This window comes from Occallatibacter sp. (genome assembly GCF_036502485.1).
GTDB lineage: Bacteria > Acidobacteriota > Terriglobia > Terriglobales > Acidobacteriaceae > Telmatobacter.
Genome location: NZ_DASXYM010000046.1, coordinates 1 through 48,731, shown reverse-complemented (window position 1 = coordinate 48,731; position 48,731 = coordinate 1). Strand labels below are relative to the sequence as shown.

Below are 48,731 nucleotides of genomic sequence, written 5' to 3'. Positions count from 1 at the left end.
CATCGCGCCCAGCCCGGCGACGCCATCCTCGTGTCCGGCACCATCGGCGATCACGGCATGGCTATCATGAGCGTCCGCGAAGGCCTCGAATTTGAATCCCGGATCCGCTCCGACTGCGCCGCCCTCAACGGCCTCGTCGCCAATGTGCTCTCTGCCGCCGGCCTCGCGGTCCACGCCATGCGCGACCCCACCCGCGGCGGCCTCGCGTCCACACTGAACGAGATCGCGCAGTCGTCCAACGTTGGCATGTTGCTCGACGAGCCCGCCATCCCGGTCCGCCCTGAAGTCAAATCCGCCTGCGAATTACTCGGACTCGATCCGGTCTATGTCGCCAATGAGGGCAAAGCCATCTTCATCGTCGCCCCGGAATCGGCCGACATAGTCCTCTCCGCTCTGCTGGCCTATCCCCTCGGCCGCGACGCCGCCCGCATCGGCACCGTCACCGCCGACCACCCGCGCATGCTCGTCGCCCGCACCGCCATGGGCGCCAACCGCGTCATCTCCATCCCCATCGGCGAGCAGCTACCCCGCATCTGCTGAACAGAAAAAAAGAGTGGCCGGCGGACAATCCCGCCAGCCACTCCTCATCGATCAACAAGTCTCGTTTAGTGCACCGTGATGGTCACACTCTTCTTGGTGCGGCCCGCCTGGTTGGTCGCATAGAGAGTGTAGGTTGTCGTCGCCGCCGGCTTCACGGAAACGCTGGTCCCAGGCACCCCGCCCACCTTGTCGATGAACGTGTACGAGTCGTTGCTCGTATTCCACGTCAGGGTCGCTGTCGATCCCTTTGTGATACTCGTGGAGGAAGCCGTGAAGCTGAGAATCACCGGAGTCGAGCCCTTCGGCGCAGTGACAGAATCCCAACCCGGAAACGCCGGCGTCATCTTCACCACTTCGAAATTCGAACCCGCAATGTTGCCCAGCAGCGCCAGATCGTCATCGTTCCAGCGCGCATCCGGCGTGCCCTGGAAGAAGAGATTGCTTCCGTTATCGGCGAGAATCATTCCGTACCTCTTCATCGCCGTGAGAATCACCTGGTTAGCCTTGGAGTACCCCGAAATATTGAAGCTCGCCTTCAGCCGGATGCGCATACCCTCCACGTTCAGCGAACTGGTGCTGCCTCCCGCAGCATGCGCCGCAGGCTCCACAAAGTACCCGCCGTTGGCGTCCTTCCGCGTGTTCGAAAGCGTGAAGCGAATGGCGTGCTTGATCACTCCCGCAGCCACCTCATCATAGCGAACAAGGCCGGGCATTACCGGCAGTCCCGCGGCATCGGCGGAGGTCCACCCATAAGGGCGCTTTTCAAATTTCTTCAGATCCCAGACCGTCTCTGAAGACGCGCTCCACTTGCCGCTGCAATGGTGGGTGTTGTACGTCTCGTAAAGCATGCACGTCTTGCGATCGATAATCGCCATGTGCGCGTCGGTCACGTAGCCGTTCGGCCAGCCGGCACAGTCTGCTGGCGCACCTTCGACGGGCGCGTTGGACGGAATCGGAATCATGGCCACATCGCTCTCACCGGCGTAATCCGTCACGCTCATGGGAACCAGCGCCTGGGTGCTGGAGTCAACCACCACATAGGGGATTCCGTAGTTCCCATCCGCGGGCGTCGACCAGTCATGATGAAGGTGCGATCCGGAAAAGCCCGCAATGATCTTGGCGCTGTTCGAATCCACGGGCGCGGTCGAAATGTCCGTCACCCACGAATCCGTAGGCAGGAACGGCACAAACCCGTTCAGGCTGGCATTATTTCCCAGGCTCAACTGCCCGCAGACTTCTGTCGCTGCCGAGGCCACAACCGCCAGGCTTACCGTAGTCTGGGTCGTGATTGCCGGCGTGCTCGAGTCAGTCACCGTGACCGTCACATTCGAGGTTCCCACGGCGCTCTCTTTCGGCTCGCCGCTGATTCTGCCCGTTTCCGGATCGATTGCCAGACCCGCCGGCAAACCCGCGGCCTTGAACCGGTAGGGCGCCGTGGCGCCGGACACCTGGACGGTCGCATCGTAGCTATCCTCGGCCGTAGCTAAAGGGAGCGTCCTCGACTGGATGCGCATCGGGTGGGATTGAATGGGAGCGTGCATCGCCTGCGCTCCAACATGGGACGCAAGCAGAAATGAACTGCAAAGCACGAGAGCCTGTGCAAATTTGTTTCGCATGAAATTCTCCGATTTTTTTGGGGGATTCACGCGCAGCAGAAAGTCGCAAGGAAAGTTGAATCAATAACAGACAAAATCTGATCGGCAGCGGTCTGGCTCACTGTCGTTGTATGCATGTATTTGAATCTTGTCCTCAGTATACAGGGCGCCTGCGCAACCGCCAACGGCGCCGCGCACGCTCCGTGCAGCATGACTGCCGCACTTACGGCTCCGACCCGCTCCAAGCGTTTTCGATGCGCCCCCAACCGTGCCGCAACAAAATTGCCCGATAGTATCAGTTACTTAGCCGGTCGAAGCTCGCCTGAATCCGTTCCGGCACCACTGCCGGTACATCCCCCAGCGCGTTGCCAATCTCCAGCACCGCGGCCGGCTGCACGGTCAACCCGCTGATCCGCTGCGCCGTGTCCTTCCAGTCGATGTGGCCGTCGCCCGGCCACAAGTGCTCGTCCTTCATGCCGTGGTTGTCATGCACATGCAAGGACACAATCCGGCTCCCCAGCACGCCGATCGCATCGGGAATCCCCACCGTCATATGCGCGTGGCCCAGGTCCAGGCACACGCCAATATTGTCCAGATGGCCCAGCTCCAGGATGGTCACCAGGTGCTCGGGAGTGGTCACATCGTTGGTGAGATTCTCCACCAGCACGCGCACGCCCAGCGCCCGCGCAAACGCGCCCAAATGCTCGAGCGCCGTCATCGCATAGTCGATGGTTCGCTGCGACCACGTATCTTCGCGCTCGCCCAGGTGCACCACCAGGTTCTTGAACGGTATCTGCTCCGCCGCCTCCAGCGCCCGCTTGATCTCGTCCATCGAGTCGATGCGCCGCGCCTTCTCCGGATGGATCACGTTCACTGATGGCGCGCCCGCCCTCCCCATTTCACGATCGGGAAACAGCGGCGCATGCATGGAGAAGGGCTGCAGTGCATTCGACCGGAACCATTCGCTCAGCTCGCGCACATCCTCGCGCCGCGTGTAATCGAAATGCTGCCGCGCCGCAAAGATCTCCACTCCTTCGGCGCCAGCGCGTCCGGCCATCTCCAGCAATCCCGGATGCAGGCGCTGATTCAAAAACAAATGAGTGGAGAGAACTCGCAGCATACGATGAAAACCCCCGACGCGGGCGTCCGTGATGCAGAACACCGGCTCTGCTTATTCTCGCATTGTTCCAATAACTTACGGCAGAGGGTTTGCGGCAAAGTGTGAGACGCGGCGGAGCGCCTCGGATAGCGGGACGGCCTGGTAACGTTCCGGCGGGATCGGCGGCGGAGCCCGCAACCCGCATAGTCCTTGCGTTCCCGTGTCTATTTAGAGATGATTTGGAAATCTTCCGATTGAGACTGGAACCTTTCATGAGCGGTCATTCCGTCCGCCGTTTTTCGCCTTGCTCCCGCGCTTTGCTGCGGCCCTTTGTTGTCCTGCTGCTCGCCTCGGCGCTCCCGGCCCTGTTCGCGCAACAGGCTCCTTCCACGGCTTCAGCCCCCGTCCAGACGGCCGCAGATCCGGCCACCCCTGTTCCCTCGCCGCCCGACGTCTCAAAGGAAGCCGCCATCATCGATAAGTACCTCACCCGCATCCGCGAAGAGACCGACGGCACCGGTTCGCGGGAGACCACCGCGCGCGTTCGTGTGCTGGCCGACGCCGGCGTGAAGCAGATGGCCGTGCTGGCTTTCACCTACACCGCCGGCAACCAGCAGCTCGACATCGCCTACGTACGCGTGCTCAAGCCGGATGGAACCGTGGTGGTCACGCCCGACTACAACATCCAGGACCTGCCCGCGGACGTCACGCGCGAAGCCCCCATGTACTCCGACATCCATCAGAAGCATGTCGCAGTCAAAGGCCTTGGGGTCGGCGACACCCTCGAATACAAAACCATCCTGCGCACCCTCAAGCCTGAAGTCCCAGGGCATTTCTGGCTCGAATATGAATTTGAAAAGAACGCCGTAACCCTGGACGAGGAGCTCGATCTCGATCTGCCCGCGGATAAGCCCGTCACCGTGGCGAGCGTCGATCCGCAGCCATCCATCACTACCGCCAACGGCCGCAAGCTCTACCACTGGGCAAGCCAGAATCTTTCCCGGCCCGATCCGGACGCTCCGCCCAAATCCACAAAGAAATGGAAGCCATCCGTGCAGGTCACAACGTTCAAGGACTGGGCGCAGGTGGGCGCGTGGTATCAGGCCTTGCAGAAGGATCAGCTGGCCGTTACGCCGGCCATCCAGGCCCGGGCCAGCGCCCTCACCAAAGGCCTCACTTCAGACAACGACAAGATCCGCGCGATCTTCAGCGCCGTCGCCCTGCACACGCACTACGTGGGCCTCGAGTTCGGGATCGGCCGCTATCAGCCCCATCCAGCGGACGACGTGCTGTCAAACGAGTACGGCGACTGCAAAGACAAGCACACGCTGCTCGCCGCCCTGCTTAAAGCAGCCGGGATTGAGGCCTGGCCCGCCCTCATCAACAGCAGCCATGAGCTCGACCCGGATGTGCCGTCGCCGGCGCAGTTCGACCACGTCATCACCGTGGTGCCCCATGGCGACAAGCTGGACTGGATGGATTCCACCGCGGAAGTAGCGCCGGTGGGTGTGCTCCTGGCCACGCTGCGCGACAAGCAGGCGCTGATTGTCCCGGCCGCCAGAGCTGCTTACCTGGAACACACGCCCATCGATCTGCCGTTCCGTCAGCAGGCCCTGTTTGAAGCCACCGGCAAGCTCGACGAGCACGGCGAGTTTACCGGTCAGATTGCGCAAACCTATCAGGGCGACGCCGGACTCGTGATGCGAGGTTTGTTCCGCGCCGTACCCGAGTCCCAGTGGAAGGAGTTTCTGCAGCGCATTTCCGCTTCCACTGGTTTTGGAGGTGAAGTGACTTCGCCCCATGTCTCCGCTGTCGAGAAGACGGAGGAGCCGCTGCACTTCTCCTACGACTACAAGCGCGAGAAGTACAGCGAGTGGAACGACCGCCGCATCAGCCCGCCCTTCCCCCCGGTGGGGTGGGAGCTGGTACCCGGCATCAAGCAAACCAAGCCGGCCGACGATGTCGAGATCGGCTCCCCCGGCGACCAGGTCTACAAAGCGTCCATCCAGATGCCCGCCGGCTGGCACGTGTTTCCGCCCGAAGGCGTCGACCTCCTCGAAGACTGGGCCGAGTATCACTCCAGGTACAACTTCGCCAACGGAGCCTTTACCGCCGAACGTCATCTCATCTTCAAAAAAGAGAAGGTCCCCCTCGCCGATTGGGACAAGTACCTGCGCTTCCGCGAGGCCATCTATGGAGACGCGGTGCGTATGGCTCCCATCGGCATGCCCGGCGCACCTCCGTTCGACCCGAAGAGCCCCCGCATGACCGGCGCCGTCACCATGGCATCGCCGGATGAAATGCAGAAGGTGATGGAGCAGATCGAGCCTCTCCGCGACGCATTCGCGCTGCTGTCCGCCGATCCCGCTCCCACACCCGCCGATCTGGCCACCGCCACCGAAAAATGCCGTACGACAACCACCGAGTTCGAAGCTCATTCGCTCCAGAACGAACCTACCGATATGCGCACCCTCTCCTGGGCACAAATGCTGGGGGCTGCATGGACGTGTATGGGCTGGGCGCAGCTTGAAAATCATGACGCTGCCGCCGCCGAGACCTACCTGCGCGCTGCCTGGAAGCTGAGTCAGAACCCCGCCGCCGGGTTCCAGCTTGGCCGGCTACTGGAGCAGAAGGGCGACAAGCTTGCCGCCGCGCACACCTGGGAACTGGCTTCCATCAGCAGCCCCGGCGGGTTGATGACCACGATCCTTCCCGGTTCCAGCGTCTCCGACCAGATTTCCGAGGCCTACAAAAAGCTCACCGGCAAAGAACTGACAGCGACCGCCCTCAACCATGGCCAATACAACGGCAGCCTCCGCGCCGAGCTCGACAAGGACACCGAGGCCCGCGCCCTCTTCCGCGAATCCAGGCTCACCGGTCAAGCCTACTTCGCCGTCACCTACCTGCCGGACGGCATCGTCCGCGCCAAGCTCATCCAGGGCGATGCTGGATTGGCCAGGCTTGCGCCCCTGCTCCAGGCGCATCGCTTCCCTGTCAGCCTGCCCACCGGTTCCAAGGCCCGCCTGGTTCGCGAGGTGCACATCATCTGCTCGCCCTGGGGTGGCTGCGACGCCTACTTACTTCTGCCCTCGGCCGTCACCCTGCCGGTGCAGCTCCATGTGAAAGCGATCGAGGTGGCTCCGTCCGCTTCTTCTCCGGCCACGGCCAAGCCGATCCACATCAAAAACCTGCCGGTAGAGTGATTCTTCTAAAGCCGCGCTGAAATCAATGACCCCGGCGATTCGATCAAATCGCCGGGGTCATTCTTGCCTCTCACTCTGCTGATCCGGTTTACTCGGCTGCGTCAGGCGTTGATGGCCATGCCCTCTACCGCCGCGTAAGCGTCCAGCATCGCTTCGCTCAGCGTTGGATGCGCATGGATCGTAAACATCAACTCATCCACCGTGCCCTCCAACTCCATCACCGCGATAGCCTCGGCAATCAGCTCCGTCGCCTGTGGCCCGATAATGTGCACGCCCAGCAGCTCGCCGTATTTGGCATCGGCAACAATCTTCACGAAGCCATCATGACTATCGACAATGGTGGCTTTCGAGTTCCCCGCAAACGGGAACTTGCCGATCTTGACCTCGTAGCCCTTCTCCTTTGCCTGCGCCTCAGTCAGCCCCGCTGACCCGATCTGCGGATCGGTGTAAGTGCACCCCGGAATGCGATCGCGCCGCACCGGCCGGAACTTGCGCCCCGCAATCTTCGCCATCGCCACAATGCCGCTCATCGCGCCCACGTGTGCCAACTGCGGCAGTCCCGCCACAATATCGCCGATGGCGTAAATGCCCGGCTCGGCGGTCTCCTGCGTCTCGCTCACCTTCAAGAACCCGCGCTCCACCTCGATCTTCGTCTTCTCGATGCCCACGTTCGCCGTGCGAGGTCCGCGCCCCACAGCCACCAGCACCTTCTCCGCTTCCTTCTCGCGCGTCTGCCCGTTGGCCGTCGTCCACCTCACCTTCACGCCGGCTTCGGTCTTCTCAATCGACTGCACCGCGCAACCCGTATTCACGTCGATGCCGCGTTTTTTAAACTGACGCGTCAGTTCCTTCGAGATGTCCTCGTCTTCCACCGGCACCACGCGCGGCAAATACTCCACAATCGTCACCTCCGTCCCGAAGCTGCGGAAAATCGAAGCGAACTCCACGCCCACCGCGCCCGCGCCAATCACCACCAGCGACTTCGGCGGCTCCGGAATCGACAGGATCTCGATATTCGTCAGTACGCGCTCATCCGGCTGCATCCCGAAAAGCATCCGCGCCTCCGACCCGCTCGCCAGGAGGATGTTCTTCGCCTTGAGCTGCTGCGTTCCGTCCGCGCCCTCCACATCGACCGTGTGCACGCCATCGACAGCGGCCCCTGTCAGCCGCCCATACCCGCGCACCACCGTCACCTTGTTCTTCTTCATCAGGAACTCGAGGCCCTTGGTGTGCTTCGTCACGATCGCGCTCTTGCGCTTCAGCACCGCCGCCCAGTCCAGTTGCGGCGTGCCGATCCCCGCAATACCGTAATCGGCCGCGTGCTTCAGGTGATCCCAGATCTCCGCATTGAAGAGCATCGCCTTGGTGGGAATGCAGCCCACGTGCAGGCAGGTTCCACCCAGGCTCGGGTCCGCCTCAATCAACGCCACCTTCAGCCCGTACTGCCCGCCGCGAATAGCCGCCGTATAGCCCGCCGGCCCGCTCCCGATGATTGCCACGTCGTATAAAGTGCTGCCGCTTTCAGCCAAATCTCGCTCCGTTCCTGCGCCCATGCCTTGACTGGCGAGCGCCTGCCACGCATCGGTTGCTCTGCTTTCGCGAGCCTGTTCGACCTATGCTGGTTGACACGGTCCAGTTTAGTAGATGGCCATCCCTGCCTCACCGACGCAGACTCCGCACCTCAGCCTCACAAGCGGCTCTGCTCCACCAACCCAGCGGCCAGGCACACCGTCTCCGCCTCATCCCCAAACGCGTCGATCCAGCGCACATCCGGCTCCCGGCGGAACCACGTCAGTTGCCGCTTGGCATAATTCCGATGCCCCTGCTGCGCCGCCTCTACCCCGGCCTGCATGCTCAAGATTCCCGCCAGGACGGCCAGTCCCTGACGATACCCCAGGGAATCCAGCGCCTTCACCCGCCCGAACCGCCCCAGCAAACCGCGCGTCTCCTCTACCAGCCCCGCCGCAAACATCTCCGCGCAGCGCCGGTTCAGGCGCTCGTACAGCGCCCCCCGTGGCGGATTCAACCCGATCCGCAACAGCCGGTATCCCGTCAGCGGATCGCGCGCCCCGTCTTCCGATGCCAGCAACTCCGACATGGGCCTGCGCCCCGCCAGGCATACCTCGATTGCCCGGATCAGCTTCGGCACATCGTTGCCATGAATCCGCTCCGCCGAACCCCGATCCAGCCTCGCCAGTACGCGATGCAGCCACCCGCTGCCCCGCGCCTCCGCACTCCGCCGCAACCGCTCCCGCAGTTCCTCATCCCGCTGCGGCCCGGCAAACAGCCCCTCGGTCAGCGCCCGCAGATACAGTCCCGTCCCCCCGGTCACAATCGGCAACCGCCCCCGCCCTGTGATCGCTTTCAGTGCCTGCCGCCCCCGCCGCGCATACTCTCCCGCCGTCATCGGCTCATCGGGATCGGCAATGTCGATCAGATGATGCGGCGCCCGCTTTCGCTCGTCAGCCGACGCCTTCGCCGACCCCAGATCCATCCCGCGATAGACGGCCACGGAATCGCAGCTCACAATCTCGCCGCCAAACCGTGCCGCCAGCTCCAGCGACAGCGCCGTCTTGCCGCTTCCCGTCGGCCCCAGCAGAATAACCACCAGCGGGTCCTGCTCCGGGTTTCCTGTTGCCTGTTCCCTAATGCCTGCTGCCTGCATCTACGGCCGCCACCATCCCGCCGGCAACACCCATCCCGGCTTCGTGTGGACTACCCAATACACAAAGATCGCCGCCGCAAAAATCAGCAGCCCAAACATCTGGTTCCGCCGAAACGCCCGCGTCTGCTCCGCGCGCCGCTGCTCGGCGGCAACCTGCTCGTCATGCGGCTTGATCCGTGTCTGAACCACTATCTCTCCCCGGCTCAGCACCAGTATAGGATCCGTGATCCTCAGCACTCTGCCCCTCTGTCCCTGTTCCCTCGTTCCCTTTGTCCCTTTGTCCCTTTGTCCCTTTTTCCCTTTGTCCCTTTGTCCCTTTTTCCCTTTTTCCCTGTTCCTTTTTCCCTTTTTCCCTTGTTCCCTCGGCCCCTGTGCCCCCCCCGTTTGACTTCCCCCCGCCACAAATCCGACCATAGGCTTTCGGAGCATCGGCGATTCCCGAGCCCGTTACGAGGCATCCATGAAAGTCCTGATCCTTGGTTCCGGTGGCCGCGAGCACGCCCTCGCCTGGGCCGTCTCTCGCAGTGCACGCGTCACCGAAATCGTCTGCGCCCCCGGCAACGGAGGCATTGCCCAGATCGCCCGCTGCGTCTTCGCCAACCTCAACAGCCTCGACTCCATGCTTTCCGTCATCGAAGCCGAGCAGCCCGGCCTCACCATCGTCGGCCCCGAACTGCCCCTTGCACTCGGCATCGTCGACGCCCTCCAGTCCCGCGGCTTCCGCGCCTTCGGCCCCAGCCGCGAGGCCGCCATGCTCGAAACCAGCAAAGGCTTTGCCAAACGCTTCCTCCAGCGCCACAATATCCCCACCGCGCGCTACGCCGTCTGCACCAGCCCCGAGGAGCTCGAAAAAGCCATCGAGATGTTCCACCCGCCCGTCGTGGTCAAGGCCGACGGCCTCGCCGCCGGCAAAGGCGTGATCATCTGCGACTCCCGCGCCACCGCCCTCGAAGCCGCACGCGATCTCTTCTCCGGATCGCTCCTGGGCGCCCGCGAACAGCAGGTTGTCATTGAGGAGTTCCTTTCCGGCGACGAAGTCAGCTTCCTCTGCCTCACCGACGGCAAGCACGTCGCCCCCCTGCTCCCCGCGCAGGATCACAAACGCATCGGCGAGGGCGACACCGGCCCCAACACCGGCGGCATGGGCGTCTACACCACTGACACCCTGCTCGAACCCGGCATGCAGGAATGGATTCTGCACCACATCGCCCAGCCCACCATTCAAGGCATGGCGGACGAAGAAACACCCTTCGTCGGCGTTCTATACTGCGGCCTGATGATGACCGCCCGCGGACCCCAGGTGCTCGAATTCAACGCCCGCTTCGGCGACCCCGAGACCCAGGCCATCCTGCTGCGCCTTGAAAGCGATCTGGTTGAAGCCATGGAGGCCTGCGTCGACGGCCGCCTGTCAGAAACGGAATTGCGCTGGGCGCCCGGCGCCTCGGTCTCAGTCATCGCCAGTTCGGAGGGCTATCCCGGCCGCTACAAAACCGGCTTCCCCATCACCGGGCTCGACGAGGCCTCCCGCGTTCCCGGCGTGCAGGTCTTCCACTCCGGCACCGTGCGCAAAGAGGACCAGATCCTCACCGCCGGCGGACGCGTCCTGGGTGTATCCGCCAGCGGCGAGGATCTGGAAGAGGCGCTCAGCCGGGCCTACCAGGCCCTCGGCGAAATCCGCTTCCAGGGGATGTACATCCGGCGCGACATTGCATACCGCGCCCTTCGACGTCCCCGCTGACATCGTCTTTCAGCTACTCAATTGAAACAGCGTGCCTTAGTGCTGTACCGGCGCCGCCGGCACGAGCTGCCCGGTCTGCGCCTTTTGGAAGCAGAACCGGCAAAGCACCGGCCTGCCTTGCGTGGGACGAAATGGAACCGTCGTCTCCTCGCTGCATGCCGAGCATCGGGTGCGCGTCTCAGTTCGAACGCGCGGACCACCGTTTGCACGCTTAGCCTTGCATTGCTTGCAACGCTTGGGGTCGTTTTTAAACTGTTTATCGTGAAAGAAAAGCTGCTCTCCCGCGGTGAAGATGAACTCATCACCGCAATCGACACACTTGAGCACTCGATCCTGAAATTCCATGGCCGGCTTCCCCGAGAGGGAAAGTAGAATCGGCCTGACACTCTGCGTGCCGCTCCCGTTTTCCCTGTTCTCGTCCGTCTTTCCATAACCAGGGCCCGGGCCGCAAACAAGCATAGCGGCGAGATTGGCTTCTCCGCCAGGAGACTCCAAAGGAATGCGCCAGCTCCGCGCCGGCGCTACTTACAGCTCTACCCCCTCCACGCTTGAACACAATCGGCATCGCGGGAGAAGCTACATCATACCCCACATGCTGCTGCATCGCGGGATATATTCCGGGCGAAACCGTTCAGAGGTCGGCTTCGCCCGGAGTGTCCTTAGTCCTGCTCTTTACGAGCCTTCTTACGATTCCGCTTGCGCGCCAAAGCTGCCTTGACGCGGCGCTTCTCGCCGGGCTTGAGGTAGTAGGAGTGACGCTTGACTTCCTTGATGATGTCCTCCTGCTGAACCTTGCGCTTAAACCGGCGTAGCGCGTTTTCGAGCGGCTCGCCTTCCTGTACGCGAACCTCTGCCAATTCTTCCCACCTCCAAACCTGCCAAGGGGCATTTCTATGATACTGGAAGCACGAACATTAGTCATTTTTCCTGACCTTAATTCAATGTTTCCGCCAGCCCGCCCTCCACCAGTCCCACACCGTCAGCCGCTGCCCCAATGTTCTCAAGACGTTACATTGAGCGTACTCTAACCCGGCCCAAACCGCATACCTCGGAAAAACCCTGGGACTTCGGCCTCACAACTGACCCCGACCCCTGAACCCTGAACCCTGAACGTGCCGTAAACTCGGGAGGGAGGCACGCCATGATCCGCAGCTACCAGGGCAAAATCCCCCAGATCGCCGCCGGTTGCTACATCGACATCTCCGCCCAGGTCCTCGGCGACGTCACCCTCGGCGAAAACTCCTCTGTCTGGATGAATGCCGTCCTCCGCGGCGATGTGAACTCCCTCCGCGTCGGCGCCAACTCCAACGTGCAGGACTGCGCTGTACTCCACGGCCAGCGCTATCTCTATCCCGTCACCGTCGGCGACTGGGTCACCATCGGCCATAACGCCACCGTCCACGGCTGCGTCGTCGAAGACGCCTGCCTCATCGGCATGGGCGTCACCATCCTCAACGACTGCCGCATCGGCGAGGGCTCCATCATCGCCGCCGGGGCAGTGCTCCCCGAACACACCGTCGTCCCGCCCCGGACACTATGGGCCGGCGTTCCCGGCAAAATGCGCCGCGAACTCGGCGACGAAGACCGCAAACTCATCCTCCAGTACGCCCAGAACTACCTCGACTACACCAGGATCTACCTCTCTGAAGGCGGCATCAGCGCCCCCCTCGACCTCACCCAGGGCCAAGCGCCCCTGCCCGAACCCACCCCCGACCTGGGCGTCGCCTCCTGAAGCACCCACCAAGGGCTGCAAGTTAGCCGGGTTCTCGGGTAATAACCGGCATCCCTATGCGATAGTTATCAGGAATCACGGTTTGCCCATGACCTCTGCCCGGAGGCTTTCCTGATGAACCGTCGCCAGTTCGCAGCCCGGTCCCTGGCCGCCGCCGCGGGTGTTGCGCTCTCTCCCCTCCGCAATCACGCGCTCACTCCCGCCGCCTCCCCCACGGCCGCCCAGACCGCGAACACCGCACCCGGCGCGATCCCCGACTCCGTCATCAAAGAGGCGCGCTTCCCAGAAGGCTTCCTCTGGGGCCTCGCCACCGCGTCCTATCAGAACGAAGGCGCCTGGAACGAAGACGGCAAAGGCGAATCCATCTGGGACCGCTTCACCCACTCCCCCGGCAAAATCCGCGGCGGAGTCACCGGCGACGTCGCCTGCAACCAGTACCACCTCTACGCGCAGGACATCGCCCTCGCCAAACAGCTCAACATTAAGACCTATCGCTTCTCCATCTCCTGGCCGCGCATCCAGCCCACCGGCTCCGGCGCGCCCAACATGAAAGGCATCGATCACTACAGCCGCTTCGTCGACACCCTCCTCGCCGCCGGCATCCGCCCCTGGTGCACCCTCTACCACTGGGATCTCCCCCAGGCCCTCGAAGACCGCGGCGGCTGGCCCAATCGCGACCTCGCCAATTACTTCGCCGAATACGCCGGCATCCTCGCCAAACACCTCGGCGATCGCATCACCGTCTGGGCCCCCTTCAACATGCCCTGGGCCATCGCCTTCATGGGATACGCCGCCGGCGCCTTCCCGCCCAACCGCACCAGCTTCCCTGACTTCCTCAAAGCCGCCCACACCCTCGCGCTCGCACAGAGTCAGGCACACCGGTCGATCAAAGCAGCGTCCTCCAAAGCCACCATTGGCAGCGCCTACGAGATGGCGCCCGCCTACCCCGCCACCGGCTCCGACGCCGACCGCGCCGCCGCCGCGCGCTATCACGCCATGAACAATGTCTTCTTCCTTGAAGCCGCCATGAAGGGCCGCTACCCCGACGCATTCATCGGCGAGCCGCCCCTCGACATCATGGGCTTCCAACCCGGCGACGAGAAGCTCCTCCAGGCCCCCCTCGACTGGGTCGGCTTCCACTACTACACCCGCCGCATCGTCTCTGACGCCGGCAAGACCCGCGCCTTCGGCGGCAGCTTCAGCGGAACCGAAATCGAGTCCGGCGCCACCGGCGCCCGCGATCCCTACACCGGCCTCCGCGCCACCATGCCCACCGAAGGCCCACTCACGGAAGCCGGCCTCGAAGTCTGGCCCCGCGGCATCTACGATCTCGTCACCCAGATCTCCCGCGAATACAACCATCCCCTCATCGAAATCACTGAAAGCGGTTGCGGCTATCTCGACGGCCCCGACGAAGAACAGCACGGCCGCATTCCCGACCAGCGCCGCATCCAGTGGTATCGCCAGCATCTCGCCGAGCTCGCCCGCGCCATCGACGAGGGAGCCCGCGTCCGCGCCTACCATGCCTGGACCCTGCTCGATAACTTCCAGTGGGGCGAGGGCTTCACCGAGCGCTACGGCCTCATCTACTGCGACTTCCGCAACCAGAAACGCACCATCAAAGACTCCGGCCACTGGTACGGCAAGGTCGCCGCCGCCAACAAGCTCGACGTCTGACCCGCCCCCGCATGTAGACCCTGAGTGATGGGAGCCTCGCCGCCGCCCCGCCGGCAATCGTCCCGGATCACGCCGCACATGCAGCCATGAACTTTCGTTCATTCTGGCTGAGCTTCTCACCCATCCCGCACAATAGCTTTATGTATCGCAAGACGTTTGCCTTCATTCTCCTTGCTCTCTCTCTGCCGGCTGCGAGCCGGGCCCAGGCCGGTTCTTCGCTTCCGAACGCCCCGCGGCCCTCCGATCCAGAGGCTCCCACCCTGCGCAATCTGCCCATGAACTTCCTGCGCGATCAGGGCGCCATCTGGACCAGTCCCATCCACCTCAATGAGCACAACGCCCTCGGACCCGTCCTGCTGGTGGGCGCCACCGCCATTCTGATCTCCACCGATCACCAGCTCATGGCGGAGCACCTGCATGACGCGTCCGTGAATCACGATTCCGAAACGGCCTCGACCGGCCTCACCGGCCTGTTCCTGGCCGCGCCGGTGGCGTACTTCGGAGTGGGCGCTTTCAAGCACGATGCCAAGGCGCAGGAGACCGGCGTTCTCGCCGGCGAAGCCATCCTCGACAGCGTGGCGGTCAGCGAGGCCATCAAGATCATCTCCCGGCGCGAGCGGCCCACCGTCAATGACGCCCGCGGCAAGTTCTTCCAGCCCGGCGTGAACTTCGATTCATCGTTCGCGTCCAACCACAGCGTCATCGCCTGGTCGTCCGCCGCCGTCATCGCCTCTGAATACAACGGACCCCTGACGCAGATCGTGGCCTACACCCTCGCCGGCGGCGTAAGCCTCACCCGCGTAACCAGCCGCAACCACTTCCCGTCCGATGTGCTGGTGGGCTCCGCCGTAGGCTGGATGATCGGCCGCTACGTGCACCACCGCCACCACCGCGCCGCAACATTTGACTGATGCAGATGCCCCGACACCGCCAGTTTCAGACGCTGCCCGTGTCCCGCCGGGCCGGGAATTTAAGCCCCGCTCGGTAATCCAGTCTTCAGACCGGATTTCACCCAAAGGTCCTGAATGATTCTCGGATTTCGGGGCGCTGACGGGCACATTTTTCAAAACGTTCTGGTCAACCCGAACCGCAGCTGAAACGGTGCGACTGGATGCGAAACGTTCGTGAATAACGTCGCGGCCTTTGGCGAAATTCGGGACTTATAAAGCGACGACCTGGCCGCAACCCTCGCCGCCGAGAATCGTGAGGAGCTGGACCACGACTACCTGTGGCGCGTCTACCGCTCGGATCACAAATGGTATCGCGATCTGGCGATTGCGGGGGTGTTGCTGACAGCGCCCAAGGAGATGAAGCCGCGCCTCCCGGCTCCGAAGTTGGACAACTACAAGCTAAAGCAAGAACGAACAAGCGCTTCAAATCCCTCTGACTTGTGATCGCCGGCACAGAATCTTTCCTGCACTTGGCGCACAATGCTCCCGTGCGCAACCCTCGGACACATCTTTGTTGCCCTGCACACCCGGTGCAAGCCGGGCAGATGTTTACTGGAAAATTACCGAATTCGACAAAAAGTTATCCACAGGTGGGCTTGACAGACTTTGAGGACGCTTCCATAAAAATCAGAAACTTACAGCAATACGCCAGCCAAAGACTTCGCCCGACATTCGCACGAACGCCTGATCTTTGGTAACCAGATTACCAAAGAGTTCATGTGGTTACTATGGTGTTTTGTTAACTGATCCGTAAATAGCTGGATTCGCGGGAACGCCTACTTCTCGTCGGTCAGGCAGCCTTTGACTACCGACACCCAGCTGAAGAGCACCACGACGGTGCATCCAGCCAGTCCGATAAAGAAGAGCGTTTCTACCGCCCGCATAGCAAACAATGCCATGTTGAACCCCATTTCCCAGCCGCTCAAACCAACCGCAAACTCGGCCGGGTAACTGATCATAAGGCGCGCGCAGCCAAATGTCGAGGGCCGAATCTGCATGGCTGTGCCGAGGCGGCTACTTCACCCCCTTGTCGGGATTCCACGACCCCTGCAGCTTGCGCACATAGAGGATCTGTCCCACGTGATAGGCGCGATGCGCCCCAATGTGGGCAATGAGCGAGGCATTAGCCGCCACCTTGGCATCGTCGGCCGCGGCCACAGCGGCTTCCCAGTCCGCCATCTCCTGGTGGAGCTTCTTCAGCAGATCGTCCCACTGCGCGGCGCTGAACTTGTCGAACGTCTCGTTGTTGTTGCCGTCAAAAGGCGCCGGCTTCTCTCCCTTGAACTTCTGCAGCGAGCGCGAATCCCAATACCAGATGTGATAGGCAAGCTGCCCAATCGAGTGCGCATCCTTGCCCGCAGGCTTCCACTGCGCCTGCTCCGCCGTCACTCCGTCGACCGCGATCGAAACCGGCACAAACCAGTCCTCGGCGCTGTTGGTGGTGCTCAGCTGCTCCATGAGCACGCCACGCAGATCAGTAGGAGCTTTCTTCTGTGCCTGGTCCTGGGCCAGCGCCGCCCCCGGCACACACAGCAGAAGCAAAAGGGTAGCTTTCATCCTCACGCATCACCTCGCAGTTCTCTGAATGGCCGAAGTATACCTTCGAGCATGATCCGGCACACATTCGATCGAAGCCGGTTCATAACTTTTGGCGCGCGCATTGCGCTTCGCCTGCGCACCATGGCTGTGAGGAGATATCCCGCATGGCCCGTTCTCAGCAGCCGGCAGTGACGTTGTTTGCCATTGGAATGATTGGACTGGGCGTGCTCGCCCTGGCGGTGGGCGACTTCGCCATGCAGTGGCAGCCGGTGGCTCCCTGGTTTCCGGCGCGCACGCTTCTGGCGTACGGCAGTGGCGTGCTGATGCTGGCCTGCGGCGCAGGCCTCCTCTTCCGCCGCACCGCCGCCTGGTCCGCACGCATTCTGTTTCCCTATTGCGTGATCTGGCTGCTGCTGAAAGTGCCCTCGCTGGTAGTCGCGCCGGGCATGGAGGCAGTCTGGCTGGGAGCCGGTGAGATCGCGGTCTTGCTGACAGGAGCATGGATGCTCTTCATCCGGCTGGCGGATCTGCCGGAGGGATCACCCCTCGCCTGGCTCGCCGGTGAGCGCAGCCTGCTGGCGGCGCGCATTCTGTTCGGCGTGGCCCTCGTCCCCATCGGCCTGTCGCACATCATCTACGTGCAGCCCACCCATGACCTCGTGCCCGCGTGGCTTCCCTTCCGCAACGGCTGGGCCTATCTCACCGGAGCAGGACAGATGGCCTCCGGACTGGGCGTGCTGTTCGGCGTGCTGCCGCGCGTTGCGGCGTGGGCTGAAGCGATGCAGATCAGCCTCTTCACCCTGCTGATCTGGCTCCCGGCAACCATCACCGCCCCCCACCGCCGTCTCAACTGGACGGCCCTGGCGATCTCCTGGGCGATCGGGGCGGCGGCCTGGGTGGTGGCGCAGAACATCGCAGGGCGGCCGATGGAACTTGAGCAGGAGAAGTCCAGTAGCGTTGCCGACGCAGGTAGCCCGCGCCTCGTAGCCAAATAGCTGTTGCAACGAATGTCGGCTTGGTGAATCTATATTCTGTACGCTCATCGAGAGGTCACCATGTCGCTTCGCGCTGTCAAAGAAATCCTGTCCACCAAACCCACCATGGAAGGCGCCGGCGTAAAGCTGGAGCGCGCCTTCGGTTTTGGCAAAACCAAGGAGTTCGATCCCTTTCTTCTGCTGGACGATTTTCGCAACGAGAACCCGCGCGACTATCTTGCCGGCTTCCCCTGGCACCCGCACCGCGGCATCGAGACCATCACCTATGTGTTGGCGGGCGAGGTGCAGCACGGCGACAGCCTGGGCAACAAGGGCCGCATGACTGCGGGAGACGTGCAGTGGATGACGGCTGGCAGCGGCATTCTGCACCAGGAGATGCCGAAGGGCGATGAAAACGGCCGCATGCACGGTTTTCAGCTTTGGGCTAACCTGCCCGCTTCTCTGAAAATGACGGATCCGCGCTACCAGGACATTCCCTCGGCGGCCATCCCCGAAGTGACGGAAGACGATGGCACCATGGCGCGCATCATCTGCGGCGAGTTCTGGGGAAAGCGCGGGCCCGTGAACGGGGTGGCAGCCGATGCCAGCTACGTGGACATCACCGTTCCGCCCTTCAAGAAGAAGCGGATCAAGGTGGAGGTCACGCGCAACGCGTTCGCGTATGTCTTCGCCGGAGAGGGAGTTTTCCGCGATGCCAGCGACCCGCAGGCGGTATTGACGGAATCCGGCGCCGACCCGAACGCCACGCCGGTGTACGACGCCAAAAACCACTCCCTTGTGCTGTTCGACCGCGGGGATGAGATCGTGGTTCAGGCCGGACCTGAAGGTATCAGATTCCTGCTGGTTTCAGGCAAGCCGCTCGAGGAGCCGGTAGCGTGGTACGGCCCTATCGTGATGAACACACAGGAACAACTGAAGCAGGCGATGAGCGAGTTGCAGAGCGGGAAGTTCATCAAACACCGCTAAGCAGCTGCGGTGCGTCGGATCGCGCCTGGGCACCAAGCGGCGGCGAAGAAGAGCAGTGGAAAGGCGGGTCTCCGAGTCATCGGATGCCCGCCTTTTTTTGCCAGAAGCGGTCTACTTGCGGTGGTGTTTGGAGTCGACCTGGAGGGTGAGCACCTGCTGGCGGCGGTCGCGGAGTACAGTCACCTGGACCGACTTGCCCTCGTTGGAACGAAGTTCGCGGTCCCAGTCGGCCGAGGTGGTGACGTTTTCGTTGCCCACCTTGAGGATGACGTCGTGCTCTTTGAGGCCGGCCACGTCGGCTTCGCTGCGGTGGGCCACCTGCTTTACCATGACGCCGGCGGCGAGTCCGAGATAGTCGGCCATCTGGCCGGCCAGGGGCTCCACCATGGCGCCCACGTTGAGGCTGGAGGTAAAGAGGGTGGAGTAGGAGCCGGACATGGCATCACCGCCGCCGGTGCCCTGCAGTATGCCCATTCCTTTGGGAGGCGGCGGGAACGCGGAGGAGTTCATCTTGTTCCACACTTCCTGCTCCATGGCCTTGCGATCGACGAGTTGCAGGACGAGGGACTGCTGCGCGCCATCACGGCTGATGACAAGCGTCACCTTCTTGCCGGCGGGGACTTCTTTGAGGATGCGGCTGAAATGCTCGGCACCGTCGATCGTCTCTCCATTGACCGAAAGGATCACGTCACTGAGGCGCAGCGCCGCACCGGCGGGGGCGTCGTGGTCAATGAGGGTCACGATCGCGCCTTTACTGTCCTTGAGTTTCAGCTTCTGGACGGAGTCGTTATCGACGTTGGTGACGAGGACGCCAAGGTATCCGGGCGTGGAGTGCGAGAGCAGGGGGTTGAGTTGCTGAAAAAAGTGGGAGATTCCTGACTGGGCGGAGGCGCCGTGGGGTGCGACGGCGGCGGCAAACGCCAGCAGTCCAGCTCCTGCGTAGAGATATGGCCTCAAAAAGCACTTCATTTTGACTGTCTCCGAAGTTCCTTGCCGGCACCCGCTCTAAAGGCGGGTTGACCGGAACCACTGTACGAGATTTTGAGGGAGTTTTCCATAGCTTTCGAACTTCTCCCTCCTGGTGTCTTGGACGCCCTGGGAACTGATTTGCCGAACGAAACTCTAAATTTTAATTACGACGTGTCCACGGGTGTCAGTTATCCGTCGCCGGACGTCTGAAAAATGAGAACTGAACGACTTCCAACCGCCGCAACTTGTCCGAACCGCGCTGCTACTGGATCTCGCCGACGTGGCTCAGAACCTGGCGCGAGACGGTGCGGATGTGCGGATTTTGATCCGTGTTGGCCACGGACTGCAGCACCTGGCGCACGCTGGTATCGGCGTCGACCGGCTCCAGCATATTGATGGCGTCTGTCCGGATGCGCGGGTCGGGGTCGTTGAGCAGCGCTTCAAGCACGGCATCGCGAACGCCCAGATCCTCGGCCACGTAGGGCTGGAGGCCTTCGAGGGCTTTCTGGCGAACCGCGGCGCTTCGGTCGTAGCGCAGGGCTACCAGCAGGGCGTCACGGATGGTGCCGCACTGGTGGCCGGCGCGGCACTCGTCTGCCAGCAGGCCCACGGAGTCATCGCGCAGGCCGGGATTGGCTGCATTGGCGGAGGCCACCATCAGCAGGCGGCGGATGCGTGGGTCATCGAGGGTGCCGCGAAGCTTGTGAGACGTGAGCTGGTTGTAGTGCACCTCGACGAACTCGCTGTTGGGCTGGTGGACGATGCTGGCCACCTGTGGTGCGGATAGTGGCGCTTCGGTGCCGTCCTGCTGCGGCTGCAGTGTGCCCGCTTGCGCGGAGGCGCCATCCTGGGGGACGGCAGCCTGGATCTGTCCCGCCTGCGCGGCAGCGTCGGCGACCTTGACGGCGTGGATCTCGGCAACGTGATAGCCCGCGAGGGAGCCGGCGCCGGCGCCGACGACGATCAGGAGCGACGCGGCAATGGGCGCGGCCTGCAGGGTGGCGGCGTTGTTGCGCAATCTTTGGAGCAGCCGCTCAAACCAGCGCTTGGGAGGGATCTGGTCCAGCGCTTCTTCGAGGCGCATCCGGGAGCGCGCCATCAGATTGGGATCGGGATCGCACACCGGGTAGGCGTCGGCGAGCAGCTTGAGGGCCAGCAGCTGTTCTTTCTCCTGGGCGCAGCCGGCGCAGGTGGCCAGGTGGCGGTCGAGTTCATGAGCGGCATCGTCGGGCAGTTCGCCGTAGGCGCCCATCACAATGCGCTCGTGTGCTAATTCGCAGTTCATCTTAACGTCCTCACAGCCTCAAAAAGTGGTTCGATGCCGCGGCGCAAAGTGCTTACCGCAGGCCCGCCAGTTGCGATCTCAGTTTCTTGGTCGCGCGAAAGAGCGTGTTCTTGGCGGTTTCTTCTGTTGTGTTCAACATCTCTCCGATGGTGCGCAGGCGGAGACCCTGGTAGTGCTTCAGTTCGAAGACCATGCGCTCGCGGGGTGTGAGCTTGGAGAGCGCGTCCTGAATGCGGTTGCCGAGCACTTTGCGATCCAGTTCCTTGGCGGGATTGGAGAAGGAGCGGTCGTCGGAGACGGAGGCAAGGATGTCGATCTCATCGCCGGAGTGATCGGTGATGACGGCCTGATCTTCGCGGCGGGTCTTGCGACGGCGGAGTTGATCGAGGCAGAGGTTGGTGACGATGCGGTAGATCCAGGTGTAGAAGGAGCACTCAAAGCGGAAGTTGCCGATGTAGCGGTAGGCCTTGAGGAACGCCTCCTGATAGATGTCTTCGGCGTCCTGTTCGGAGCCGGTAAGGTGCATGGCGAGGCGCAGGACCTGCTGCTCGTACTGCTTGACGAGGCCGTCAAAGGCAGCGCGGTTGCCGGCCTGGGCTTCGCGGATGAGCTCCGTCTCGGGCGTGCGGGATTCCGCACGGCTTTGTCCGCGATTGGGATTATCCATTGCCCTGGTTACGGTCAAGCCACTCCCCGTCCCTGGGGTGGATTGTACCGCTCCGGCGGGGGCAAACGGCAGGGATGCAGCTGGATTGAGAGCGTGAACCGGGTAAGTTACCGCATCGGTAGCCATCAGGTCTCCGTGGGGAGAGGGAAATCGTTCTATTGCATAGGAATGGACGATGGGGCGGGGGAATTGTGAGCGGGAAGGGCCGAAGGTGGGACAGATCAGGGGAGTTTTCATCGCGGGGCAGGAGCCCGGGAATCTGGAGCCGGGCGCCGGCAGAACGGTGGGAATGCTGAGAAGAAGTTACCAAGTGGTAACGATTGCTCAAAATCGACTCGGCGAACTCTTTAGTAACATGTTACCAAAAATTCTGTCTACTGAGCGAACAACAGGAGAAGTCTGGTTCCCGGACTTCGGTGTAAGTTACAGATTCCAGGTAAAATTTTGGAAACCTTGTCAAGCCCATCTGTGCAAAACTTTTTGCGTTATTTGTTAATTTTGTGGTCAACATTTGGGAGCTTCTGCCAATGATCGTTCCCGCGACGCAATGGTTCCCAAGTACCGGCACCTTGTGATTGTGACTCAAGTGCTGGAGCGACGCTGTGCTGGCGGTCACAGTTTGGTTCCTTGCGATTTCCACCGCCCCTTGCGGGGCTCCGGCGATTTCATTGGGCTGCATACCCAGGACTTTGTCCTGGGCTAACGTCCTGCCGTCCCTCCGGGACTGTGTCGTCGCATGGGCGGATATCTCCGTCAATTTTATTGGGCTGCATACCCCAGGACTATGTCCTGGGCTAACGTCCTGCCGTCCCTCCGGGACTGTGTCGTCGCATGGGCGGACATCTCGGTTCATTCCACATGTTGCTTGCGCCGCGCGAGTGGGGCGGAGGGGAAAGTTTCAGGTTGGATTTTCGGTATTGAACCGCAACTGTGCCGTTGCCTCTGAGCTCACCACGACGATTACCGCAGGGCCTTCGCTGCGCTCCGCATGAACAGTTTGGTTCCTTGCGATTTCCACCGCCCCTTGCGGGGCTCCGGCGATTTCATTGGGCTGCATACCCAGGACTTTGTCCTGGGCTAACGTCCTGACGTCCCTCCGGGACTGTGTCGTCGCATTGGCGGACATCTGGGTTCATTCCACATGTTGCTCGCGCCGCGCGAGTGAGGCGGAGGGGAAGTTTCAGGTTTGATTTTCGGTATTGAACCGCAGCTGTGCCGTTGCCTCTGAACTCACGACGACGATTACAGCAGGTCCTTCGCTGCGCTCCTCATGAACAGTTTGGGTCCTTGCGATTTCCACCGCCCCTTGCGGGGCTCCGGCAATTTCATTGGGCTGCATACCCAGGACTTTGTCCTGGGCTAACGTCCTGCCGTCCCTCCGGGACTGTGTCGTCGCATTGGCGGACAAGAGTTTGTCGGAAAGTGAGGTTCGTGGTTCCCAGGCTGTCGCCCGCAACTACCCCACCGACGACGACCTATCGGTGGGGGGCGCGGGCAGGCGACGGGATGGGGCACGGAGCGCCTGTGGTTAGTCGGGCAGGACCAGGTTAGTCGGGCAGGACCAGGTTAGTCGGGCAGGACGAGGGAGCCGTTGATTTTGAGTTTGGCGGTGGCGTTGGGGGCGTCGGTGCCGGGCTGGCCGCCGCCTACGAAGACGGTGTACTCGCCTTCGCTGATCATCGGGGTTCCGTCTTCTGAGACCATGCCGAGGTCACGGGGTTTCAGGTCGAAGTGGACCTTCTGGGACGCGCCGGGCTCAAGATGCACGCGCTTGAAGCCGCGCAGGGCACGGAGGGGGGCGCCGGGGACGGCGGGGAAGGTGAGGTAGAGCTGCGCGACTTCATCGCCGGCGAGCTTACCGGTGTTGGTGATGGTGACGTCCGCGGGGAGCGGGTCGCCGGCCTTGAGGTCGCCGGGAAGGCTGAGCTCCTTGTAAGCGAAGGTGGTGTAGCTGAGCCCGTGTCCGAAGCCGTAAAGCGGCTTGCCCTTGAAGTAACGGTAAGTGCGGTTGGCCATGGTGTAGTCTTCGAAGTTCGGCAACTGATCCACGCCGGTGTAGAAGGTGACAGGCAGGCGGCCGGCGGGATTGTTTTTGCCGCTGAGGGTGGACGCGATGGCGGCGCCGCCCTCTTCGCCGGAGTACCAGGCTTCAAGGATGGCGTTGGCGTGGTCTTTCTCCCAGTTCACGGCAAGGGCTGAGCCATTCATGAGCACGACCACCAGGGGCTTGCCGGCCTTGGCAACGCTCTGGACCAGTTCTTCTTCCGGCTGGGGCAGGTCAATGGAGGTGCGGTCGCCGCCGAGGAAGCCGGGCTCGCTGACGGGCATTTCTTCGCCTTCGAGTTCGCTGGTGATGCCGACCACGGCGATGACCACGTCGGCTTTGCGGGCGGCTTCAACAGCGGCGGTGGAGGGCGTGTTGTCGACCTTGGCCCAGACGAGGCGCGCGGAGATTTTTTCTCCTTTGCGCTGGCCGTAGGAGACCTTGATCTCGGCCTTCTCACCTTTCACCAGGTGAGCACGGCCCATGTGGAGGCCGCCGCCGAAGCCTTGGGCGACGCGCTTGTCATTGACGATGACGCCGGCGAATCCGTCCGCGTCGATGCCGATGAGGTAGTCGGCTGTTTCAGTGGCGGTGATAAAGCCGGACCACTCAACCGAGAGATCCTTGTCTTTGACTTCAGCGGGAATTGAGGCTTGAGTGAGGTCAACCTTTGACTCGACGCGGTTGGTGATCGGCTTTGGAGTTCCACCAAAGGCCATGCCTTCCGCATATTCGGCTTTGAGCCCGGGCTTGCCGTCGGGGGTAGTGAGCAGGCTGTTGGGAATGGGCGCGCCGTCAGGATGCAGGAACTGGGTGCCGGGGACGTAGGTGATTTTGGCGTTGGGGAATTCGGCCTTGAGGCCGTCCAGGACGCTGACGGAGTGGGTGGGGATTCCGTTGTAGTTGCCGAGCAGGACCTTGGTCTGATCGGCGAGGGGGCCGACGACGGCGATGTTCTTCACTTCAGGCTTGAGGGGGAGGGTGCCGTCGTTTTTGAGCAGCACCATGGCTTCTTCGGCAACTTTGCGGGCGAGGTTGCGGTGCTCGGCGCTGTCAAGGAGCTTTTCATCGATTTTGGTGTAGGGCACGCTCTCCGGTGGGTCAAACATGCCGAGCTTCATGCGCGCGGTGAAGAGGCGGACGAGCGCCTGATCGACGGCGGCTTCAGGCAGATAGCCCTGCTGCACGGCGTCGAGGTAGGGCTTGTAGTCGTGATTGTCATTGACCTTGGCGAAGAAGTCGGCGCATTCGTTGTCCATACCGCGGAAGAGCGAGATGCCGGAGGCCTGCGCCTGGGTGGGCCGGTAGTGGTGGCCGGCGAAGATGTCGATGACGGCGCCGCAGTCGGAGACGACGTAGCCCTGGAAGCCCCACTTGTTGCGGAGCTGATCGACGAGCTGGAACTCGCTGGCGCAGCCGGGCTGGCCGTTGATGGAGTTATAGGAGCACATGATGGAGCCGGCCTTGCCTTCGGTGATGGCGGCGCGGAAGGCGGGCAGGTAGGTATCCATCTGGTCGTGCTTGCTGACGTCGACGTCGGCGAAGTGGCGGGTGGGCTCCGGGCCGGAGTGCACGGCGAAGTGCTTGGGGGTGGCGATGACGCGGTAGTATTTGGGGTCGTCGCCCTGCATGCCGGTGACGAAGGCCACGCCCATGCGGCCGGTGAGGAAGGGATCTTCGCCGTAGGTCTCCTGTCCGCGGCCCCAGCGGGGATCGCGGAAGATGTTGATGTTGGGCGCCCAGAAGTCGAGGCCTTCAAAGATGTTGCTGAATCCGCCGTTTTTGCGGACAGCCTGCACGTGCTTGATGCGGCCTTCGGTGCTGATGACCTCAGCCATTTTGTGGATGGCGTCGGTATCGAAGGTGGAGGCGAGGCCGACGGGCTCAGGGAACTCGGTGGTGCCGTTGACCGCCACGCCGTGCAGGGACTCGCTCCACCAGTCATAAGCCGGGACTTTGAGGCGGGGGATGGCGCGGGCCTGATTGACGAGCTGAGTGGCCTTCTCTTCAAGGGTCATGCGCTTCACGAGGTCGGCGGCGCGCTGCTGAGGCGAGAGGCTGGTATCAAGATAGGCGGGCTTGTCGGCGTCCTGGGCGGCGAGGGTGGAAAAGCCGCCGGTCAGCAGGGCCGCTGCAACGGCAAGGCATGCAAACGTTCTCATGAATTCTCCCGGGAGCGGGCCGTATAGGAAGCACGTTGGCGACGGCGAAATAGCCGCCCGCTCTCCGGGAGTCAAGCTAAAGCGCGCAGGGGGGTCTGTCAAGCGGAGAAACGGCCGGCATCTCCCGTAAAAATCGGTTTATCTCGTAATGTGCGTGCGGCGCGAACCTAGGGCCGCCAGCGCGGAGGATAAGGCGGTTGCCCGTAGTAGACATAGGGCCTCGGCGCCGTAATGGCCCAGACGAGGGCGATGATCCAGCCGATGCAGGTCCAGCCGAGGAACAGGTTGAGCAGGGCGATGGCGGTGCGCTCCGGCAGGTAGCGGCCGCTGGCGATGAGGGTGGGGAGGAAGTAAAGACCGATGAGGATGAGCAGGTGGAACATGCGGTGCAGCCTCCGCTGCGGCCGGAAGCCGTTTGGCGTGGCTCCCGTCAGTACAAGATACGGTGTAACCTTGCGGGCAGTTCCACGTAAGAGGGGGTAGAACGCGAAGGGCGCGGAGCGGATGATGACGGCGGCCGAGATCGTCAGCGAGACAGGCGAGGCGCAGTGGCTGGCCGGGTTGCGCGCCGGAGACGAGGCTGCCTTCGAGGCGCTGTTTGGCGCGTACCAGCGGGACGTGTTCGGGTGGATTTTGCGGATTGTGCGCGATCGCGGGGTCGCAGAGGATCTGACCATCGAGACGTTCTTCCGCATTTATCGGGCGCATGCGCGATTCGATCCGGGCCGTGGGTTTGGACCATGGGCGCGGCGCATTGCAACGCATGCGGCGCTGGACTGGATGCGCAGGCCGCGCCCGGAGCACGGCATGCCGGAGGAGTTCTTTGCGGCGGTGCCGGGGCGGGCGCAGGCGGACCCGCTGGTGACGGAAGAGATCCGGAGTGGAGTTGCGGCGGCGTTGGCGCAGCTGCCGCCGAAGTTGCGGGTGGTGGCGGTGCTGGCGGTGATCGAGGAACGGCCGCAGAAGGAAATTGCGGAGGCGCTGGGGGTGACGGTGGCGGCGGTGAAGCTGCGGCTCTTTCGCGCCATGCGCCGGCTGAGAAGTGACCTGGAACAGAAGGGGATTACGACATGAAGGGAACAGGGAACAGGCAACTGGGAACAGACGCGAGGGACCAGGGACCAGGGGCCAGGGAAGAGCTGGCGAATTTGCTGCGCAAGGCGGCGCCGCCGGTGGGGAGCGATGCCGGTCCGGGCCCGGATTTGTGGCCGGCGATGCAGCGGCGGCTCAGCCAGCAGGAAGGCGTTCGTGTGGGGCTGCGGGCGGTTCCGTGGTTTGACTGGGCGCTGGCCGGCGGAATGGCGGTGGCGGGGGTTGCGTTTCCGGCTGCCATCCCGGTGCTGCTGTATTACCTGTGAGGCTGCGGGACCTGAGAGTCCGCGGAAAGGAGTGCGATGAATACCCATCGTTATTTGCGAGCGTTCCTGGCGGGAGTGTTTGTCCCTACGCTGGTTCTGCCGCTCATGCTTGTGGTCTTTATTGTGGTGCGGCTGGCCTTTCAGGTTCCTTATCCCATTGAGCGGGGGTTGGTGTTTCCAATGGCGCTGGTTCCGGTGCTGTGGGGGGTGTGGAACATGCTCTGGGCCTGGTCCCGCTCGATGACAAATCTGTCTCTGGGCGCGCACGGGGCCATTTTGGTGGGGCTGATCATACCCGCGGGAACGCTGATTGGCAGGTGGTTGGGGATCATCCAACTGGGTGAGACCAGCGCCACCAAGTTTGGGCATTTTCAGATTCCGTACGCGCTCGTGGGGATCTTGTTCTGCGTGGCGGTGGCTGCTTACTACCTGATCTGGAAATATGTTGTGGGCTTTGTGAACCGGACGCTGGGGGTGGCGTAAAGGAAACGCGGAAGGCCGGAGTGCGCACAGTTCAGGGTCGGGGCTGGAAGAAATCCTGGAGCCCGGCGCGGTGGGCATGGGCGGCCATGGTGTCTTGTATTTCGAGGGCGAGGGCGAGGGCGGCGCGCCCCTGACGGGCGGTGACGCGGGGTTCGCGGCGGGTGCGGACCGACTCGAGGAAAGATTCCAGTTCGAGGTGAAGCGGTTCGCCTGGGGTGATGTCCGGGTTGACGAAGGAGAGGCCGGGGGCGGGTCCTGAAGCAGTGCCAGGCGGAGGTCCGGCCAGGCTCTGCGCTAATTCAGCGAGCTTCGCCTTATCGCCACGGGCGGTGAGGATCTGCCCGAGGAGAGCCGGCGGGATCTGGCCCGACGCCATCAGCTTCTGGATCACGGCGGCATCGAGCTTGCCGGTGGAGAGGAACTCCGCGGCCGCGGCGGCGAGTGCGGGCGCGACGGGCTCGCCGGCCGGCTGATCGTCGATGCGAATGACCAGCAGATCGCGTCGCGCGTAGTCGATGGACACATACTGGCGGGGCTCGAAGAAGCGCAGCTTGCGAACGCGCTCAGTGGAGACGCGCGAGGCTGTGAAGTTGGCGACGCAGCCGGATTCGAACTCGACGCGGACATTGGCGATGTCGACCTTGGGCGAGAGGATCGGCAGTCCAACGGCGCGCACCTCCCGTACCGGCGAGTTGGCGAAGGTGAGGACGATGTCGAGGTCGTGAATCATCAGATCGAGCACAACGTCTACATCGAGCGAGCGCGGCGTGAACACGCTGAGGCGATGGGCTTCAAAGAACATGGGACGCTTGAGCCGCGGCTGCACGGCGAGGACGGCGGGGTTGAAACGCTCGAGGTGGCCCACCTGCAAGACGCGCTGGGCTGTTTCGGCGCGTGCGATCAGGTCATCGGCTTCAGCCAGGGTGGCGCAGATGGGCTTTTCAACCAGCACGTCGATGTTGGCCTCAAGGAGAGCCGACGCGACCGAATGATGATGAATGGTGGGTACGGCAACGGTGGCTGCGTCGAGCCGCAGACCGGCCTGGAGTAACTCCTCGATTGATGCGAAGACGGGGATGCAGTACTGGGCTTCGGCTTCGGCGGCGCGGCCGGGGTCGGGGTCAACGGCGGCGGCAAGTTGGACGCCCGCCCCGGCCTGCTCCAACTCGCGATAGACACGAAGATGGTTGCGCCCGAAGGCTCCGGTTCCCGCAACCGCGACGCGCAATGGAGCGCGATCGGCTATTTGTCCGCCCCTTTGCCTTCGACTGCTTTCAGGCAGCGGCTATAGAGCGCGAGGAGTTCGGTGACATGCTCGTCGGGCTTGGGCGCGGCGCTGGCGGTAAAGCCGGTGGAGGGCGCGGTGGCACGGCCTACGTTGGCGACTCCAGCAACAAACTTCAAAAGGTCGAGGGCGATGTCTTCATTGCGGCGGGCGCCGAGGCCCGCATTTCCCATGGAATCCATACGGTAAGCTCTCCGAAGTCCGATGCTAGCAGAATTGGCGCGTGCCCATTTCAACAGGCAAGAGCGCGAGTGCGAGGGGACAGGCTAGGCTGTACGGTATGCAGATCGCCTACATCGGCATGGGTGGGAACCTGCCCAGCGCGGCGGGGTCGCCGGAAGCCACGCTGGCAGCGGCGGTGGAGCGACTGGGCTCGCTGGGGCGGGTTGTGGGCGGCTCGTCACTCTACTCCACGGAGCCGGTTGGCTATGAGGATCAGCCGCGCTTCGTCAACGCGGTGATTGCGATCGAGACCAGTCTGAGCGCGCGGCAGGTTCTTGAGACGCTGCTGTGCATTGAACGCGCGTTCGGCCGCGAGCGGTCCTTGAGCCTGCCAAATGGGCCGCGGACTCTCGATCTGGATCTGCTGCTGCTGGGCGATGAGGTGATTCATGAAAACGGGCTGGACCTTCCCCATCCGCGGCTGGCGGAGCGCGCGTTCGTGCTGGTTCCGCTGCATGAAATTGCTCCCGACCTGGTAGTCGTCACCTATGGCAAAAGCGTGAAAGAATTGCTTGACGCTCTGCGGGACGAGCGGACCGACGGGGGCAATGCGGTATTTCCTCTCCAATCTGATATGTGGCGTGCTGGCGTTGGGGGCGATGGCGGCGTGCGCCCAGACGAGCGCCCAAACCAACAGCCAGACCAGCCTGACGCTGACCGTAATCGCCGGTGACGGCATGGCCATCGCGGGTGCGCAGGTGCGGAACGCTTGGGGCGGGGTTGTGGGCCAGACAGATGCGAGCGGGCGGATTGTCGTGGCGTGCGCTGCTCCTTGTCAGTTTCATGTTGAGGCTCCGTCCTTCGCGGCACAGGATGTGACGCTCAACGCGAATTCGACGGTGCACCTGGAGCCGGCCGCTGCGGTGGAGCAGGTGACCGTCACTGCCTATCGCATGCCGCTCGGGGATCTTGAGAGCCCCGCGATCACGCGGCAGTTGTCGACGGAACAACTTGAGTCCGCCGGCGCGATCACGATGGACAACAAGTTGCGCCAGCTGCCGGGCGTGGAGCTGTTTCGCCGTTCGAGTTCGCTGGTAGCGAATCCGTCGTCGCAGGGCATCAGCCTGCGCGGACTGGGATCCACGTCAGCCAGCCGCACGCTGGTTACTGAAGATGATGTGCCACTGAACGATCCGGTGGGCGGATGGATCCATTGGGAAGAGCAGCCGGAGCTCGCGCCTGAAAGCGTGGAGCTGGTGCGTGGGGGCGCGAGCGATCTGTACGGCTCGAGCGCGATTGGCGGGGTGGTCAATTTTCGCGTCGCCGAGCCCTCGGCCAACGCGGTCCAATTGCGGTCGAGTTACGGGAGCTATGCCACATACGCGCACAGCCTTTTGGCAGAAGGCCATCAAGGCGCGTGGGGAGGGCTTGCAGCGGGCACCCTGGTGGGCACCGATGGCTATATTCAGGAGGCTCCGTGGCAGCGCGGGCTGGTGGACGTGAACTCCAATGTACATGCGCGCACGGGGCTGGGCTTGATTGATCATGCGCGCGGGCCGTTGCGTTTGTTTGCGCGCGGCAGCGGGTTTGAGGAAGAACGCGACAACGGCACTCCCTACCAGGTGAACAGCACGCGCTTGTGGCGCTATGCGGTGGGTAGTGACTGGAGCGGCCCGCGCATAAGGAGGAACCAGGGCACGCTGGCGGTGCGCGCCTATGGATCGGATGAGCGTTACTACCAGACGTTCTCGTCGATCTCAAATGCGCCGACCGCGGATGAGCCCACGTGCTCTTCTCGTTGCGGCGAAACGCCGACCAAGATTTCAACCATTCCGGACAACGAGCTGGGTGCCACGGCGCACTGGAATCAGCCGCTGGGCTCGGGCATGCTGCTGCTGGCCGGCGGTGATGTGCACGATGTGCGGGTTTGGGATGAAGAGCAGACCCTGGCTACGGGGTCGACCATAAAGACCGATGTGCATCAGCGCGATCCTGCTTTGTTCGGCGAATTCATGGCGGTGCGCCACGGCTGGACGGTCGCAGCATCAGGCCGGGTGGACTGGTTCGACAACTACGATGTGCTGCAGTTGCGGCAGACGGGAAGCGGCTGGGTACCCACGGCCACGCAGCCGCCGAGTTTCAGCGAGACGGTCTTCGATCCGCGCCTGGGCGTGGTGCGGAGGCTAGGCGCGCACTGGTCGCTTTCGGCTTCGGGGTTTCGCGCGTTCCGTGCGCCCACGCCGAGCGAACTTTATCGCTCCACGCAGGTGGGCAACTCGCTCACCAAGGCCAATCCTTCGCTGCGGAGCGAGCGGGCAACCGGCTGGGAGGTTGGCGTTGCATCGCAGCGCAAGTGGGGCGCGGTGCGGGGCAGCTGGTTTGACACGCAGATCAATCGGCCTATTTCTGCGGTGACGGTCGATCCGAATTCTTCGCCGATTTTGCTGCTGCGAGAGAATCTGGGCCAGATCGAGAGCCGAGGTGTTTCGCTCGATTTTGAAGTGGCGCCGCGGCGCTGGCTGGCGGTGGATGGCGGTTATCAGTATGCCCATGCGGTGGTCACCAAGGGACCGCAGGACGTGGGCAACTGGATTCCCAATGTGCCGCACAATATGGCCACGCTCAATGTGCGCGCCTTTCAGCCGCGGCTGGGCACACTGAGCCTGCAGAGCCGCATGGTGGGGCGCCAGTATGACAACGACGCGAATACGTTCATGCTGCACGAATTCTTCCGCGTGGATGCCTACGGCTCACACAGCTTCAGGAGACGCATTGACGTTTTCGCGGCGGCCGAGAATATGTTCGACCGTACGATTGAAGTGTCCAAGACACCTACGACGACGCTGGGGCAGCCGCAGAGCGTGCGCGCGGGCGTGATGATCCGGCTGGGGCGCGAGCTTAAATAGGGGCATCGGCAAAGGCCGCCTGACTGTAAAGAAAGACCAACAGCCCGCCCCGATAAAATCATCGAGTGGGACTTACCTTCGAGCTTATCCGCACCACCGACGCCGGCGGCCGCCGCGCGCAGCTTCATCTTCCTCATCAAACCGTTCAGACGCCGGTCTTCATGCCGGTCGGCACCGCAGGCACAGTGAAGGCCGTGCCGCAGGACACGCTTGAGCAACTGGGCGCGCAGATCATTCTCGGCAACACCTACCATCTCTATCTGCGTCCGGGCCACGAGCCTATCCGCCGCATGGGCGGACTGCACGAATTCATCAGTTGGCCGCGCGCCATGCTGACGGACTCCGGCGGCTTCCAGGTCTTCTCGTTAAGCGAACTGCGCAAGGTAACTGATGAAGGCGTGCGTTTTCGATCGCACCTGGACGGAAGTTCGCACTTTTTCACTCCGGAACATTCTATGGACGTGCAGATCGCTTTGGGCGCGGATATCGCCATGGCGTTTGACGAGTGCACGGAATACCCAGCCGAGCGCGGGCGCGCGGAGGAGAGCCTGCGCCTCACCATGGCGTGGGCGCGGCGATCGCTGGAGCACTTCAGAGCGCATCAGCATGAGGTTCCGTGGGCCGCCGATATTCCCGACCGTACGCAGAGGCTGTTCGGCATTGTGCAGGGCGGGATGTATCGCGATCTGCGCAAGCAGAGCGCCGAGCAGCTCATGGAGATGGATTTCGACGGGTACGCGATCGGCGGCCTGAGCGTGGGCGAGCCCCGCGAGCTTACGCTGGAGATGATCTCTGAAGTGCTGCCGATGCTGCCCAGGGACAAGCCGCGCTACGTGATGGGTGTCGGCTATCCGGACGAGATTGAGCAGTACGCGCGCATGGGCGTGGACATGATGGACTGCGTGCTGCCCACGCGTGCGGCGCGCCACGGGCTGCTGTTTACCAGCGAAGGCCGGCTGACCATCAAGAACAGGAAGTTTGCCGAAGACCAGGGGCCGCCCGATCCCAACTGCGACTGCATGGTGTGCCGGCGCTACACGCGCGCTTATCTGCGCCACCTGATGCAGGCCCGAGAAGCGCTCTCCGCGACGCTCAACACGATTCACAACCTGGCTTACTATCTCAAGATCATGCAGCGGGTGCGGGGATCGCTCGAGAATCCAGAGCCGATCTGAGTTCAGACGCAGAATGCCCCGGAATGCGGTGATCCCGGGGCATTTGTTTTTGCTGCAAATTACTGGCCGCCCCACAAACGCGCGGCTGCCATTTCGTAGCCACGGCGGAAGCCTTCGCGATACTCGTGCCGGAACTCGCCGGTGACGGGCGGGTTGCGATACTCGTCACGATTGCCGGGGTCGGGGCTGCGGTGATTGCCATAGTCCTTCTGCGCGCCCTGGATGCCGTCGTGGAATCCGCGACGCTGCATTTCTGTGAAGCGACCGGGCGCCTCCATTTGATCAGGATTGCCGTTGTACTGCCAGGCCTGATCGCCGGAGAGCTGCGACATGGCCACCGTGTATCCGCGCATGAATCCCTGGCGGTATTCATCCACCAGCTGCGGTGCCACGTAAGGCTCGCGATATTCCTCGTGATCATCGGGATCGCGCCGGCGGTTGAATTGATGGTCCTTGCGGGCTTCTTCGACGCCTTCGCGATACCCCTGGCGCTCCGCATCGCTGCGCAGGCCGCGCATGCCCCAATCCCAGTTTTGCTGCGGGGGTGCATAGCTCGCCTGCGGTGGGGGATAGCCCTGCGGCGCCTGCGCGCCCCACAGGTGGGATGCACCCATGGCATAGCCGCGGCGGAAGGCCTGGCGATAGGCTTCACGCATATCCGGCGGAATGTCGCGCGGCATGTCGTCGGGATCGCGATACTCCTCGCGGTTGTTCACATTGGCGCGGCGGCCATTGCCGTAATCCTTCTGCGCGCCTTGCACGCCGTCATGAAATCCACGGCGCTGCACCTCGTTGAACTCCCGCGGGGGAACGTCCCAGCCGTATTGCTGCCAGTATCCGTCTGCTGCCGGGGGCGCGGCGGCCGCCGGTGCAGGTTTCAATGCTGCAACTCCGACGAAGAGGGCAATTGCGGGTATTACAAACCAGGTACGAGTCACGGTTTGCATCTCCTTTTCTCAAGCGAACGCGAAAATGTGAAGGAAGTTGCGGTGCCTCTGGAGAAGTGCTGTGGAAAGGGGCCGGAATCTGTGCCGATATCTGTTCAGGATTCTACTCAGGCCAGGAGCATGCGCAATTTTAACTCTACTGCTTGGATGACGCCGAGCCAGTCGCCGTGGGTTTGCTGTCGAATCAATTCGGCGGTTGGGTACCAGGGCGTGGTATTTGTCCGCTGCAGCCACCGCCAGTCAGAGAGGTGCGGCAGCAGGATCCACACAGATTTTCCCATCGCGCCGGCGAGATGCGCAATGCACGTATCGGTCGTGATAACCAGGTCCAGGGCGGCCACGAGTGCAGCCGTCTGCGCGAGGTCGGCGTCGTGGCTGGAGCCATCGGTCAGCCGGATGCCTGGGGGCAACTCTGCAAGCCGCGCGGCCGCGGGCCCTTTCTGCAGCGCGATCCAGCGCACTTCAGGGAACGCGCGCAGCAGCGGCAGCAAGGTACGGAGGTGCACTGACCGGTTACGGTCCGCTTTGTAATCGGGATTGCCGGCCCACGCGATGCCCACCCGGAAGCGTCGCGGTTCAGCGAGCAGGTCTTCTATGGCCGCAATCGGTGGGGGATCCTCTTGCGGATCCTGTTGCGGATTGGGCCACAGGTAACTCCCTGCCCACGGCACGGTTTGGATGGTGGTGCCAAAGACGGCGGGCAAAGTCATTAGCGGACATTCCAGATCGAATGTTTCTACCGTCTGCCCAAGCTGGGCGACGGTGGCCTGGCCGGCATGCACCACGGCCAGCGAGCGCACGAGCTTCTCTACAGGCGCCTGCACCTGCAGAATCGGGAAGCTACCACGGGCTGCGACCAGGGCTGCATAGCGGCAAAACTGAATGGTGTCTCCCAGGCCCTGCTCGGCGTGCAGCAGGATGCGTTGGCCGCGCAGCGGCTCGCCCCGCCAGCGCGGCTGATCGAAGCGGCGCGGCTGTTGATGCACCTCGCGAAAGCTCCAGCGCGCATCGTAGTTGCGCCAGCCCTCCCGCCACTCGCCCAGGCGAAGCTCAGTGAGAGCGAGGTTGTAGCGCGCACCGGGGTTATGTGGATCGCGGGTCACCGCGACGCGATGCGCTTCGAGTGCCGCTTGATCGCAACCGAGTTCGATGAGGGAGTTTCCGCGATTGGAAGCGGCGGCTATGCTGCCCATCTCCTCGGCTCGTTCAAAGGCCGCGACGGCCTCGGGGAAGCGGCCCTCGTTGTGCAGCAGAATGCCCTTGAGGTTGGCGGCTTCATCGCTGGTTGCACTGCGAGCGTCAACCCATTGCAACCACCTGTGCGCGCCGGCGGTATCGCCTCGCTGGGCGCAGAACTGGGCCCACGCCACATGCGTCTCCACCTGTTCCGGATCGAGCGCGAATGCCTGCCGCAGGTGCGCCTCGGCTTGCTCATCGCGTCCGCATTCGCGTTCCAGCAGCGACAGGTTGATCCAACCCGCGAAGTCATCCGGGCGCAGGTCGATGGCATGCTGCAATGCTGAACGCGCAAAGAAATCCTGGCCTTGTTCGCGCAGCAGGCAGCCCAGGTTCATCCACGCGGCGGCAAAGTCGGGCCGCAGGGCAATGGCGCGCCGATAGCGGCGCTCGGCGTCGGCGGCCCGACCCATCCGCGCCAGCGTGAAACCGATTGCGAACTCGCCTTCCGGGTGCCGGGGATTCAGCAGCAGCACCTGCGCGTAGGCTTCGAGCGCCTCGATATGCCTTTTGAGAAACACGAGCGCGTGGCCCATTCCCAAGTGCGCGGGGACCAGTGAGGGATCGCGCCGGATCGCGAGTTCAAATTCGACTAAAGCCTCCTGGGGGCGGTCGGTGGCCAGCTTGATCTCGCCGAGGCCCAGCCGCGCCAGGGGGTCCATTCCGTCCAGGCGAATTGCGGTATCGCAGGCTTTCTCCGCTTCGCCAGGACGCTTGTCTGCACGCAGGGCCTGGCCGAGCGCGACCCATGCAGATCCCATGGCGGGAGCCACGCCGACCGCTGCGCGCGCCATCAGCACTGCGGGCCCGGGCTGTCCGCTGGCCAGCGCGATCAAACTCATGGCCGCCAGCGCCTGGGGGTTACGCGGGTCGCGTTCAAGGGCACGCTGATAGCGGCGCGCTTCCTCCTGCAGACGTTTCCGGAGCGGCCCAGGATCCATTTGCATAGGCGCGGAGGCGCGGACCTGTTGTGCTGACAATGCTTTACTTCTGTCTGCAAGCGCTGACGCCATAGGCAAGGCACCCATCCGCACGTTAACCAATGCGTCTGGGGGCGTTCAATGCTGAAGGTTCAGAAGATGGACGTTGCCGTGGCCAGCCCTCCCGCGTTGGGAAAGTGCTGCTTTGGGAATGCCCGCACATTTACACTGTCGGGTGGTTCAGGCGCGCCCGGTTGCCGCGGCTCAGTGGAGCCGTCGTCCTTCAGGATGTGTTTCGGTCTTTACAGATGTGTTGTTTTCTTACCCTCAACCCCCGCAGTCTTTGTCGCGGATCGGAGTAGAACTCATGAACAGCAGATTCATTACGGCAGCGGGCCTTGTCCTTGCTGCCGCATGCAGTGCCGTGGCTCTGGCGCAGACCTCAAGCGGGGGCGAGGGAAAGCCGGAGCGACTCGCCGGCCTCGACACCTCGTTCCTCGATAAGAGCGCAGACCCGTGCACCAACTTCTTCCAGTACGCGTGCGGAAATTTCAGCAAGCTGCACCCCATCCCCGCTGACCGCTCGGGTTTTGGCAGCATGAGCATGCTCTACGACGCGAACGAAACCATTCTGCATTCGATTCTGGAGAAGTCTGCAAGCGGAGGAGCCGGCCGGACCGCGAACGAGCAGAAGATTGGCGACTATTTTGCGTCGTGCGTGGATTTGGCTGCTATCAATCGCGACGGGATCAAGGGCCTGCAGCCGGAGTTGGACCGCATCGCCGCCCTCAAGAGCAAGGGCGATCTTGCGCCGCTGCTCGCCCACTTCCAACTCACCAATGTGAACGCGTTCATCGGGTTTGGCGAGCAGCAGGATTTTGGCGATGCAACCAAACAGATTGCTGCGATGGACCAGGCAGGGCTGGGCTTGCCGGAGAAGGATTATTACCTACGCACGGGGGAGGCCGACCAGAAGCTCCGCGACCAGTATGTCGCGCACATCGCCAGCATGTTCAAGCTGCTCGGAGAGCCTGATGCCAAGGCTGCGGACGATGCAAAGAAAGTGATGGAACTGGAAACATCGCTGGCCAAGAACTCGCTGGATGTCACATCGCAACGCGATCCCAACAACATTTACCACATGACGTCGGTCGATGATTTTCAGAAGATGGTGCCTGCTCTTGACTGGAAGGTCTTTTTCCAGGACACAGGCACGCCGCCCATCGAGAAGCTCAATGTGACTTACCCGCCGTTCTTCAAGGCGCTGAATTCGCTGATTGAGTCCACTGACCTGGACACGATCAAGACGTATCTGCGCTGGCAGCTTATCAACGCGACGCCCAGCACCGCGCTGCCTGAGAAGTTCGACGAGGAGCACTTCAATTTCTATGGCAAGACGCTCAGCGGGCAACAACAACAGCAGCCGCGCTGGAAGAGGTGCGTGCAGGCCACGGATGGGGCGCTTGGCGAGGCGCTTGGGGAGGTGTATGTCAAGCAGGCTTTCCCGCCGTCGAGCAAACAGGCAACGCAGCAGATGGTGCGGGATATCGAGAACGCGATGGATAAGGATCTCGACACGCTCGACTGGATGAGCGCCGCCACCAAGGTCAAGGCCAGAGAGAAGCTGCACGCGATCGCCAACAAGATCGGGTATCCAGATAAGTGGCGGGACTACTCGAGTCTCAAGGTCGAGCGGGGAGACGCGCTGGGCAACGCTATCCGCGCGATGGAGTTTGAGAATCACCGTCTGTTGAACAAGATCGGCAAGCCGGTCGACCGAGGCGAGTTCGGCATGAGCCCGCCGACGGTGAATGCCTACTACAGCCCGACGATGAACGACATCAATTTCCCGGCGGGCATTCTGCAGCCGCCGTTGTGGGATTCCGGTGCGACGGACGCGGAAAACTACGGGCACCTTGGCGCGGTAGTTGGCCATGAACTCACCCACGGCTTTGACGATGAAGGCCGCCAGTTCGACGCTGCCGGCAATCTCAAGGACTGGTGGACGGCAGAGGACGCCAAGAAATTTGAAGCCAAGGCTGACTGCGAAGTGAAGGAGTACAACGCGTTTACCGTTCCCGGCGATCTGCACGTCAACGGCAAACTCACGCTGGGCGAGAACACCGCAGACAACGGCGGACTGCGCCTTGCTTACCTGGCTCTGCTGGAAGACGCCAAACGCAAGAATATGGGCATGGACGCGAAGAAGGATGGCTACACGCCGGAGCAGCAGTTCTTCGTCGCTTACGCGCAGAACTGGTGCGGGGAGCTGCGCCCGCAGCGCGTGCAGATGCAGGTGCAGACCGATCCGCACTCCCCGCAGGAGTTCCGCGTGAACGGCGTGGTCCGTAACATGCCGGAATTCGGGCAGGCCTTCAACTGCAAGCCCGGTCAGCCTATGCAGCCGGAAAACATGTGCCGGGTGTGGTGATAAAGCAGGTAGGGAACAGGGAGTAGGGAGTAGGAAAGGCCCGGCTCCGCCGAACAGCAAAGAGCCAGCCATTCGCGAAGGAATGGCTGGCCTTCATCTTCTACTCCCTATTCCCTTCTCCCTATTCCCTGGCTTTCAGCTGCTTGACGAAGAAGTCCGCCATCATGTGGTTGGCTTCGATTGCTTCGGGCATTTTGAAGTCGTACCAGAAGGCGTGCGGCAGCGCGTCGAACACCACCAGTTCGGCATCGACGCCTGCATGCAGAAATGCGCGATGCAGATTGACCGTGCCGCTGAGGAGGAGGTCGCGACCGCTGGTAACGAACAGCGTCGGAGGCAGGCCGTGCAGGTCTGCGTACATGGGCGAGAGCACCGGATCCTTTACATCTGTTTCGCCGGTGTATTCAGGATCGTGTGCGCCGGGGGCGGGGGGATCGAGATGACCTGAGAGGCCGCGCAGGGCGTATATGGAGATGGAGTCGCCCATGCGCCCGAAGTCACCCATGCCGCTGAAGATTCCGAGCGCCGCCGGCAGGGGCAGCCCGAGTTGCTTGATCTTCACAGCCACTTCGCCGGTAAGAATGGCGCCCGCCGAGGTTCCGTAGATCACGATGTGCGAAGGCTTGTAAGTCTTCAGCAGCTCTTTGTAGACGGCGATCGAATCATCAACCGCGGCGGGAAAGGGATACTCGGGCGCGAGGCGGTAGAGGACCGCGACCACCTTCATCTTTGCGTAGCCGGCAATGGGGATCGACTCGGTGTACGAGCCTGAATCCGAGTTGAAACCTCCGCCATGCAGGTTCAGGAGCACCTTGTCCTTGTTCGCGTCGGGCATGCCCTCGGGCACCACAACGTGCACGGGTACGCCCGCCATGCTCTGGTCATTCAGGGTGTTGGGGCAGATCTTCGACCATGCGACCTTGGCGCCGGCGGTGTACGCGTCGGTATGCTTGCGGCGCTCGGCCAGCGACTCCGGCGGCCCCTGGTCGGGTTCGCGCCGGCTCAACGAAGCCTTGGCCTCCGCGCTCAGGTCTTCAGGTATCGGCACCACCCGCGTCACGTGGGCCGTACCCTTCTCGTCGATGTAACTGGTATCGCGGGTTGGCGCTTCGGCGGCCGTAGTTGGCTTGGGCGGCGCAGCTTTTTCCTGCGCAAATCCGGCAGTGGCAAGAGCAAGCAAGAGTGCGGCGAAGATTTTCATCGGCATAACCTCTGCGGTGCGGTTGGAGCGCGGTGCAAGTATGATCATGGATTTCCGGGCGCCGGGTCCACAATAACAGAGACGTTGCCCTGATCTCGCCGTCTACATGCGAATGCAAGATCGCCGGCGGGTGTTCTCCGTCGCGATTGCGTGCATCGGCTGAGCATGCTTTGTCATCTAGGAAGAGGCCGCACTTATGGCGGCAAGCTGCGCAGCCGCGCAGTGGAGGATTCCGACTGATGCATCCGCTTTTCTCGCCGCTTGAACTGCGTTCCGTCACGTTTCCCAACCGCATCGGGGTCTCGCCCATGTGCCAGTACTCCTCAGTTGACGGTTTCGCCACGGACTGGCATCTGGTCCACCTGGGAAGCCGGGCGGTGGGCGGGGCGGGCCTTGTGATTCTCGAAGCATCCGCTGTGGTGGCGGAGGGCCGTATCACGCCCGCCGACCTGGGCATCTGGAAGGACGAGCATATTCACAAGCTCGAATGCATTGCGGCCTTTCTGCATTCCCAGGGGGCGCGCGCGGGCATCCAGTTGGCGCATGCGGGGCGCAAGGCCAGCATGTCTGCGCCTTGGCACGGCGAGAGGCTGGTTCCCCCTGCGGAGGGCGGCTGGACGCCGGTGGCTCCCAGCGCTCTTCCTTTTAGCGATAAGTATGCACTGCCCCAGGAACTCGATCAGGCCGGCATTGATGCCGTGATTGCGGCCTTTCGCGAGGCCGCCAATCGCGCTCTGCGGGCCGGCTTCGACGTGGTGGAGATTCACGCCGCGCACGGGTATCTGCTGCACGAATTTCTTTCGCCGCTCTCCAATCACCGCACCGACCAGTACGGCGGAAGCTTCGAGAATCGTGCGCGCCTGCTGGTCCAGGCGGCCGATGCCGTGCGCGAGGCGTGGCCGCAGGAGCTGCCGCTGTTCGTGCGCATCTCCGCCAGCGACTGGGTGGAGGGCGGCTGGACGATTGACGACTCGGTTGAACTGGCACGCATGCTCAAGGATCGTGGCGTGGACCTTATCGACTGCTCCTCCGGAGGCAATGTGCCGACGGCGAAGATTCCGGTGGCGCCCGGGTACCAGGTTCCCTTTGCCGCGCGGATCAAGCGCGAGGCCGGTATTGCCACGGCCGCGGTGGGCATGATCACGGAGCCGGTGCAGGCCAACGGCATTCTCGAGAGCGGGGACGCGGACCTGGTGCTGCTCGCCCGCGAGATGCTGCGGGACCCTTACTTTGCGGTGCACGCCGCCGCTGCGATGACGGAGACGACGAGCTGGCCCGAGCAGTATCTGAGGGCCGCGCCGCATGGTGCGCCGGCGCGGATGGGGATTGATGGACGGGTGGAAGGGATAGGGAAATAGCGCAGGGAAAGAGGGACAAAGGGACAGAGGGTGAAAGCGGCCGCTCGCCCTGATGTTGCGGCTCTTTCTGTTCCCTTCTTCCCTCTTTCCGTTTTTCCCTGGTGTTTTTTGCTTCACATTTGGTGCAACAAGTGGCCTATACTGCGGTAGGGCGGTCCGGCTCGCGCCCCGGAGGATCCTTGTCCCAGGCTTCCAGAAAACACGCGTCCGAGACCCCGGTCATTCCTGACCGGTTGTATTTCAAAATCGGCGATGTGGCGCGGATCTGCGGAATCGAAACGTACGTGCTTCGATTCTGGGAGACGCAATTTCCGCAGCTCAAGCCGAACAAGAGCGGCACCGGCCAGCGTTTGTACCGGCGCCGCGACGTGGAACTCGCGCTCGACATTCAGCGGCTGGTTCACAAAGAGGGGTATACCATTCCCGGCGCGCGGCACGCGCTTGAAAGCGGCGTCAAGCGGGCAGCGGCTCCCGCGCAGGCGCAGCCCGAAGGCGCTGCTGCGGAACCCGCGCCCATGATGCTGCAGCGCTCGGACGCCATGAAAGCTGCCCTTGCCCAAACTCGCTCCGAGCTGCGCGAGATTTCGCAGCTTCTGGCCGATCAACAGCCTACAGCGAAGCGCGAGCGCGCCAGGATCATCAAGGTCCGCCCCGGATCTGACAGCCTGTTTCCGTTGTAGGCTCCCAGCGAGCTCGCCGCGGGGTTAAATCACCGCCCGGACCAGCCGCCGCACGCCTTCCGTGGCGACGCCATAGACCACGTGCGCTGAATACGGCGTGGCCAGCGAACTCACCGACGCATCCGAGGAGCCGGACAATCCCAGGGTGGGTACGGCCCACAGATCCGCTCCCGCGAAGAGCGCGCTGGCAAACGCGGTTCCGAATCCGGCTCGCACCAAAGAGGAATACTCCGCGCCGGCGCCGTAGAGCGCACCCATCAGGGCGCCGAACGCGTAGTGCACGATGGGGCCGCCCTTCTGCCTGCCTTCCATGGAGAGGTGGCGTCCGCCGGTTACGGTGCTGGCAATCGCGTCAGCGGCCTTCATGGTTGCGTCCACCTTGGGCTCATCGCTTGACGACTGAGACGACGATCGCTGTTCGGGATGTCCTGACCCCTCCAACTTTTGCGCGACCTGCTGGATCTTCGGGCCCGCGCCTTCCATAAACGTGTTCATCACCCACGATGCCACCAACCCGCCGATGGCACCCGCGATCAGTCCTGCTCCCAAACCCTTGCTGTCATCCGGCATATCCGCTCCTCCGGCCACACTGGGCCCTGCGGAGGAGATGCGGAGGGTTCCAATTCCGGTTGTCGCCGGATTCGCGCCGGGCGACCAAGCGGCTAAAGCTGAACCAGCTTGACCTGCTCCTGTCGAGCGCTCACGCCGGTCCGCAGATCGCGCGCCAGAAGCCTGTGAAACAGGTGTTCGCCCGCCTCGCGGCGCATGGAGAGCCTTCCAGCGCCATACGCCCGAGAGCCCAACCCGCGCTGAACCGACTCGCAGATGGCTACATCCTCATCCTGAATGCGATCGCTCACGGCGACGCTCTCGGCGTTGAGTTTTCGCGCCGCATCGCTCACATCGGCGAAATAGAAATCGAACTGCACCAGGCACCGGTCGGGCGCAAGGGGCAGGACCAGGTTTGTATCCATGACGCCCTGGTAGATGTTGATCATGAAGTTGGGGTAGAGCCAGTAGTAAGATGCGCGATCTCCGGTGCGCGTCGCCGACACGTCGGCGTGCTCACCGCTTGCCACCAAGGGGCTCGACTGGAGACAGTAATGCTGGCTGTTCTCAATGGTGTACTCCTTGTAATCCAGCACGCTGTTCAGGCCCTTGTGCAGATGGGGTACGTGATATCCACCGTCAAGGTAGTTATCGACGTACACCTTCCAGTTACACGCAAGGGTATAATTGCGCCGCTCGAAGAAGTGGATTCTACTTATCCCCAACGGGGCCACACGAGCAGGAAGATCGCCCAGGAAGCTCTCCAGAGGCGGCGCGTCTTCCTGGAGCGCAACAAAGACAAACTGCTCCCACACAGCCACACGGACGGGGATGAGCCCATTCTGCGCGCGATCAAAGTTGCACACGCCGGCAAATTCCGGCGCTCCCTTCAGGGTTCCATCCAGCCCGTAGGTCCAGCCATGATAGGGACAACGGAGTTGCTCTGCGCTGCCGCAGGGCGCCGTCATGACCGCTGCGGCATGATGGCGGCACACGTTGTAGAACGCGCGCAGCTGCCTGTCGCCGCCGCGCACCACCACGAGGGGCTCGCCCGCAATCTCCGCCGTTAAGAACTGCCCCCGCTCGGCCACCTGGTCGGCGCGACCCACCGGGATCCAGTTGCGCGCAAATACGCGCTCCCGCTCCAACTCTGCGAAACGTGCATCCACATACCACGGGGCGGGAATCGTCGAGGCCTCGTGCAGCGGAGCAGTGGAATCGTAGAGGTCGAGCAGTTCGGCCATTGGCTCAGTCATGGGATCCCTTCGCAGTGCCGGCACTCCGTGCCGCGCGCCGTCATGAACAGATTCAATCATGATCTGCATGACATCGGCATGGAGAACTTCCGCGCGCAACGTGAGATAAGGATCAGTGTTCCCTGGCCTTCCCCGGAACAACTCTCGTTGAGGGCTCAGAGGGACGCCACGGCACTCCGACCCGCTGACGGCCCGCTCTCCTGCGCGATACTATGTCTCATGACCCGGGTTCTGAAGACCCTTATTGAAACGGTTCTGTTGGCCTCCATCACAGCGGCAGTTTCCCCTGAAACACCAGCGCCGCCGACCGCGCCGCCGGTGGACCAGATTGTCGATCATATGCGGCAGCATGAAGTCAACCAGGCACGACAACTGAAGCACTACGACGCAATACGCCACTACCAGGTGCGGTACAAGGGGTTTAAGGTGAATATCGCTGCGACCATGGAGGTGGAGGTCAACTACGACGATGGTTCCGGCAAGAGCTTCAGAACGGTATCGAAGAGCGGATCGGGACTCCTTTGTGACAAGGTGCTCAAGCGGGCGGTGGAGAGCGAACAAGAGGCCTCCAGGGACAAGCAGTCGACTGCTTTAGACTCGACAAATTATCGCTTTCAATTTACCGGGACGGAGTTGCTGGATGGTAGGCCGGCCTACGTGCTTCACGTAGATCCTCTGCGGGACGGCAAGTTTCTTTACCGCGGAGATATCTGGGTGGATGCGAAGGAATTTGCAGTACTCAAGATCAAGGCCGAACCGGCAAAAAATCCTTCTTTCTGGATCACCAGCACGGATATCCAGAGCACGAATTCAGAGACCCACGGCGTATGGCTGCCGCAGAGCAATCGGAGTGAATCCAAGATCCGCATTGGGGGGACCGCTCTGCTTACAATCGATTACGGCACCTATCATGTCGCATTCAAGGACAAGCCCCAGGCGCAAGCGAAGGGGCTTTTGTCCGGCCAGGCACTAGCTACGGAAGCAGCTTTCGCGCAGCAAAGATGACCGCGCGGCCAAGCGCTCTTTTTGTCTTGCTACGCGAGTCTTCAGCAGGGCTGTGCCTTGCGCCTAAGCGGCTCATCCTTTGCATCTCGATGGCTTTGTCATATAGCCGAATGAGTTGAAGGGTTGCACATTTCCAGCTTCGGCGGCTTACCTGAGCGCGAGCCGTGGCGCCCATCAGCTGGCGAGCGGTGGTGGAAGCGAGCAGCGTAGCGATGCGTTTCGTGGCCTCGCTGCTGGTACTCACGAGGTAGCCGGTGACCCCCTCCTCAATCATTTCGGGGATGCCGCCGGCGCGCGCAGCGACCACCGGCAAACCTGAAGCCATTGCCTCCAACACGACCAGGCCCAGAGTCTCAGTGCGCGAAGGCATGACAAAGATGTCGCTTGAGGCATAGGCAGCGGCCAGTTCCTCTTTGTAGAGGAAACCTGCAAAGAAGACCGGGAGGCCGGCGAAATGCCTCTCAAGCTTGCTGCGCTGCGGTCCGTCGCCTACGAAAGCGAGCCGTACCCCCGGAGACCCTTCGAGCCAATCGCGCAAGCTCTCCAGGTTTTTTTCGGAGGATAGCCGACCGACAAACAGAACAAGCGGGCTATCAGGATTGCCCTGCGTGAGGCGGGCGCGCATCTGTTCCGAAGCGCGACTGGGGCTGAACAGGTCAGAGTCCACAGCTCCGGGCCACAATGCGACCGGGGCAATGCCATGCTCCTTCAGTTGGCTTACCATCAGTTCTGAAGTGCACAAGTTGAGCGTGGCGCGGTTGTGGCGAATGCGAAGAATTTTGACCACGCAGGGTTGCAGGAAGCCAAGGCCGTAGTAGTGGGGATATTTCAGTAAGTCAGTATGGTACGCAACGATGAGCGGAAGACGTAGGGGGCCGCCATCTTTGCCGCCACCGTAGTAAAGGCCCGCGATCCCGAGCAGGGCCGGATCGGCAACGTGCAGAAGGTCGGGCTTGAATTCCGTCAGGATTCTGCGAATGGAAGCGCGCGGGAGCGCCAGACGAAGTTCGGGATAGAGCGGAAACGGCAGGCTTCTCATTCCGACTACGCGACACTGCTCGAATTCGGCTATGCCACCGTCGGGCGCAAAGACAAGTACTTCGTGCCCCAGTTGGCGGAGCTGATGGATGGTCTGGCAGAGCGTCGTGACGATGCCATCCGTCTTAGGTAGAAATGTCTCGGTGAAGATGGCAATTCTCATTCGTCCTTGATCGTCAGATGAAATGGAGTAGCACTACGCGTGAAGGAGCCGCTCCCGTTCTCCGCACCTCCTGGACGAGCGTTCCCCCGATCTTGCAGGAATTGGTGCGGATTCTCTTGTAGACTCTCAGGTCGAGGCTTTCTTTGCTTTGTTCTGCAAAGATGAATGAAAGTTCATTCTGGGCCAGGAGCTTTTTGGCCGCTAAAAGTAGCTGGGATGACAAGAGTGCCGATATTTCTGTTACATTCTCTGTGCGCATTGCTTGCTGCGGACATCCTCTTCGATCTCTGGGGGGCACTCTGAAGAGGCCTGACCGTCAAAGCTACGGAGTCGCATGTGCGTTCGCTTCTCATTCTGCTCTGATCTTTCCGAATCGCGCGTGGGAACGGTCTTAACCGGCAGGTAACGTTAGCTGCGAATTGAACCGGCGGATTGCATCTGAATGCGCGAGCGCAGGCGAGGGAAAGGGATTGGGGTGAAGGGCGAATCGGTTCAGTATCTATGGCGCAACACAAGGGCGCACCATGGCTTTCAATCGGGAGCGTCGCTCCACAGTCACACCAATCAATCTCGAGAGACCTTGAAGTTCCTCTCGGTTGTTGGGGCTCGCTACTGTCTCATGCGCCGTTTGATGAAGAGGCTGGAGAGTCGCTCCGAGGCGAACCACGGAATGCGGGTGAATTATTGCCTGAGCTACTGGACACCGCCGCTGGCGCCCAAGTTTGCTCTGGATCTGGAGACCGCCCAGATCGAGAAACTCGGCCTGGCTGCGATGGTTTCGCTGTCTGATCACGACAACATCAATGCCCCGCTCCTGTTGCACTCTTTGCCCGGGGAGAAGCATAGCCCCATTTCGGTAGAGTGGACGGTTCCCTGTGGCGAACAGACTTTTCACCTTGGGGTGCACAATCTGCCCGCCGCCACAGCCTCGGAGTGGATGCAAATTCTGGCGGCGTATACGTCGAATCCAGACTCGCGGAAACTGCGGGAAATTCTCGCGGCGCTTCATGCCGTGCCGTCGGTTCTCATCGTGTTCAATCATCCGATCTGGGATCTTTACGGAGTGGGACAGGAAAAACATCTGCAGATGGTAAACGAGTTCCTGTGCGAGAACAGAGCATGGATTCATGCCATCGAACTGAATGGACTACGGAACTGGATGGAGAACCGCGAGGCATTGCGGTTGGGCGACCGGTGGAACATCGCGCTGATCTCGGGCGGCGACCGCCACGGAGCCGAGCCGAACGCGAACATTAACCTGACGAACGCGACGTGTTTCGATGAGTTCGTGGGGGAAATCCGCCTGGACAAAAGAAGCGTGGTGCTCTTTCTTCCTCAGTATGCTCAGCCCTGGAAGCATCGCATTCTGCGGTCCGCTATCGACGCTGTGCGCCACTATCCCCAGTTTCCGCTGGGTTCGCAGAACTGGGACGAGCGCGTATATCATCCGGACGCGAACGGAGTTCTTCGACCCCTGAGCACTCTCTGGCCGAATGGCAATCCGCCGTCGGCCATGCGCTGGGGAATTGCGGGGCTTCAGATGCTGGGTAGAGGTGTCTTCTCAGACGGCCTGCGGCTTGCGTGGAGCGAACCGGACGAGCGCCGGCTCGCGCTTGAAGAAGCTGATGTTTAGTTGCACATCGGGCGGCTGAACGGGCTTCGCGGCTGCTGAGCCCTCTGGGACCGACGCACTCAGCGAGGGTTGTGCGCCGCATGCTACTTACCGGTTCCGGTGCGATGCTGGTAGCGCGCCAACTGGCGCTCCAGCAACAGATCCGGTGCGGTTACAGCATGCCGGCTCATAGCTGACAAAGAGATTCGCATTGCCAACGTTAAGTTGCCAGTCGCGATTGAAAAGGAGCCTGGGGGCGGAGTGTGCTCAGTTCTCTTCAGTTGAATGCAGTAGCTAACCTTCCAGGTACATGATAGTTACTCTCGCACCAGGCACCATCTTGGCCGCCGTGACCACAGACCCTTTCAAGAACCTTCACGCCGACAGTGGCCTGTCGCAGTGAATTCGTTACTACGGATGCGGCGTTTTGGATCTGAGTACTTCCACTGAATGGGTTTGGCATTTGCCGAATAGCCGTGATGTAACGTTTGATCTTTCGTGCCAGATCGGTGAACACGCCGCGCGCGATGATGTCACGCTCGATTTTTCCGAACCAAAGCTCGACCTGGTTAAGCCACGAAGAGTATGTCGGCGTGAAGTGGAATTGGGCGCGAGGATTCTTCTGAAGGAATTCGTCAACCAGACGGCGCGCCCGCATCCTGGCTGTGAGCACGGAGGCTTCTGACCTGGATGAGCCGTGTCCAAGCCGTCCACGCCGGCGGCTAAAAAGCGCTGTTTCCAGCGGCTGATGGTTGGAGCGGTGGTTCTCAGCCGCAGCTTGATGGAAGCGTACGACGCGCCCTCAGCCAACATCAGGATCAGCCTGGCGCGGAACACATACCCGGCAGGCAGGGATCGAGACTGAGCGATATGACCGGGTTCGCTCTTTTGCTGTTCGGAGAGCACCATGGAGTCGCTGTTCACATCAGTTTAGATGCGAATGCAACTAATAACCTTTACTCAGCGACCGTCCACTAGTTTATTGCGGCGGTGATGTCAGTGAGGGTGGGCCAGCCGTTCTGCCAGTCGAGGGTTTTGAGCCAGACATGCGGTGTGCCGTTTTCAGCCAGGTTCTGGGCGTGGAAGATAAGGACGCTCTCGCCGCTCTGGGTGTCGAGGTAGGCCGTTCCACCCCCGGGG

Annotated in this window: 42 protein-coding genes and 1 pseudogene; 19 read left to right on the top strand and 24 right to left on the bottom strand. The window is 62.3% G+C overall.

The window, feature by feature from the left end; translation table 11 throughout:
- On the top strand, positions 1-540 hold a 540-nt coding region (locus VGL22_RS08045; protein WP_465266388.1), incomplete at its 5' end, for a HypE family hydrogenase expression/formation protein.
- A gap of 65 nt (positions 541-605) precedes the next feature.
- Here the strand turns inward: VGL22_RS08045 and VGL22_RS08040 are convergent.
- Together VGL22_RS08040 and VGL22_RS08035 are read right to left on the bottom strand one after the other, a co-directional pair.
- Entirely contained in the window at positions 606-2,156 is a 1,551-nt protein-coding gene (locus tag VGL22_RS08040) for an Ig domain-containing protein (RefSeq protein ID WP_465266387.1), read from the bottom strand.
- 274 nt (positions 2,157-2,430) lie between these two features.
- A complete protein-coding gene (locus tag VGL22_RS08035; protein WP_465266386.1) occupies positions 2,431-3,255 on the bottom strand; it encodes a sugar phosphate isomerase/epimerase family protein in 825 nt (274 codons plus the stop codon).
- A gap of 251 nt (positions 3,256-3,506) precedes the next feature.
- On the opposite strand from VGL22_RS08035, the gene VGL22_RS08030 reads away from it, so the two are divergent.
- Positions 3,507-6,437: a DUF3857 domain-containing protein gene (locus tag VGL22_RS08030; protein WP_465266385.1), complete on the top strand. Its 2,931-nt coding sequence runs from the start codon at positions 3,507-3,509 to the stop codon at positions 6,435-6,437.
- Positions 6,438-6,538: 101 nt separating this feature from the next.
- On the opposite strand, the gene lpdA is transcribed toward VGL22_RS08030, so the two are convergent.
- The 3 genes from lpdA to VGL22_RS08015 all read right to left on the bottom strand — a co-directional run bounded on the left by lpdA (position 6,539) and on the right by VGL22_RS08015 (position 9,291).
- The gene (gene lpdA, locus VGL22_RS08025; RefSeq protein ID WP_465266384.1) at positions 6,539-7,966 is read right to left on the bottom strand and encodes a dihydrolipoyl dehydrogenase; all 1,428 of its coding nucleotides are present in this window, start codon (positions 7,964-7,966) and stop codon (positions 6,539-6,541) included.
- A gap of 158 nt (positions 7,967-8,124) precedes the next feature.
- The gene (miaA, locus tag VGL22_RS08020) at positions 8,125-9,102 is read right to left on the bottom strand and encodes a tRNA (adenosine(37)-N6)-dimethylallyltransferase MiaA (protein ID WP_465266383.1); all 978 of its coding nucleotides are present in this window, start codon (positions 9,100-9,102) and stop codon (positions 8,125-8,127) included.
- Complete coding sequence (locus VGL22_RS08015; protein ID WP_465266382.1) at positions 9,103-9,291, bottom strand: hypothetical protein; 189 nt, start codon at positions 9,289-9,291, stop codon at positions 9,103-9,105.
- A 271-nt stretch (positions 9,292-9,562) separates the two neighbouring features.
- Between VGL22_RS08015 and purD the strand changes: the two genes are divergently transcribed.
- Entirely contained in the window at positions 9,563-10,840 is a 1,278-nt protein-coding gene (gene purD, locus VGL22_RS08010; RefSeq protein WP_465266381.1) for a phosphoribosylamine--glycine ligase, read from the top strand.
- Between the two features lie 36 nt (positions 10,841-10,876).
- Here purD and VGL22_RS08005 read toward each other — a convergent pair whose 3' ends face one another.
- On the bottom strand, positions 10,877-11,185 hold the full coding sequence (locus VGL22_RS08005; RefSeq protein WP_465266380.1) for a zinc-ribbon domain containing protein: 309 nt from the start codon (positions 11,183-11,185) through the stop codon (positions 10,877-10,879).
- Between the two features lie 314 nt (positions 11,186-11,499).
- A complete protein-coding gene (rpsU, locus tag VGL22_RS08000; protein ID WP_105487551.1) occupies positions 11,500-11,697 on the bottom strand; it encodes a 30S ribosomal protein S21 in 198 nt (65 codons plus the stop codon).
- 284 nt (positions 11,698-11,981) lie between these two features.
- Between rpsU and VGL22_RS07995 the strand changes: the two genes are divergently transcribed.
- From VGL22_RS07995 to VGL22_RS07985, 3 genes are all read left to right on the top strand, one after another.
- Positions 11,982-12,572, top strand: coding sequence for a gamma carbonic anhydrase family protein (locus tag VGL22_RS07995; RefSeq protein ID WP_465266379.1), 591 nt, complete (start codon positions 11,982-11,984; stop codon positions 12,570-12,572).
- Between the two features lie 114 nt (positions 12,573-12,686).
- Entirely contained in the window at positions 12,687-14,249 is a 1,563-nt protein-coding gene (locus VGL22_RS07990) for a GH1 family beta-glucosidase (protein ID WP_465266378.1), read from the top strand.
- A gap of 86 nt (positions 14,250-14,335) precedes the next feature.
- Positions 14,336-15,160 (top strand): phosphatase PAP2 family protein, encoded by an 825-nt coding sequence (locus VGL22_RS07985; protein WP_465266377.1) that lies wholly within the window; start codon positions 14,336-14,338, stop codon positions 15,158-15,160.
- Between the two features lie 815 nt (positions 15,161-15,975).
- Here VGL22_RS07985 and VGL22_RS07980 read toward each other — a convergent pair.
- Complete coding sequence (locus tag VGL22_RS07980) at positions 15,976-16,098, bottom strand: hypothetical protein (RefSeq protein ID WP_465266376.1); 123 nt, start codon at positions 16,096-16,098, stop codon at positions 15,976-15,978.
- A 115-nt stretch (positions 16,099-16,213) separates the two neighbouring features.
- Entirely contained in the window at positions 16,214-16,756 is a 543-nt protein-coding gene (locus tag VGL22_RS07975; protein WP_465266375.1) for a DinB family protein, read from the bottom strand.
- Positions 16,757-16,902: 146 nt separating this feature from the next.
- Between VGL22_RS07975 and VGL22_RS07970 the strand changes: the two genes are divergently transcribed.
- Together VGL22_RS07970 and VGL22_RS07965 are read left to right on the top strand one after the other, a co-directional pair.
- Positions 16,903-17,733 (top strand): DoxX family membrane protein, encoded by an 831-nt coding sequence (locus VGL22_RS07970; RefSeq protein WP_465266374.1) that lies wholly within the window; start codon positions 16,903-16,905, stop codon positions 17,731-17,733.
- A gap of 60 nt (positions 17,734-17,793) precedes the next feature.
- Entirely contained in the window at positions 17,794-18,699 is a 906-nt protein-coding gene (locus VGL22_RS07965) for a pirin family protein (protein ID WP_465266373.1), read from the top strand.
- Between the two features lie 111 nt (positions 18,700-18,810).
- Here VGL22_RS07965 and VGL22_RS07960 read toward each other — a convergent pair whose 3' ends face one another.
- The 5 genes from VGL22_RS07960 to VGL22_RS07940 form a co-directional block, all read right to left on the bottom strand.
- Complete coding sequence (locus VGL22_RS07960; protein WP_465266372.1) at positions 18,811-19,668, bottom strand: PDZ domain-containing protein; 858 nt, start codon at positions 19,666-19,668, stop codon at positions 18,811-18,813.
- Positions 19,669-19,930: 262 nt separating this feature from the next.
- Entirely contained in the window at positions 19,931-20,953 is a 1,023-nt protein-coding gene (locus VGL22_RS07955) for a HEAT repeat domain-containing protein (RefSeq protein WP_465266371.1), read from the bottom strand.
- A 52-nt stretch (positions 20,954-21,005) separates the two neighbouring features.
- Positions 21,006-21,746 (bottom strand): RNA polymerase sigma factor, encoded by a 741-nt coding sequence (locus tag VGL22_RS07950; RefSeq protein WP_465266370.1) that lies wholly within the window; start codon positions 21,744-21,746, stop codon positions 21,006-21,008.
- Between the two features lie 1,440 nt (positions 21,747-23,186).
- The gene (locus tag VGL22_RS07945; RefSeq protein WP_465266369.1) at positions 23,187-25,826 is read right to left on the bottom strand and encodes a glycoside hydrolase family 3 C-terminal domain-containing protein; all 2,640 of its coding nucleotides are present in this window, start codon (positions 25,824-25,826) and stop codon (positions 23,187-23,189) included.
- 167 nt (positions 25,827-25,993) lie between these two features.
- Positions 25,994-26,209, bottom strand: a complete 216-nt coding sequence (locus tag VGL22_RS07940; protein WP_465266368.1) for a superinfection immunity protein — start codon at positions 26,207-26,209, stop codon at positions 25,994-25,996.
- A 121-nt stretch (positions 26,210-26,330) separates the two neighbouring features.
- On the opposite strand from VGL22_RS07940, the gene VGL22_RS07935 reads away from it, so the two are divergent.
- From VGL22_RS07935 to VGL22_RS07925, 3 genes are read left to right on the top strand one after another with little or no spacing between them, the layout of a single operon-like run.
- The gene (locus VGL22_RS07935; protein WP_465266367.1) at positions 26,331-26,900 is read left to right on the top strand and encodes an RNA polymerase sigma factor; all 570 of its coding nucleotides are present in this window, start codon (positions 26,331-26,333) and stop codon (positions 26,898-26,900) included.
- A complete protein-coding gene (locus tag VGL22_RS07930) occupies positions 26,897-27,184 on the top strand; it encodes a hypothetical protein (protein WP_465266366.1) in 288 nt (95 codons plus the stop codon). Before VGL22_RS07935 ends, VGL22_RS07930 begins: the two co-directional genes overlap by 4 nt.
- Positions 27,185-27,220: 36 nt before the next feature.
- Positions 27,221-27,667: a hypothetical protein gene (locus VGL22_RS07925; RefSeq protein ID WP_465266365.1), complete on the top strand. Its 447-nt coding sequence runs from the start codon at positions 27,221-27,223 to the stop codon at positions 27,665-27,667.
- Positions 27,668-27,698: 31 nt separating this feature from the next.
- On the opposite strand, the gene VGL22_RS07920 is transcribed toward VGL22_RS07925, so the two are convergent.
- Positions 27,699-28,895, bottom strand: coding sequence for a Gfo/Idh/MocA family protein (locus tag VGL22_RS07920; RefSeq protein WP_465266364.1), 1,197 nt, complete (start codon positions 28,893-28,895; stop codon positions 27,699-27,701).
- A 14-nt stretch (positions 28,896-28,909) separates the two neighbouring features.
- Positions 28,910-29,134 (bottom strand): hypothetical protein, encoded by a 225-nt coding sequence (locus VGL22_RS07915; protein WP_465266363.1) that lies wholly within the window; start codon positions 29,132-29,134, stop codon positions 28,910-28,912.
- A 41-nt stretch (positions 29,135-29,175) separates the two neighbouring features.
- Here VGL22_RS07915 and folK point away from each other — a divergent pair, with 41 nt between their 5' ends.
- The 3 genes from folK (at position 29,176) to tgt (ending at position 33,195) form a co-directional block, all read left to right on the top strand.
- Positions 29,176-29,847: a 2-amino-4-hydroxy-6-hydroxymethyldihydropteridine diphosphokinase gene (folK, locus tag VGL22_RS07910; protein WP_465266362.1), complete on the top strand. Its 672-nt coding sequence runs from the start codon at positions 29,176-29,178 to the stop codon at positions 29,845-29,847.
- On the top strand, positions 29,774-32,020 hold the full coding sequence (locus VGL22_RS07905) for a TonB-dependent receptor (protein WP_465266361.1): 2,247 nt from the start codon (positions 29,774-29,776) through the stop codon (positions 32,018-32,020). The genes folK and VGL22_RS07905 overlap by 74 nt, the downstream gene beginning before the upstream one ends.
- A 65-nt stretch (positions 32,021-32,085) precedes the next feature.
- Positions 32,086-33,195 (top strand): tRNA guanosine(34) transglycosylase Tgt, encoded by a 1,110-nt coding sequence (gene tgt, locus VGL22_RS07900; RefSeq protein ID WP_465266360.1) that lies wholly within the window; start codon positions 32,086-32,088, stop codon positions 33,193-33,195.
- A gap of 59 nt (positions 33,196-33,254) precedes the next feature.
- Here tgt and VGL22_RS07895 read toward each other — a convergent pair whose 3' ends face one another.
- Positions 33,255-34,133, bottom strand: a complete 879-nt coding sequence (locus VGL22_RS07895) for a hypothetical protein (protein ID WP_465266359.1) — start codon at positions 34,131-34,133, stop codon at positions 33,255-33,257.
- A 116-nt stretch (positions 34,134-34,249) separates the two neighbouring features.
- On the bottom strand, positions 34,250-36,214 hold the full coding sequence (locus tag VGL22_RS07890) for a tetratricopeptide repeat protein (RefSeq protein WP_465266358.1): 1,965 nt from the start codon (positions 36,212-36,214) through the stop codon (positions 34,250-34,252).
- A gap of 451 nt (positions 36,215-36,665) precedes the next feature.
- Here VGL22_RS07890 and VGL22_RS07885 point away from each other — a divergent pair, with 451 nt between their 5' ends.
- A complete protein-coding gene (locus VGL22_RS07885) occupies positions 36,666-38,729 on the top strand; it encodes a M13 family metallopeptidase (RefSeq protein WP_465266357.1) in 2,064 nt (687 codons plus the stop codon).
- 121 nt (positions 38,730-38,850) lie between these two features.
- Here VGL22_RS07885 and VGL22_RS07880 read toward each other — a convergent pair whose 3' ends face one another.
- On the bottom strand, positions 38,851-39,978 hold the full coding sequence (locus tag VGL22_RS07880) for an alpha/beta hydrolase fold domain-containing protein (protein ID WP_465266356.1): 1,128 nt from the start codon (positions 39,976-39,978) through the stop codon (positions 38,851-38,853).
- 191 nt (positions 39,979-40,169) lie between these two features.
- Between VGL22_RS07880 and VGL22_RS07875 the strand changes: the two genes are divergently transcribed.
- Together VGL22_RS07875 and VGL22_RS07870 are read left to right on the top strand one after the other, a co-directional pair.
- The gene (locus tag VGL22_RS07875) at positions 40,170-41,288 is read left to right on the top strand and encodes an NADH:flavin oxidoreductase/NADH oxidase (RefSeq protein ID WP_465266355.1); all 1,119 of its coding nucleotides are present in this window, start codon (positions 40,170-40,172) and stop codon (positions 41,286-41,288) included.
- A gap of 179 nt (positions 41,289-41,467) precedes the next feature.
- Positions 41,468-41,968, top strand: a complete 501-nt coding sequence (locus VGL22_RS07870) for a MerR family transcriptional regulator (protein ID WP_465266354.1) — start codon at positions 41,468-41,470, stop codon at positions 41,966-41,968.
- A 24-nt stretch (positions 41,969-41,992) separates the two neighbouring features.
- Here VGL22_RS07870 and VGL22_RS07865 read toward each other — a convergent pair whose 3' ends face one another.
- Together VGL22_RS07865 and VGL22_RS07860 are read right to left on the bottom strand one after the other, a co-directional pair.
- A complete protein-coding gene (locus VGL22_RS07865; RefSeq protein WP_465266353.1) occupies positions 41,993-42,538 on the bottom strand; it encodes a hypothetical protein in 546 nt (181 codons plus the stop codon).
- A gap of 92 nt (positions 42,539-42,630) precedes the next feature.
- Positions 42,631-43,773, bottom strand: coding sequence for an aromatic ring-hydroxylating oxygenase subunit alpha (locus VGL22_RS07860; RefSeq protein WP_465266352.1), 1,143 nt, complete (start codon positions 43,771-43,773; stop codon positions 42,631-42,633).
- A 27-nt stretch (positions 43,774-43,800) separates the two neighbouring features.
- Here VGL22_RS07860 and VGL22_RS07855 point away from each other — a divergent pair, with 27 nt between their 5' ends.
- Positions 43,801-44,778 (top strand): hypothetical protein, encoded by a 978-nt coding sequence (locus VGL22_RS07855; protein WP_465266351.1) that lies wholly within the window; start codon positions 43,801-43,803, stop codon positions 44,776-44,778.
- On the opposite strand, the gene VGL22_RS07850 is transcribed toward VGL22_RS07855, so the two are convergent.
- A complete protein-coding gene (locus VGL22_RS07850; RefSeq protein ID WP_465266350.1) occupies positions 44,747-45,979 on the bottom strand; it encodes a glycosyltransferase family 4 protein in 1,233 nt (410 codons plus the stop codon). The two genes, VGL22_RS07855 and VGL22_RS07850, sit on opposite strands and share 32 nt — an antisense overlap.
- A 670-nt stretch (positions 45,980-46,649) precedes the next feature.
- Here VGL22_RS07850 and VGL22_RS07845 point away from each other — a divergent pair.
- Positions 46,650-47,612, top strand: a complete 963-nt coding sequence (locus VGL22_RS07845; RefSeq protein ID WP_465266349.1) for a hypothetical protein — start codon at positions 46,650-46,652, stop codon at positions 47,610-47,612.
- Between the two features lie 256 nt (positions 47,613-47,868).
- On the opposite strand, the gene VGL22_RS07840 is transcribed toward VGL22_RS07845, so the two are convergent.
- Both VGL22_RS07840 and VGL22_RS07835 read right to left on the bottom strand, forming a co-directional pair.
- On the bottom strand, positions 47,869-48,264 hold the full coding sequence (locus VGL22_RS07840; RefSeq protein WP_465266348.1) for a transposase: 396 nt from the start codon (positions 48,262-48,264) through the stop codon (positions 47,869-47,871).
- Between the two features lie 29 nt (positions 48,265-48,293).
- A pseudogene (locus VGL22_RS07835) lies at positions 48,294-48,500 on the bottom strand (helix-turn-helix domain-containing protein); the annotation flags it as partial.
- Between the last annotated feature and the right edge of the window lie 231 nt (positions 48,501-48,731).

Coding starts and splice junctions, on each gene's coding strand:
- VGL22_RS08040 (WP_465266387.1), bottom strand. CDS start 2,156: ATGCGAAACAAATTTGCACAGGCTCTCGTGCTTTGCAGTTCATTTCTG.
- VGL22_RS08035 (WP_465266386.1), bottom strand. CDS start 3,255: ATGCTGCGAGTTCTCTCCACTCATTTGTTTTTGAATCAGCGCCTGCAT.
- VGL22_RS08030 (WP_465266385.1), top strand. CDS start 3,507: ATGAGCGGTCATTCCGTCCGCCGTTTTTCGCCTTGCTCCCGCGCTTTG.
- miaA (WP_465266383.1), bottom strand. CDS start 9,102: ATGCAGGCAGCAGGCATTAGGGAACAGGCAACAGGAAACCCGGAGCAG.
- purD (WP_465266381.1), top strand. CDS start 9,563: ATGAAAGTCCTGATCCTTGGTTCCGGTGGCCGCGAGCACGCCCTCGCC.
- VGL22_RS08005 (WP_465266380.1), bottom strand. CDS start 11,185: ATGGAATTTCAGGATCGAGTGCTCAAGTGTGTCGATTGCGGTGATGAG.
- VGL22_RS07995 (WP_465266379.1), top strand. CDS start 11,982: ATGATCCGCAGCTACCAGGGCAAAATCCCCCAGATCGCCGCCGGTTGC.
- VGL22_RS07990 (WP_465266378.1), top strand. CDS start 12,687: ATGAACCGTCGCCAGTTCGCAGCCCGGTCCCTGGCCGCCGCCGCGGGT.
- VGL22_RS07985 (WP_465266377.1), top strand. CDS start 14,336: ATGAACTTTCGTTCATTCTGGCTGAGCTTCTCACCCATCCCGCACAAT.
- VGL22_RS07980 (WP_465266376.1), bottom strand. CDS start 16,098: ATGGCATTGTTTGCTATGCGGGCGGTAGAAACGCTCTTCTTTATCGGA.
- VGL22_RS07975 (WP_465266375.1), bottom strand. CDS start 16,756: ATGAAAGCTACCCTTTTGCTTCTGCTGTGTGTGCCGGGGGCGGCGCTG.
- VGL22_RS07970 (WP_465266374.1), top strand. CDS start 16,903: ATGGCCCGTTCTCAGCAGCCGGCAGTGACGTTGTTTGCCATTGGAATG.
- VGL22_RS07965 (WP_465266373.1), top strand. CDS start 17,794: ATGTCGCTTCGCGCTGTCAAAGAAATCCTGTCCACCAAACCCACCATG.
- VGL22_RS07960 (WP_465266372.1), bottom strand. CDS start 19,668: ATGAAGTGCTTTTTGAGGCCATATCTCTACGCAGGAGCTGGACTGCTG.
- VGL22_RS07955 (WP_465266371.1), bottom strand. CDS start 20,953: ATGAACTGCGAATTAGCACACGAGCGCATTGTGATGGGCGCCTACGGC.
- VGL22_RS07950 (WP_465266370.1), bottom strand. CDS start 21,746: ATGGCTACCGATGCGGTAACTTACCCGGTTCACGCTCTCAATCCAGCT.
- VGL22_RS07945 (WP_465266369.1), bottom strand. CDS start 25,826: ATGAGAACGTTTGCATGCCTTGCCGTTGCAGCGGCCCTGCTGACCGGC.
- VGL22_RS07940 (WP_465266368.1), bottom strand. CDS start 26,209: ATGTTCCACCTGCTCATCCTCATCGGTCTTTACTTCCTCCCCACCCTC.
- VGL22_RS07935 (WP_465266367.1), top strand. CDS start 26,331: ATGATGACGGCGGCCGAGATCGTCAGCGAGACAGGCGAGGCGCAGTGG.
- VGL22_RS07930 (WP_465266366.1), top strand. CDS start 26,897: ATGAAGGGAACAGGGAACAGGCAACTGGGAACAGACGCGAGGGACCAG.
- VGL22_RS07925 (WP_465266365.1), top strand. CDS start 27,221: ATGAATACCCATCGTTATTTGCGAGCGTTCCTGGCGGGAGTGTTTGTC.
- VGL22_RS07915 (WP_465266363.1), bottom strand. CDS start 29,134: ATGGATTCCATGGGAAATGCGGGCCTCGGCGCCCGCCGCAATGAAGAC.
- VGL22_RS07905 (WP_465266361.1), top strand. CDS start 29,774: ATGGCGGCGTGCGCCCAGACGAGCGCCCAAACCAACAGCCAGACCAGC.
- VGL22_RS07885 (WP_465266357.1), top strand. CDS start 36,666: ATGAACAGCAGATTCATTACGGCAGCGGGCCTTGTCCTTGCTGCCGCA.
- VGL22_RS07880 (WP_465266356.1), bottom strand. CDS start 39,978: ATGATCATACTTGCACCGCGCTCCAACCGCACCGCAGAGGTTATGCCG.
- VGL22_RS07875 (WP_465266355.1), top strand. CDS start 40,170: ATGCATCCGCTTTTCTCGCCGCTTGAACTGCGTTCCGTCACGTTTCCC.
- VGL22_RS07865 (WP_465266353.1), bottom strand. CDS start 42,538: ATGCCGGATGACAGCAAGGGTTTGGGAGCAGGACTGATCGCGGGTGCC.
- VGL22_RS07860 (WP_465266352.1), bottom strand. CDS start 43,773: ATGACTGAGCCAATGGCCGAACTGCTCGACCTCTACGATTCCACTGCT.
- VGL22_RS07850 (WP_465266350.1), bottom strand. CDS start 45,979: ATGAGAATTGCCATCTTCACCGAGACATTTCTACCTAAGACGGATGGC.
- VGL22_RS07845 (WP_465266349.1), top strand. CDS start 46,650: ATGCGGGTGAATTATTGCCTGAGCTACTGGACACCGCCGCTGGCGCCC.